The organism is Parashewanella curva (assembly GCF_003675895.1).
Classification (GTDB): Bacteria; Pseudomonadota; Gammaproteobacteria; order Enterobacterales; family Shewanellaceae; genus Parashewanella; species Parashewanella curva.
The window spans coordinates 1-57,671 of record NZ_ML014767.1; the positions used below are offsets into that span (position 1 = coordinate 1).

Consider the following 57,671-nt stretch of genomic DNA (forward strand, 5'->3'; position numbering starts at 1 on the left):
TCAAGAAACCTGCTTTGCGACAGTCTGCAAAATTTAGATTTTGCCTGTAAGTTGTGGGGATTATTTAAGGCTTTAATCAGTGATGCAGTTTCTAGTATTTCTGCATTATCAGCAACAGAAAGTGAGAGCATACTGAATAAGATCAACGAAGAAGTAACCAAGTTTTTTAATCAAGTCATGCAAATGGATACTTTTACATTACGCCAAGAGGCTATTTCAACTGAAAAGTTCCCATGATTTTAGCTAAAAATGAACTCCGAAACTTGAGTTATAACGCCTCAAGCCATTTGGTTGAGGCGTTTTTTTATGGGCTTGAACTATACTCAACACAAAACATGGATGTTGGATGGTGAAATGAGTATTAATAATAGTGGGATTTCCTCTGCGGGTTTACAGGTTAAATTGGGTCAAGGGAATGACGAGCCTAAAGTAGAAACTTCAGCATCAAAAGTATTTAATCTGACTCAAGTAGGGCTTGAAGCCCCTAGTTCAGTCCCACAAAAAGCAGATGAACATCTAGATGTAAAATCCAGCATCGAAGCTACTGCCCAATCCCATAAAGACGCTGAAAACCAAGGCGTAAATCTTAAGAAAAAAGCCTTTATTAAAAATTTAGCCATTGCTATTGGCTCGGGGGTTGCGGTAGGAGCGACATTAATGGCAACCATAGGGACACTTGGTGCAACAACGCCATTACTTTTTCTAGCCACCACTCATTTAGGCGTCGCCGTAGGTGACAGTATTTGCTCTTACATGGACTGGAAAGGCAAACGCCCTGATTTGCTGCCAATGGGTCAGGATTCAGTGGGCAACATGGCATTTGCAGCACTTAAAAAATTGGGTTACCAAGATCCAAAAGCCTTTAACTTTGCCGATAAAATTTCAATGGCGACTCGTGGGTTACTTGCCTTTGCGACCTTATCGTCCAATGAAACCATCAGAGAAAAAGCGCCGGCTGTGATTAAAACCGCGGTTAAACAGGGCTATTACAGCGCCCAAGCTTCTCATATCAAACAGCAAGATGCATTGGCTACGCCAGTAAAACTGTCTCAGTTATCTCAACAGAGTGATAAGGCCAGTTCCGTAGATGAAAGCACGCCGTTATTGAAGACATCAGAACAAGCGCAGGATAAAGTTACAGAACTCGAGGAAAAACACAAACACGCTGAGGATGTGTTAAATCAGAAGCTCAAGCAAGTCAGTGATAGACGCTTGCAGTGGAGTCAAAAGCATTCGCAAGCGGTTCAATTTGATCCAAGCCGTGAGCAGTTGACGTTTCGTCAATCGCAACCAACTGGTGAACCTGAAAAACCCACCGAGGTTGATACTCGTGGTAATGACAAATCAGCAGCAAGAGCTAAAGCGCAAAAATCAGTTGAATATAGGGCTATTCAACATGAAATTGGTAATTTAAGAACCCAGCTTGATTATCGTGAAAAAATAAAAGCTCAACATTTACAGCATAAAGCTGATCAGCTCAAACACTCTCCCTTAATGCAGCGTTCACAAGTAGTGAATAAAAAAGGTGTTGAAAGTTTTAAGAAAAACGCGGTGGATGAAACTAAAGTGAACGCTGAACTTAGACAAGAAGCACGACGTCTAGATAATCAGACCGAGAAATTGAAAGCCGAGATTAAAGACAAACGCATGCAACGTGAAAAGATATTGTCAGCGGCCATGGAATATTACGATATTATCGATGGACATCAATTAGCGGAAAGTGAATAACGAATGCTATTGATGTACCAAACTTGTTCGCCTGTAGGCGTGTGCACTACCGCTTCGTCGTCCACTTCTTTTTTGAGTAAAGCGCGTGCCATGGGTGCATCGATAGAAATGTAGTCGTTGTTACCATAAATTTCATCAGGGCCGACAATGCGGAATGACTTAGTTTCTCCTTGTTCGTTCTCGACCTCCACCCAAGCACCAAAAAAGACTTTGCCCTCTTGCTCTTTAGCATGATGTACCACTTTTAACGCTTCTAGGCGTTTGCGTAAAAACCGTACTCGGCTGTCAATTTGTCTAAGCAGGCGTTTATTTTCTTTGTAATCGGCATTTTCGCTGCGATCACCAAGGCTGGCTGCCCACGCTACTTTTTTAGTAATTTCAGGTCGGTACTCGCGCCACAGATAGTCGAGTTCTTGTTGCAGTTTCTCAAAGCCTTCAGGGGTGATCAAATTGGTGCGCAAAGGGATGTCTCAAATAATTACAAGAAAAAAACACCTTACTGAAATTGCAACAGAAATCAATGATCCTAATTGAGAAAAAGCGAGGTAAACACTTGGGTAAGGTGATATGCGGTCGGTTAAACAGAAAGAGCTTACTTAAAAAAGGGTTTTTGAGGATACAAGCACAACGCTGCTTATGCTATGGTAGCCATCATTTTTTGTGTTTGATAGTAGAAGATCCTGTATGCACTCAATAGTTCAAACCATTTCTCATGAGTTATCGGCCAACCAATCTCAAGTTTCTGCTGCAATAGCGTTACTGGATGATGGTTCCACCGTTCCATTTATTGCTCGATATCGTAAAGAAGCCACAGGTGGACTTGATGATAGCCAGTTACGAACCTTAGAGTCTCGTTTAGGCTACTTACGGGAATTAAATGAACGTCGTGAAGTGGTGCTATCGAGTATTTCAGCTCAAGGCAAACTTACTGAATCACTCAAACATGAAATCGATCATGCTGATACCAAAACCCGTTTGGAAGATCTGTATTTACCTTATAAGCCCAAGCGTCGCACCAAAGGTGAAATCGCCAAAGAAGCTGGGCTAGAGCCGTTAGCAGACTTTTTATTAGCGAATCGCCAAGCTGCGTTAGAGGCTAAAGCGAGCGCATTTATTAACGCCGAAAAAGGCTTTACTGATACCAAAGCCGTACTGGATGGTGCACGCTTTATCTTGATGGAGCGCTTTGCTGAAGACGCTGGGCTACTACTTAAGATCCGTAAACACCTTGAGCAACAAGCGCAACTTGAAAGCCGAGTGATGAAAGGCAAAGAGAAAGAAGGCGCTAAGTTTAGAGACTACTTTGAACATAACGAAGCCATTACCAAAGTGCCATCTCACCGTGCTTTAGCTATGCTGCGAGGCCGTACGGAAGGTGTATTGGCATTGAGCTTAAATGCTGATCCTAATTCAGAAGCTAAAGCTGGCAGTTACTGTGAAATCATCATTCGTGATCACTTAAACCTGTCACTATCAAATTCAGAGGTTGATACTTGGCTTGCCACTGTGGTTGCCTCTACATGGCGAGTGAAGATCTCATTGCAAATGGAAACCGAATTTATCGCAGCTCTGAGAGAACGCGCTGAAGATGAAGCCATCAAAGTGTTTGCTCGTAACCTTAACGATTTGCTAATGGCATCCCCTGCGGGCAGTAAAGTGACCATGGGCTTAGACCCAGGCATCCGTACTGGGGTTAAAGTCGCGATTGTAAATGACACTGGTAAGCTAGTGGCACATACGACTATTTTCCCTCATGCACCACAAAATCAGTGGGACAAGTCGGCACGTTCAATCGCTAACTTAGTGAAGATGCACAAAGTGGAACTGATTGCTATTGGCAACGGTACGGGTTCTCGTGAAACCGATAAACTTGCTGGCGAAGTCATCGCAAGTTTGACTGAAATCAAAAATAAAGTCACTAAAGTCATGGTGAGTGAAGCGGGGGCTTCTGTGTACTCGGCTTCGGAATTGGCGGCAGCTGAATTTCCTGATTTAGATGTTTCACTTCGTGGCGCGGTGTCGATTGCACGTCGTTTGCAAGACCCTATGGCAGAGCTTGTGAAAATTGAGCCAAAATCTATTGGTGTGGGTCAGTATCAGCACGATGTGAACCAAAGTCAGTTATCGCGCTCACTTGAAGCGGTAGTGGAAGACAGCGTAAACGCTGTGGGTGTTGATTTGAATATGGCATCTGAGCCGTTACTCGCTCAAGTGGCTGGCTTTAATAAAACGCTCGCGAAAAATGTAGTGAGCTATCGAGATGAACATGGCAGCTTTGCCAATCGCAAACAATTATTAAAAGTAGCACGTCTTGGCCCTAAAGCTTATGAGCAAGCTGCCGGTTTCTTGCGTATTCAAGGTGGTGATAATCCATTAGATGCTTCGGCTGTTCACCCAGAAGCCTATGGCGTTGTGGAGAAGATGGCTCAACAATTACAGGTGTCGGTGACTGAGTTAGTCGGCAATAGTGAAAAGCTGGCGGCGGTGAATGCCAGTGATTATGCCGATGATAAATTTGGTGAAGTGACTATTACAGATATTGTTACTGAACTGCAAAAGCCGGGACGCGATCCTCGTGGTGAGTTTAAAACAGCCTGCTTTAAAGATGGTGTTGAGGATGTTAAGGATCTTAAGCTAGATATGATCCTTGAAGGCGTGGTGACCAATGTCACTAATTTTGGTGCCTTTGTTGATGTAGGCGTTCACCAAGATGGCTTAGTGCATATTTCGTCGTTAACCGACAAATTTGTCAGCGATCCGCATACGATTGTGAAAGCGGGCGATGTGGTAAAAGTCAAAGTGATTGATGTAGATGTGGAGCGTCGTCGTATTGCGTTGACCATGAAAATGAATGAATCTGCGGCTACCGCGAAAGCGAATGCGAGTGGTCAACGTGATAATAAGCCGAATCCGAAAGCGGCTAATAAACATAATAAGCCTCAACATAAGCAGAACAAAGCACCGAAAAATGCGGCTATGGGTAATGCGTTTGCTGAAGCCTTTGCCAAAATGAAAAAGTAGCAACGTACTTACTTAAGCACTAAGGGCTTCTCATTTTTTTAAGTATGATGAAGATAAGCAAACTATTGCTTATCTTCACTCTTGTCATTTCACTGACTTAGAATTTTTGAGGAGCACTCAGAGCATAGACAATGGAATTCTCTATAACGTCTCGTCAATCATAGCTTTTGGTTTTGGGTAATCCTCATCTTGATACACCTTACTTAATTGCCGCCGAACATCTTTGGCATCCGCTGGCGTGACTTTTTGGGTTTCAGGCTCATGCTCTAGAATCACTGGCGGCTCAGCACCTATATGAATATCAGAGCGTTTTAAGGCGGCTTGTATAGGAGGGACTTGAGTTGTAGTAGCGCTGGACGTTAGCTCGGTTGATATATCGGCCTCTGCTTGCTCTGAAAATTCAGGTTCAGGCTGCTGTTGATGGTGATGCTGATGCTGACCTTGTTCAGCATCGTGTTCTTTTTCTGGATCGATCGCCCGTTCTACATGGATATCTGAAACAGATTTGGCTGGTGGAATGGGTTTTTTATGCTCATTCTCATTACGAACGCTGTCAGTAGCCACATTGGTTGGTGCAATGGGGACATTGCCGTAATGAGTAGTGATTGCCATTGCCCTTTCCCTGAACGGTGAATGTTGAACAGAGTTTAGCAATACTCATGATATCTGTATATGCAGGATTTCAGCGAGAATTAATTGCCATTTAGGTAAGTTAGTTATCCGCAGGAATAGTTAGTCTATTTCAAGGATAAGTAAGGCAGAATAAATGGCAATTAAACTCGCACGGAGTGGGCTTATCAGCGTTGATTCTTCTTTGTTGTGAAAGCTTAAATTAGCCCGCTAGTTCTGCACTTTCACGCCTCGAATAATGCAACGCTGAATAAGCCCTGAGAGTTGCATATATAGGTATCATGAGTATTTATGTAACCATTTCAATAGAATGTCGCAAAATTCCTCTGGGTGTGAGAAAAACGGGGCATGGGCACAATCGTGCATGATGACATCGGTAGTATTAGAGGTTGTGGGCATTTGCTCAATAATGGCTTTGGGCACTAGGCTATCCAATCGTCCCCAAAGGCGAAGCCAAGGCAGTTTGATATTTGTTGCTTGGTTTCGCAGGTCGTATTTTTGCAGGAAAGACAGCCCTTGTGCTAAAGCTTGTTGAGCAGGTAGCGGCTGGGTGAGTACATCGTGTTTCAGCTGCTTGATTTCTTGTTTAGCCGTTTTACTTCCCATAGCTTGGATCGCTAAAAAGCGTTCAACGGTTTTTTTAATGTTTGATTGTAATTGTTCAGAAAATAGAGATAACACCTTAGGATCCATTCCCGCCCAGTGTTCATCGGGTTTACTCAAAAAGCAGGGAGAAGAGGCAACCGTGATCAAGCCTCTCACTTTATCGGGATAGGTTAACGCCAATTGGGTTGCCACTAATCCACCCAGCGACCAACCGAGCCAAATGCTGTTGTCGGGTAAATGCTCAATAAGGTGATCTACCCATGCCATTAACTCACCTTCTACGGGATCGCTATGACCAAAACCGGGTAAATCAACATAATGCACACGATACCCTTGTAGCCGTTCAAACAAAGGAGAAAATACCGCGTGGTTCATGCCCCAGCCATGCAATAGCACAATATCCTTACCTTGACCTATGGATTCGATATTTTGTTTTGATTGTGGCACGATGGACTTCCTTTCGTTTAGGAGAACGGCAATGGATTGGCGTACTCAATGGCAGCGTATACAGCAGCAATGTGGACAATTAATTAAGCGAAGTGTACCGAATCGGTGTATTGCTTGTCATCAGTCTGTAGATGGTGACGGTCATGGGATCTGTTCGGTATGTTTACAGGCTGGGCTCTATTCTACGCCAGTTTGTTTAGGTTGTGGTGGCAGCATGACAGAAACCATGGCGTATTGCGGTCAATGCCAGTTGCTGATGCCATTAAAAGTTATTGCGCCGTGCAGTTATCACCAAGGGCTGGGTCGATGGATTGCCGCCATCAAATATCAACGCCAATGTGCAGTACTAGAAGCACTTACACAAGCGCTTTATCAACGGATCGTTTTATTAGCTCAACAAGAGATGATCAGCATGCCACAGGCCATTATTCCCGTTCCGCTGCACCCCAAACGGCAGCGACAGCGAGGGTTTAATCAAGCATGGTTAGTGGCCAAGCCATTAAGTGAACGATTAAAGTTGCCATTACTGGATGAACACCTTATTCGTACTCAAGCGACCCAACCACAAGCTGGATTAGACGGAAAGCAGCGACGACAGAATCTTCATCAGGCATTTAGCCTAGTTAAAGCCATTGATGTGCAAAGAGTGGCTATTGTCGATGATGTCGTGACCACAGGCACAACGGTAACTGAAATTACTCAACTACTGACAAAGCAAGGCATCTCTTCTCAGGTGTGGTGTTTGGCAAGGGCTGAAGCGCCAGATTTGCTTTAATTGTATTAATTCAGGCACTTAAATTAATACTTGATTCACCATGGTGGTTTTTTTATGCTGTTTGCGTGCAAATTTTAATCTGATCTTCATTAAAATCTTCAATCTTTCCTTTAACAGTATAAAACTGAGTGGCGCTAATGCAGTACAAACGAATTGTGATCAAAGTAGGAAGTGCTTTAGTTGCCCCTGATGGAGAGGGGTGTTCGGGTAAGTATCTGTTGACCATTGCTGGGTTTATAAATGCCTGTTTACAGCTAAATACCGAGGTGATATTGGTTTCGTCTGGCAGTGTGGCGGCGGGGAAAAGTCATATTGGTCATGGCTCTGGTCAGCCATCAATATCAACTAAGCAGGCGATGGCGGCGGTTGGGCAAATGCAAATGATCGCCAATTGGCAACGATTTTTTGATTGTGCTTGCTCGCAACTGCTGATCACCCACGGGGATTTAAAAGATCGCAGGCGTTATCTCAACATCAAAAATACTTTACGTGTACTACTCGAAAATAACATCATCCCGATCATTAATGAAAATGACACAGTTGCCACTCAAGAGCTTAAAGTGGGAGACAATGATAATCTTGCGGCACTCGTGGCAATGGTGGCCGATGCGGAGGCGCTATTAATTTTAAGCGATGTTGATGGGGTATTTGATGCTGATCCTCGTCAAGTATACGATGCTAAGCTGCTGCCAGAAATCTCTAATATTACTCCAGAAATCTATCAACTTGCGGGTGGTACCAGTAATTCGCTGGCCACAGGTGGCATGTTTACCAAAATTCAAGCGGCCGATAAAGCCTGTGAACAAGGCATTGACACCTATATCGTAAATGGCACCAAAGCCAACGCTTTTGAACACTTGTTGAAAAAAGGGAATCCGGGCACTCGCTTTGTTGCTAAAGGCAATAATTTGACCGCAAAAAAACGCTGGCTGAAAAATACCTTAAAAAGTGAGGGAACTTTGCTGGTGGACAAAGGCGCGGTGACAGCTCTGCAACGCACTGGTGCCTCATTACTTCCAGTTGGTGTGCAGGCTGTGACTGGCGAGTTCAGTAAAGGGGCCGCCATTACGGTCGTGTATGTTGATAAACATAAAGAAACCTTAATCGCAAAAGGAATCAGTCAATATTCCAGCCAAGATTTAGAACGCATAAAAGGGATCAGTAGCCAGCAAATTGAAACCGCATTGGGCTATTGCCCTAGCCAAGAAGTGATCCATCGAGATGATCTTGTATTGCTGTAAGGAATGAACCGCAAATGAATAACATGAAAGATAGACAGCCCTTTGATATTGCACGTTTAGCCCGTCAAGCAAGTCAAGCTACGCCTCAAGTCGCTCAGTTAAGCACAGAGCAGAAAAACACTTTGTTGCAAGCCATGGCTGACAACATTCGTCAGCAACAAAAGATGTTGCTGAATGAAAATAATAAAGATATTGAAGCAGGCAGAGCTAAAGGCTTAACTGACGCCATGTTGGATCGCTTGTTACTAACTGAAGCCCGAATTGAGGGGATTGCTAGCGCCATTGAAGACATCATTCACCTAGACGATCCTGTCGGCCGACTCGGTGACTTTAGTGAGCGCCCCAATGGCATTAAAGTGGGTAAAATGCGGATCCCACTAGGTGTGATTGCCATGATTTATGAAGCACGCCCAAATGTGACCGCAGAGGCGGCTGCTTTGTGTCTCAAGTCAGGAAACGGCGTTATTCTTCGTGGTGGTTCCGAAGCTGTATACAGTAATCGAGCGATTGCGACTTTGTGGCATCAAGTTCTAGCTGATACTGGCTTAGAAACGGCCATCATTACCATAGTACCCAATACCGACCGCAGCGTGATCAGTGAATTGCTTAAGCTTAATGAAGATATCGACCTTGTGATCCCAAGAGGTGGTGAAGCCTTGATCCGCTACGTAACAGACAACTCCCGCATTCCGGTGATCCAACATTACAAAGGTGTATGCCACCTCTACATTGATGAAGCGGCAGATATAGAGAAAGCTGTAGCGATTTTGGTCAATGGTAAGACCCAACGTCCAAGTGCCTGTAACGCCATCGAAACCCTTGTAGTACACCGTGAACTTGCTGGCAGCTTTTTACCTAAAGCGGCAGAAGCGTTAGCAGAGTTTGATGTCACCATTCATGCTTGCCCAAAAAGTCGAGAGTTTTTTGCAGATGCTCAACTGGCTACCGATGACGATTATCACGCTGAATATCTAGCCCAAGAGATTGCTGTTAAAGTGGTAGATAACTATGAAGCGGCGATTGAGCACATCCAAACTTATACCTCAGATCACACCGAAGTGATTGTGACTGAAGATGAGTTACGCGGGCACGATTTTATCCGCCGCATTAATTCTTCAGTGGTGATGGTTAACGCGTCATCGCGTTTTTCTGATGGTGGCGAATTAGGGTTAGGATCTGAAATTGGTATTTCGACTTCTAAACTGCATGCCTTTGGGCCAATGGGGTTAGAGGCGTTGACTACTGAAAAGTTTGTGGTGTTAGGTGATGGGCAAGTTAGGAAATAGTTTGAGTTATAAGTATCTTGGGATTTTTGGATGAAAGTGGTAATTTTAGTTATTTTGATTTGTTTAGGGGTATCTGGTTGTGTTAACACTTTAGGCCAAAATTCTGATTTGGATCTAACTTGGCAAGAGCATAACTTGACCAGACTTCTCAAATCATATGATGGTAGTAAAGGAAAAGCAAAATTTCTTGTTCTTATCAGGAATGCGAATGTGAAGCCATATGCTGAAACTGAAAGTTACATATATCTTACTCCTCAAAGTTATCAAGTAAATTTTACTTATGGTGTTCACGCAGACAATATGTGGGATGGATTCAAACCTATTAGTCAGACATCGTTATTTTCTTTTTTAGAAAAGGGTTATACCTATATCTTATCTCCTCGTATTGATTTGTCTCGTAAAAAAATGGATTGGCAGCTGTTAAGGAAAAAAAGTGGAGCATTTGAGATTGCGCCGAACGATTACTGTAATCGAGGAAGTGAAAAAATAACGACAAAGTACCTTGATAAACCTAGAGCCTTTATAAAAATCTCTCCGAATTGGGAAACTTTACAGCCTGAACAAAGTGATGAGGGTTTCGTCGATTTAAGTTTTACTGTAAATTCAAATGGTGCAGCAGTAGATATTGTTGTAGTAAACAGCTCTCTTGCAAAAAATCTACAAAATAAGGCTATTAAAGCTCTGTCTAAATGGAAGTTCATGCCTGTATGCATAAATGGTAAGGCTGATGATACGAGAATTATCGAAAGATTTAACCGTAAGCATTATATCGAATAAGTAACCTGAGTCCCCTTCGAAGTTGCCGAAGATGGAAATAAAAATTCCGTAGTGGCGTCATGGACGACGCCACATGTTCGGGGGTACATGGATGTACCATCCGAACTGTTAGGAAATTTTTATTGGAATCTGATGGGCTTTCAACTTCGTTGGGGCGGCATGGGGAGATGCAAGAGGGGATTTGCTGGAGAATCCCCTCTTGTGCGGTTTGGTACGCAGTACCAAGGTTTTGACTTGTTAGAGTTTCGCAGAAACTCTCAGCCGATACGCAGTATCAAAGATAACCAGTGAAATCTATTTCACTCGATACACTCGACCACCTAACTTCTCAAACTTATCCTCAATGTGCTCATAACCACGATCAAGGTGATAAATTCGATCCACTACGGTTTTGCCCTCAGCCATTAACCCCGCAATCACAAGACTTGCAGAAGCGCGTAAATCGGTTGCCATGACTGGTGCAGCTTTAAGCTCTTCAATACCATTGATGATACACGTATGGCCTTCAAGCTCCATTTTAGCGCCCATACGAATAAGCTCTGGCACGTGCATAAAGCGGTTTTCGAAAATGGTTTCACTAATGGTGGCGTTGCCTTCAGCTAATGCGTTCAGTACACAAAACTGGGCTTGCATATCGGTTGGGAAACCGGGATAGACGGCAGTCTTGATGTTAACTGCTTTCGGTCGCTTGCCGTGCATGTCAAGCTCAATCCAGTCGGTGCCTTTGGTAACTTCGGCGCCTGCTTCTTCGAGCTTCATTAATACCGCTTCGAGTGAAGCTGGATCGGCATCTAAACAGCGAATACGACCGCGGGTGATCGCAGCTGCAACTAAGAAAGTACCGGTTTCGATACGATCCGGCATCACGCGATAATCGCAACCTTGTAATGATTCAACACCTTCAATCACTAATTTGGCGCTACCAATACCTTCGATTTTCGCTCCCATGGCGACAAGGCAGTGAGCGAGGTCGCACACTTCTGGTTCACGGGCGGCATTTTCAATGATGGTAGTGCCTTCGGCTAATACGGCGGCCATGAGTAGGTTTTCGGTGGCACCAACACTGACCATCTCCATGATGATGTGAGCACCTTTAAGGCGACCATCGACTCTGGCTTTGATGTAACCTTCTTCTACTTCGATATGAGCGCCCATTTGCTCAAGACCTTGCAAATGCAAGTTTACTGGGCGGGCACCAATGGCACAGCCGCCGGGCAGCGATACATCGGCGGTGCCGTATCGAGCCAGTAGTGGGCCTAAAATCAAAATAGACGCGCGCATGGTTTTGACTAAGTCATAAGGCGCACAAAAATGGTCGAGATTTTGGGTGGAAATCTTAAATTGACCATCATCTAATTTAGTGACATCTGCGCCTAGACATTGCAACAATTTGCAGCTGGTTTTTACATCGCGTAGGTCGGGTACATTGCTGACGATAAAATCAGTTTCAGCTAATACGCCAGCCATCAAAATTGGCAGGGCGGCGTTTTTAGCGCCCGATATAACCACGTTGCCAGCCAATGGTTGGCTGGACTCTATTGTTAGTTTATCCACAGAGCGCCTCGATTATGCTGGCATGTTAAAGAGCTTTTCGCGTTTCCACTGCTCTGGGGTGAAGGTTTTGATGGTAAGTGCGTGCAGAGCGCCACTAGCGATATGTTCTGATAACGGCGCATAAATCGCTTGTTGACGTTTTACTGGAGAGAGTTCACCAAACATATCGGCAACCGCAATCACTTTGTAGTGGGTACCGTCTTGAGTTACGTACAGTTCGTCAAGTTCGAGCTGAGCGCGTAATAGCTCTTCTACTTGTTTGCATTCCATCGGAATTACTACCTTAATTTTTAAGAATTTTTAGATTCAAACATTGGTTGCAGGTTATAAAGGGCAATCAATGATTGTAATTGTTGGGAAGGGTTCACCAACAATAGGGTTTGGTTATTCTTTTGCTGCTGTTTGACTAAGTGGAACAAAAACGCAATGCCAGAGCTGTCGATGTAGTTAAGTTCAGACAGATCCAGTTGGCTCACTTGTGAACTTAGCAAGCTTTGGCGCTTTGACCATAGAGCGACCACTTCTTCTCGCGATAGTCGCCCTGATAGTGAACAGCTATTGTCGTGGACTGTGAATTTTGCCATTACTTTTTCTCAGTCTTTGCTTGAATAGGCGCTTTGGCTTTTTCATTCAGCATCTTGATCACCGAATCAATACCTTGACGTTGGATCAAACCACCGATTTCAGATTGCTTAGATTGCAGTAAGCTTACGCCTTCTGCCACTAGGTCAAAGGCTTTCCACGTTCCATTTTTCAGTTTACGAACTTTAAACGAAATATTGATCGGCGGACGACCATTAGAAACCACCTGCACTGGGACAGTGACAATCTTTTGGTTACTAAAATCTTTCGCTGGCGCAAATTTGATTTTCTGATCCGTGTACTCAGTAAAAGCGGTCGCATACGTGCTGACCAAATAGTCTTTAAACGCAATTGAAAAATCATTGCGTTGCGCCTTAGATAGTTGTCTTAAATTGCGACCTAGCACCGTATAGGCGGCGTATTTGTAATCCACATATGGCAAAAGTTCATCACTGATGATGGTCTTTAGGTGATTTGGATCCGCTTTAATTTTGCTTTGGTCAGCATTAAAGCGAGCAAACGTTTGATCAGCCACTTGCTGGATCATGGTGTAAGGGTTTTTGCTGTCGATATCGGCAGCCATTGCAGAAAAGCTGCTGATCACTAGGCACAGTGGTAATAGTATTTTTGAAAGTAATGTTCGCATAATGTGCTCCTACTTATCTTTTGAGCCAAGGCTATACAGGAACTGCCCAATCAGATCTTCTAATACTAGCGCCGAGTGGGTGTTTTCAATTTTATCGCCACTTTTGAGCATCGAAGTATCGCCATCGTCAAACCCCGGCGTTAATCCAAGGAATTGTTCACCCAATAAACCTGAAGTCAAAATAGATAGGCTGCTGGTTTCTGGGAATTGATCGTAACGTTTATCAATTTGAATGGTCACTACAGCGTCTAGCTGTTTTGGGTCTAGGATGATATCGCTCACACGGCCTACCGTTACTCCTCCAACTTTTACTGGAGAGCGTACTTTTAATCCACCGACGTTAGTAAAACGAGCCGTAAGAGCATAAGTGCTCTCACCACTATCAATTTTTATGTTTGCAACATTAAACACTAAAGTGAGAAATGCGGCTAAACCAGTAAGTAAAAAACATCCAACTAAAAATTCAATTTTGCGAGTCAACATATTTGCCTACCACAAGTAAAAAGTCCGTTTCGGGACAGAAAGTCCATTGATTAAATAAGTATTTTGTATACCATTAACCAAACATTAATGCTGTTAATAAAAAGTCGAGTGCCAGTACCGCTAAGCTCGCTTGCACCACAGTTTTGGTGGTGGCACGGCTGATCCCTTCTGGATTCGGTATTACTTGGTAACCTCGATAAAGGGCAATCCAAGTCACCACAACGGCAAATACAACACTTTTTATCAATGAGTTTAGAATATCTTGATGCCACTCTACTTGAGATTGCAAGATAGACCAGAATGAACCGGCATCAATACCTTTCCATTCAACGCCCACAATGTGACCACCGTAGATACCCACAGCGCTGAAAATCATTGCCAGCAGCGGCATACTGATCACCCCCGCCCAAAACCTTGGGGCAATGACTTGTCTTAGGGGATCAACGGCCATCATTTCCAAACTGGATAGCTGCTCGGTGCTTTTCATTAGACCAATTTCAGCCGTAAGCGCTGAGCCAGCACGGCCGGCGAAAAGTAACGCCGTAACCACAGGGCCAAGTTCGCGCAAAAGACTTAGTGCTACCATGGGACCAAGGCTTTCAGAGGTGCCAAAATCCGACAAGATGTTGTAGCCTTGCAGTGCCAATACCATGCCAATAAATAGGCCTGAAATGGTGATGATAACAAAGGACTGCACCCCAACCACATACAGCTGCTTGATCAGTAAAGGTGTGCCTTTTCTGAATCGTGGCACATTAACTATGGCATTCCATAGCATGATCCCGGCACGCCCGAATCCAGAAATAAATTCAATAGCATTGTGCCCAAGTGCGGTGATACGCTCAACGATTCTCACCCATTAACTCCTTTTTGTAATCTGGTGCAGGGAAGTGGAATGGTACTGGGCCATCTGGCTCGCCTCCCATAAATTGCTGTAATTGTAGGTTGTCTGATTGCTTTAGCTGTTGCGGTGTGCCTTCGGCAATCACTTTTTTATCGGCGACGACATACACATAATCAGCAATACTGAGCACTTCAACGACATCATGAGACACCACTACGGAGGTGAGGTTGAGTGATTCTGATAATTCTTTGATCAGCTTCACTAACACGCCCATGGCGATGGGATCTTGACCTGCAAAAGGCTCATCGTACATGACCAGCTCTGGCTCAAGTGCAATTGCGCGGGCGAGCGCCGCTCGACGCTGCATCCCTCCCGAAAGCTCATTCGGCATCAGTTTACCCGCGCCTCTTAAGCCAACAGCTTCTAGTTTCATCGCGACAATGGTGTTAATGATGCTTTCGGGTAAGTTGGAGTGCTCACGCAGTGCAAAAGCTACATTGTCAGCGACATTAATATCGGTAAACAGAGCACCACTTTGGAACAACATACTCATGCGTTGGCGTAAATTAAATAACTCTTTACGGCTTACCTTATGGATATCATGGCCATCAAATAATACTTGACCAGAATCTGGCGTAAGTTGCCCACTTATTAATTTAAGCAGTGTGGTTTTACCAATACCGCTAGGGCCCATGATAGCAGTGACTTTTCCCTTAGGAATCGTTAAGTTGAGGTCTTTAAAAATTGCTCTTGAGCCTCGATTGAAGCTCATATTCCTCACTTCTACCAAATTTGGTGTTTGATTATCCATTTAGAGCCTTATTCGAAAGGAGTATTCCTCAACAGGAAATACAAAATATAACAGTGTACGAAAATGTGTAAACTGGTACAACAAGTGAACCCATAGATGTATGAATTACTTGTGAATGCACTAATTGTAACGCATTCGCATTGGTTAGTAACCACTTGTTTATTTAGTGATTAATTGCTTTGGCTATCGATATTTCTTAGTTTATTGCCAGTTATGTTTTACTGGGCGTCATGCACATAGGATTGCTAAAATTATATCTAAGTTCCTTAGATTGTCCGTTATTAATGACATTTTTGTTTATGTGATGAATAAAGGGAGGCTTTCAATTTGTTGCAATACCAGCGAAAATGTTATTCATGGAATCAGGTCGGATAATAATAGATAACGATGGCGAATAAAACTCAGCTCCAGCAGTGGGGCAGTAAAGTGGTTGATATAGAAAAAGCGGCATTGGACAGCCTATACCATTATGTTAATTCTGATGAGTTTGCACAAGCATGTGAATTAATGCTGAATTGCACCGGCAAAGTGATTGTAATGGGCATGGGCAAGTCAGGGCACATTGGTAATAAAATTGCGGCTACCTTGGCAAGTACAGGAACCCCAGCGGTGTTTGTTCATCCAGGTGAAGCCAGTCATGGTGATCTGGGTGTGCTATCAGCTAATGATATTGTCATTGCCATTTCTAATTCTGGTGAGTCTTCAGAGGTGCTAACGCTATTCCCAGTGATCAAGCGTATGGGCTTACCTATTATTTCAATTACTGGTGTGCCTCAATCTAATATGGCGAAATTAGCCAATATCCACCTTTGTATTCAGGTTCCAGAAGAAGCGTGTCCTTTAGGCTTAGCACCAACCTCAAGTACTACGGCAACCCTAGTAATGGGTGACGCATTGGCTGTGGCTTTACTGCAAGCTAAAGGCTTCACAAAAGATGACTTTGCTTTATCACACCCAGGTGGCAGTTTAGGGCGTAAGTTACTGCTGAAAGTCGCTGATATTATGCATAAGGGTGATCAATTGCCTTTGGTTCAGCCAAATGTGAAGGTCACCGAAGCTTTATACGTTATCTCCAACAAAGGGCTTGGGATGGCCGCGATTGTCGATGATGATAAAAAGTTGCTTGGCGTGTTCACTGACGGTGACTTACGTCGAGTTATTGATGCTGGTATACACTTACGCAATACTGATATCTCAGAAGTAATGACTTCAAATTGTATTACCATCACCGAAAATGTGCTGGCAGCAGAAGCACTTAAGTTAATGGATGAAAAAAACATTAATGGACTGATTGTGGTGGATGACGCACAATGTCCTGTTGGGGCATTAAACATGCTAGATATGGTCAAATCCGGAGTAATTTAATTGTGACTATGATGCCAACTTTATATGGTGAAGTGACCGAAACTGTTTGGAATAAAGCGCAACAGATCAAACTGATCATCTTTGATGTTGACGGGGTGTTTTCTGATGGCCGTATTTATTTAAGCAATAGTGGAGAAGAGCTAAAAGCTTTTCATACTCGTGATGGTTTCGGTGTTCGTTCGTTGTTAAATGCTGGTTTTCATTTAGCAGTGATCACTGGTCGTAAGTCGCAATTACTTGAAAATCGAATGAGCGCATTGGGCGTTGAACATATCTATCAAGGTATTGATGATAAATTAGTGCCATTTTATGAATTGCTCAGTAAGTTTGAACTTAAGCCTGAACAAGTCGCCTATATTGGTGATGATATGGTGGATTTGCCTGTTATGAAACATGTTGGACTTTCGGTTTCGGTTGCAGATGCTCACCCTTACGTGAAACAACAAGTGAATATGATCACGACGATGAACGGCGGCCATGGTGCAGTGCGAGAATTAGCGGATTTGATTTTGGAATCTCAGGGGCTATTTGAATCGGCTCAAGGAATGAGTGTATGAATCGAGTAACCCTCGCCATCATTGTTTTTTTCAGTACCGCATTCGTATTGTATTGGCAGGTACAACAAAAACAAGGCGATAAAATTGCTCAAGGCCCTCAAATAGAACGGCCTGACTATATGGCTACCGATCTCAATAGTGTCGCCTATGACGAGCAAGGGAATTTAAGCAGTAAAGTAACTGCCAAGCATATGGAGCATTACGCTACTCGTGATACGACCTTATTTACCGAGCCGGTATATTGGCTTTACGGTGAAGGCAGTGACAGCCCTTGGCGCATTTCTGCTAAAGAAGGTCGTCTAAAAAAAGATGATACGCAAAAAGCTTATTTAGATTGGGACGTAACGCTAGAAGCCATTGGGAAAAAAGAGCCCATTCAAAGTGTTAGTACCCGACATGTTGAGTTAGATTTAGATAATAAAACCATGACTACGGATGCCATGGTTTACATTAAAGGCAATGGATTTCAAAGCCAAGGTAAGGGCCTTTTTGCCGATTTTAATAATGAAACCGTACGCTTAAATGATCAGGTAACAGGAACCTATGAAGCGAATAAATAATATATTGCTGGCAGCGCTTTGCACAATGATGACCTTTTCGGCCGTAGCGAAGCAAGATGATTTAAAACAAGACCTAAGTATAAGCGCTAAAAGCCAAGCCGGTGATTTAAAAAATAATAAATTGTCGTATTTTGGAAACGTAAAAATTACTCAGGGCAGTATTAAGATTCATGCTGATGAAATGAGTGCGGTCAGTGATGAAAAAAGTGGTCATAAGGTATTTGTTGCCAAAGGTAAACCCGCTACTTTTTCTCAAATTTTAGACAGTGGCGAGTTAGGAACGGCAAGTGCTTACAATATACGTTATGACAGTATTAGCGGTGACTTAGTGCTAAAAGGTGGCGCTGAGCTTGATATTGGTGGCAGTAAAATGAAAGCCGAAACCATTCGCTACAATATTGAAAATCAGCATGTGACAGCGGCAAGCTCGGGTGATGGCAATGACCGAGTGCAAACGATTATTCCGGCTGAAAACTACCAAGAAGCACGCAATAAAAATAAAAAATCATCTTCAAAGCCTAAGACTAAAACTGAGAAGAAACAATGACTCAGAAAACCCTGACAGCAAAACATCTTGCAAAGAGCTATAAATCCAGACAAGTGGTAAAGGACGTCAGCTTATCAGTAAAAACAGGACAAATTGTTGGTCTGCTTGGCCCCAATGGAGCGGGTAAAACCACGACTTTCTATATGGTGGTGGGTTTAGTCAAAAGTGATAAGGGACAGATTTTTATCGACAGCGATGATCTTACTATAGATCCCATGCACATGCGTGCTCGTAAAGGTATTGGTTACTTACCACAAGAAGCCAGTATTTTTCGAAAATTGACCGTTTATGAAAACATCATGGCGGTATTACAAATGCGTGCATCACTTAATCAACAACAGCGTGAAGAGCAGCTAGAACACTTGCTTGAAGAGTTTCACATTACTCATATTCGTGACAGCTTAGGTATGGCTTTATCAGGTGGTGAACGTCGTCGAGTAGAAATTGCCCGTGCGTTAGCCGCGAACCCTCAATTTATTTTATTGGATGAACCTTTTGCTGGGGTCGATCCTATCTCAGTGATTGATATTAAAAAAATCATTGAGCAACTGAGAGATCGTGGATTAGGGGTATTGATCACCGACCATAATGTTCGTGAAACACTGGATGTTTGTGAGCATGCTTATATTGTTAGCCACGGTAGCTTGATAGCCGAAGGAACACCTGAAGCCATCCTTGATGATAAGCATGTTCGGGAAGTGTACTTGGGAGAACAATTCACGTTATAGTAGTGATTATTTTTAGGGAGCTTTCCCATGCGCCAACAAAAACGATAATAAGGATCAGCGGTAACTATGAAAGCGTCGCTTCAGCTTAAGTTAGGACAACAGCTCACAATGACGCCTCAGCTGCAACAAGCCATACGCTTGCTTCAGCTTTCATCATTAGAGCTACATCAAGAAGTTCAACAGGCACTTGAATCTAATCCACTATTGGAATTAGAAGAAGAACTTGCATCGACAAAAACTGAGTCGGAAACGGCACCTGAAGTCGAGCTGGATTCGCTAACCAAACAAAACGAAAGCCAAGATATCGTTGAGCCTGAGATTCCTGACACTGCAGAGTCCCTAAGCAAAGAAAAGCTGACTGAAGAACTGCCCATGGATACCACATGGGATGAAACCTTTACAGCTATGCCCACTTCAGGCAGCGGTGCTTTACCTGCTGATGACCTTCCGTTTCAAGGCGAAACCAGTGATGGATTATACGAACACCTTGAATGGCAAAAAAACCTCACGCCTTTTTCGAGCACGGATTACGCGATTGCCACTGCGATAATTGAAGCCATCGATGAGCGTGGGTATTTGACTCAGTCACTCGATGATATTTTAGAGGCAATGGGTGATCCTGAAATTGAAATGGATGAAGTAGAGGCGGTGTTAAAACGAGTACAGCATTTTGACCCTATTGGTGTTGCCGCTCGAGATGTACCAGAGTGTTTATATTTGCAACTCTCGCATTTTGACGATTCAACTCCTTATTTGGCCGAAGCGAAAAACATTATTCAGCATCACATTGAATTGATTGCCGTGCGAGACTTTCGATCTTTACTGAAAAAAACTAAGCTTAGAGAACCACAGCTAAAAGCTGCGATGAATTTGATCCAAAGTTTGGATCCAAGGCCGGGATTGAATATTGGCCGTAAAGACGATGAGTATGTAATACCTGATGTGTCTGTCAGTAAAAAAAATGGGCGTTGGCAAGTTGAATTAAATCCAGATGTGATGCCAAAAATAGGACTCAATCAGCAATATGCCGCTCTGGCTAAAACCAGTCGAAGTAGAGATGATACTCAATTTGTTCGCGGCCATCTGCAAGATGCTAAATGGTTTATTAAAAGCTTAGAAAGCCGCAACGATACATTATTAAAGGTGTGCAACTGTATTGTAAAAAATCAGGTCAACTTTTTTGAACATGGCCCTGAAGCCATGAAAGCGATGATTTTGAATGATGTCGCTGAAGAAATTGATATGCATGAGTCGACGATATCGCGAGTGACGACACAAAAATACATGCACACGCCAAGAGGGATTTTTGAACTGAAATACTTTTTCTCTAGCCATGTTGGAACTGATGATGGCGGGGAATGTTCTTCAACAGCGATTCGAGCGCTAATCAAAAAACTGGTGGCTGAAGAGAATCAGAAAAAACCGCTCAGTGATAATAAGATTGCGCAATTGCTAGGAGAAAAAGGGATCAAAGTGGCAAGACGAACCATCGCCAAATACCGTGAAGCAATGATGATCCCACCATCAAACCAGCGAAAGAGCTTATGATGAAATAAAGCGACAGCTAACAACGACAGGAGGCAATGGATATGCAAATCCGGATCAATGGTCAACAAAATGGTCAGCAGTTGGATGTTACTGAATCACTGAAAGAATATGTCAGCGGGAAAATGGCAAAACTTGAACGTCATTTCGAACAGATCAATAATGTGCGCATCGTACTTAATGTTCGAAAAACAAATCAAACTGCAGAAGCCAGTTTGGTCTTAAATGGCAAAGAAGCCTATGCCAAATCACAACATGATGATATGTACGCGGCTATCGATTTATTAGTAGCTAAATTGGATCGTCAAGTGATCAAACATAAAGAGAAGTTGATAAAATATTAACGATGGAATTAAACATCATTTTAAAGCCAGAATGCACTACTTGTGCAACGCCTGGCAGCAAGAAGAAAGTACTGGAAATGATCAGTGACTTAGTTGCTTCGCAGTATCCTGAACTTTCTTCTCAAGAAATCTTTGAAAGTCTACTCACCCGTGAAAAAATGGGCAGTACTGGCATTGGTAACGGTATTGCCATTCCTCACGGTCGGTTAGATAACATTGACACCCCAATTGCGGTATTGATCAAATGTGAGCAACCCATCGCCTTTGAAGCCATTGATAAACAGCCGGTAGATATCTTATTTGCGCTTTTGGTGCCGTCTGATCAATGTCAGCAACATCTCAGCACCTTATCGGCTATGGCTGAAAAACTCAGTGACAAGCAAACGCTTAAGCAGTTGCGTCGTATCAATGATGAACAAGAACTCTATGAGGTGATCACTGCATGAAATTAGTCATTGTTTCAGGTAGAAGTGGCTCCGGAAAATCGGTAGCACTGAAAGTACTTGAAGATTTGGGCTACTATTGCGTTGATAATCTGCCTATGACTTTGTTAGGTGGTTTAATTGAAGAACTAAAACCGAGTCAGGAATTAGTGGCGATCAGCGTCGATGTACGTAATCTACCTGAACAAGACAAAGTATTTGAACGGCAACTAAAAAGCCTGACTGGGATTGAAATTCTTAGTTTTTTTATCAGCTCGAGTGATGATGTTCTACTAAAACGATATACCGAAACTAGGCGTTTACATCCGCTGGCTTATCAATGTAAAAGCTTACCAGAAGCGATTCGAATCGAAGGTGAACTATTGTCTGGCATGTCTAAGATGATGGATCATTTTATTGATACTTCTGAATCCAATGCTTATCAACTCAGCGACAAAATTAGAGAAATTTTATTAGGGCGTGTCGAACAAGATCTGGTAATCAATGTTGAGTCCTTTGGGTTTAAACATGGACGACCTAAAGATGCTGACTTTATGTTTGATGTAAGATTCTTACCTAACCCTCATTGGGAGGAAACATTACGACCTTTCACTGGGCTAGATAAACCGGTACAAGACTTTCTTAATGCTCAGCCTGAAGTGAATAAATTCATTTGGCAAATCGCTAACTTGATTGATACTTGGCTTCCTCAGCTTGAGCGTAACAATCGCAGTTATCTAACCATTGCGATAGGGTGTACGGGTGGACAACATCGCTCAGTGTTTATTGTGGAGCAATTAGCTGAACATCTGAGAAAAAATAATCGTAACGTAGAGGCGCGCCATAAGGAATTGACCAATGCCGACACTTGAGAAAGAAGTTCTGATTTGCAATAAATTAGGACTGCATGCAAGAGCGGCCACAAAATTAGCAGTATTAGCCTCAGAGTTTGATGCCGAGGTCACGCTTAAACAAGGTGAGAAATCGGCATCGGCCTCCAGTGTTCTTGGGGTACTTATGCTTGAATCTGGGATGGGAAAAGCCATTAAGGTTATTGCGACAGGCAAAGACGCGAAAGCGGCATTAAATGCGGTTTGTCAGCTGATAGATGATAAATTTGATGAAGCTTGCTGATTAGATTTACACAAAAAGGGTGAGTGATGAAAGGATTTATCGCATTATCATTTATTAGCTTGCTGACGGCGTGTTCAAGTAACTCAAAGCTAGAGTTTGATCCCCCTTTAGTTTCGAATGTAATGATTCCTCAACGTTTCACTTATTCACTAGAGAATAACTTTACACTTCAGGCAGTTTCTTCTCCAGATGCATATAGTAACTTGGGGAAACTCTATTTAGATAAGACCAATCGACCATTTTGTACTCTCATACCAGCTCAATCTCAAAATCAGGATTTGAAATATCGGCTGATCTACGCAGGAAAACTAAGCGGCCACACCATTTTTTCTCCTTACGCTGAATACACTGATAGCCATTATTATCAAGTGGTTTTTCTCAAGAAATAACTCTATCAAAATATCCTCTTTAATTCGCTTTTGATTAAGACTCAATTCAGAACGAACGGGTTATTGTCTAGCTAATTGAAATCAATATTTATACTGAAATGGCACCAATCAAGACGTTGTTGCTCGATCTTGGTGGCGTACTGCTCAACTTGGATTATCATGCTACTGAGCAAGCCTTTGCTAAACTAGGTTTTCGTTCCTTTACTGATTACTATCACCAAAATGCACAACAGCCTTTCTTTGACCGTTTTGAGAAGGGGCTGGAAACACCACAAGCTTTTAGAAACAAAATTCGAGAATTATCAGGCTTGAACTTAGCTTATGATGAAATAGATAGTGCTTGGAATGCAATGCTATTTGAAATACCTGTTGTACGAATAGAGTTGCTTTTAAAACTACAGCACCGTTACCAATTGATTTTGTTTTCAAATACTAATGCGATTCATTATGAAGCGTTACAGTTGATCTTACAGCAACAATTTCAACATGATATTTTACAGCAGGTGTTTGACTTCACCTTTTACTCGCATTTTATTGGAGCACGAAAGCCAGAGTATGCAGCTTTTCGAAAAGTGTTGAGCATAGCTGGTGCAAACCCCGAATCTACTTTTTTTATCGACGACACCCAAAGACACACTGTTGGCGCAGATCAATGCCATATACAAACACATTGGCTACAAAACCATGAAACGATAGAAGACATACTCAATCCACTTATGTAACTCATAATTTATTAAGACACCCATAATTATTTGCATAAATTATAATCCTTGCCTACGCTTATAAAATATCCGCTAAAGACAAGGAGGGTCGTGGATGCCAGCTTCAAGAAAAAGTTTAGTTAGCCTGCAAGATACCCCTTATTATCATTGCATCTCGCGATGTGTTCGTCGCGCATTTTTATGTGGGCAGGATAAGCTCACAGGTAAGAGTTATGAGCATCGACGTGGTTGGGTTGAGCAACGCATTTTGCAGCTTGCAGAAATCTTTGCCATTGATGTTTGTGCTTATGCTGTGATGTCCAATCACTTGCATGTGGTATTGCATGTGGATCTTGATAAAGCCAAGAGCTGGTCGGAGCGAGAAGTAGTAGAGCAGTGGCATCAATTACATAAGGGAACCCCCTTAACCCAGTCATTTATTCAAGGTGACTCTCTATCAAAGTTAAAAAAACGAGAGTTAGCGAAACAAATCATCGAGTATCGAAGCCGGCTTTGCGATATCAGTTGGTTTATGCGAGCTCTCAATGAACCCATCGCTCGTTTAGCGAATAAAGAAGACGAATGCAAAGGTCGATTTTGGGAGGGACGATTTAAATCTCAAGCTTTGTTAGATGAAACGGCGCTTCTGGCTTGCATGGCTTATGTGGATCTAAACCCGATCAGAGCAAAAGCCTCCGACACCCCCAAAGATTCTCCATTTACAAGTATTCAGCGCCGTATTCGTGCCAAGTTGAAAGGCGTGCAGCCAAAAGAACTCATGAAATTCAATCATCAAGATATTAATGAGAATGAAAAGTGCTTACCGCTTGGTATGCGTGACTATATCAAGCTAGTGGAAGAAACGGCATCAAGCCTCGTAAATCAAGATGGCGAACACATGGTAAAAAGTGAGCGAATTTTGATGGGGCTAAACCTGCCAATTGAAAACTGGCTAAGGTTGTGTTCTCGGTTTACCAAGATGTTTAAAGGCCCTGCGGGTAATCTAATGGCGCTAACCGAATACTGTCAGCGCTTAGACCGAAGGCGACGTCAAGGTGCAGCGAACAGCGCTAAATGGCTGAGTCCGAATAAGGATGAAACAGGGTAAGAGTCAATGACTCAACTGTGAATCAACTTTAAAAATCATAACCTTGTGCGCTAATGAATGTTTCACATACTCAAAGTGGTAATGATTATGGAAGTAAATAGCGAAGTTGTTGAATATCACTCAGTTCAATATGAGGCAAAGTGGTTATTGGCGTCTGCTTTTCGGTTTGACCATAGCCCGGGTTTAGCCATGCGGCCTGACAGCCAAAATTTCTGGCTCCAAATACATCGGCTTGGGCATTGTCACCCACATGCAGAATATGTTCAGGAGCCAGTTGTAAGCGTTCACAAGCCAGAGCAAACATATCTGGTGCCGGTTTCATTCTTAACCCATTTCCAGAATGTAAAATAAACTGGAAATAGTCAGCAATGCCGATGCGACTTGGGTCAACATTTCCATTGGAGATGCCAATTAGCGGGTAGTGCTGACTTAAACTGTTAAGAAGATCAATACTAGACTGAGGGACTTCAACGTTACTGCGGTGGAATAGAAAATGCTCCATGCCTTGGCGAGTAAGCTGTTGAACTTGCATCTCTGATATTGCTTGTTGTTGCAACGTGTACTTCAATGTTTGTTCGCGGCTTTGCCAAGTATCGTGAGACAATTCAGGAGACTGTTGTAATATTTGTTGCTTTTGACTGAGCCAATACTCTCGCTGCCACTGATGCTGAGCAGGAGCGATTTGCTGCATAAACTTGAGAAATTCAGTTTCAGCTTTAATGATAATGGGGCGATTGTCGTATAAGGTATCGTCTAGATCGAAACTGATGACTTGGATTTGATCAAGGCCAAGGTAACTGCGCATCATTTTTCCTTTCTTTTGGCTCTCGGATGAGCACCGTCGTAAACGTTAGCTAAGTGTTGGAAGTCTAAGCTGGTGTAGATTTGAGTGGTAGATAAATCGGCGTGCCCCAATAATTCTTGTACGGCTCTGAGATCAGAACTGGCTTCTAACATGTGGGTGGCGAATGAATGACGCAATTTATGTGGATGAACTTTGTTTGAAAGACCTTGTTGTTGAGCCCACTTGTTGAGCCGAGTTTGAATACTTCGGTGGGATAAGCGTTTGCCTTTTTGGGTAACAAACACCGCTAGATCCTCAGTGTGAATACTTTCTCTTATTGCAAACCAATTCTGTAATGCTTCGACAGCTTTGGAGCCGACGGGTAATAATCGCATTTTTCCGCCTTTACCGATCACTGTGACTTGTTTTAGGTGGTCGCTAAAGTCGTCGATATTTAATCCTGCAAGTTCAGCTAAGCGAAGCCCACTGGAGTAAAACAGCTCCATAATGGCTTTATCACGTACCGCTAATGGGTCATCGAGATTGATGTCAACCAGATGCTGAATACTGTCTACATCTAAATTTTTCGGTAACGGTTTATTTTGTTTTGGCGCTCTAAGTAAAACACTAGGATCGGTTGTGATGATGCTCTTTTGCAACAAAAATTGATAAAGCTGTTTGATGGAAGACAAGCTCAAGGCAATGCTTCTGGGGCTTAACCCTTGGCGATGCAACTTGGCTAGCAAGGATTGCAGGTTATCAGGTGTTAGCTTTTGCCATGCTTGTTCTTGCGATTGCAGCGCTTTAAATCGACGTAATTCACGCAAGTAATTTCGGCAAGTATAAGAAGACAATCGCCTTTCTGAGCGCAAGTAGCGCTCAAAGTCTTTTTCTATGTCGTTATTGGTTGGCTGCGCCATTATTGAAAGCTACTGAGTTTAAGCGTGATGATGGTTTTGAGTTGCTCTAAAAACAAAGTATCCATATCAGGAGTGAAGTGGGCGGCATTAGGGCTAGCAATGGCTAAGATAACTTTATCACAACCTGATTTTGGCGTTAGCTTAGATAATGCAACAGAGCCTACTTGGCTGCCGAATAATTTTTGTGATTCAGTTTGAGTCAGTCGCCCCAAATAGTAGCCAGAATGCATGCGTTTATTCCAAAGCGTCATCATTTCTGTATCGATGTCTTGAACGGCAATCAATCGCACATTGCTAAATCCGAACTCACTTTTTAGAGCTGTAGATAGAGTTTGTTTAAGGGTGTCGAAATCGTCGCACTTGTATAAATCTAATACCAATTGCGAGTTAAAACGAAAGATGCGCTCATTGTTGGTGGCTGCGCTCATAAGAGCGGTAATTTCTTCTTCAAGCTGAACCACACGTTGGCGCAGTGTTTCTTGCTGGCGCTCAACAATGGATACCGTGCCTCGTTGTTGATGGGGAAGCTTTAACGTATGCAATAAGTTGGGGTAACGATTAAAAAAGTCTGGATGATCCGAAAGGTATTCATAGACCAATTGTTCGTCCAGTTCGGCACAAATTTTTTCCTTGGGCGTTAAAGCACTAGTCATAATTGAATGTTTCCATCATATACATGTTGAGCTGGGCCAGTCATCCACAGAGGTTTTCCTTCACCATCCCAAGCGATTTTTAAACGACCGCCAGGTAAGTCTACTCGAACGGCATGTTTTAGCTTATTTTGCCGTTGTCCAATGGCGACAGCGGCACAAGCACCACTTCCACAGGCCAATGTTTCTTGGGCGCCTCGTTCATAAACTCTGAGTTTGATGTGATCAGGGCTAATGATTTGCATAAAGCCTACATTGACGCCTTTTGGAAAGCGCTCATGCTTTGAAAGTATAGCGCCAATCTCGTCAACGGGAGCAGTTTCTATATTGTCGACTTCAATAACGCAGTGAGGATTCCCCATCGAAACCGCACCGCATAAAAACGTTTGCTCTTGTGCTTGGAGTAAATAGATATTTTCGGTTTGTTTCGCCTTAAAGGGGATACGTTGTGGATCAAAAATCGGTACGCCCATATTAACCGTTACTAATCCATCACGCTCAAGGCGCAGTGTCATTTTGCCATTAGCGGTACTGACTTTGACTTTATGTTTCTGGGTAAGCCCTTTATTTTTTACAAAACGGGCAAAGCAACGTGCGCCGTTGCCACATTGCTCGACTTCGCTGCCATCGGCATTGAAAATGCGATAATGAAAATCAAGATCAGGATCGTAGGGTGGTTCAACTAACAACAATTGATCGAAACCTACACCAAAATGACGATTCGAGAGACGTTTGATCTGCTCTGGTGAAAAGAAGACGTTTTGGGTGATGGCGTCAACCACCATAAAATCATTGCCCAAGCCGTGCATTTTCGTAAAGTTGATCATGTTCGCTTTTCTTTTATCGTTCATAATGCTGTTGTTGATCCCAATATTATTTTCGGTTCAAAGGCTGAGGGTTACTGAGGTAACAGCTGTTCACCTTGCCAAAGTTGAGTTAACGTTTCTCGCTGACGGATCACATGGCTTTTATCACCATCCACGATAACTTCTATCGCCTTAGGGCGAGAGTTATAGTTTGATGCCATGGTAAAACCATAAGCACCACAGCTGCGAACGGCAAGGTAGTCGTTGGGCTTGGTCACTAGCGGGCGGTTTTTACCCAAAAAGTCCCCCGTTTCACAAACGGGGCCAACAATGTCGTACTCGGTTGGTTCTCCAGACTGTTTGAATACAGGAATGATCTGGTGATAAGCTTGATAAAGTGATGGGCGTAATAAGTCATTCATCGCACCATCAACAATCGCAAAATGCTTTTCTTCATTTTGTTTAAGGTATAACACTTGTGTTACAAAAATACCGGCATTGGCGGCAATAGCCCTTCCTGGCTCCATAATGAGCTTTAATGGACGCCCTTGTAATTTTTTGACCACAGCTGCAGCATATTCATTAGGATGTGGTGGTATATCATCATCATAAGGCGCACCTAAGCCACCCCCTATATCAAGATGTTGGATGTCGAAGCCTTCCTCATTCAGAGTATCAATTAATACCAACATGCGATCCATGGCATCAAGGAAAGGCTGTAATTCGGTTAACTGAGAGCCAATGTGACAGTCTGCGCCTACCACCTCGATATGAGGCAGGGATTGAGCCAGACGGAACGTTGCTAATGCATCGCTCATGGAGATCCCAAACTTATTCTCTTTCATGCCCGTTGAGATATACGGGTGAGTACCGGCATCGATATCAGGGTTGATCCTTAAAGAAACCGGCGCTATTTTGCCACAATCTTCTGCAACAAGATTTAGGGTCTCTAGCTCGGCGATGGATTCAACGTTAAAGCAATGGATCCCAACCTCTAGTGCCTCGCGCATTTCCTGCTGAGTTTTACCTATGCCAGAAAAAACCACTTTTTTCGGGTCGCCACCGGCTTCTATGACACGAGCGAGTTCACCACTCGATACAATATCAAAACCACTGCCCAACTTTGCCATTAAATTCAAAATAGCCAAGTTTGAATTGGCTTTGACAGCATAGCAAATGAGATGTGGATGATCGGCTATCGCCGTTTTAAAGGCTTTAAAGTGACGTTCAAATGTGGCGCGAGAATAGAGGTACATTGGCGTACCGTATAGCTGTGCGAGTGATTGCACGTCGCATTGCTCTGCATAAAGAGATTGGCCTTGATAAGTAAAGTGATCCATAACTTATTTCCTTTTGCGACTTATTTCGAGGCCGTAGATTGGGTGGTTTCAGCATTCTCATTAGGAGATTGAACCTGTTGTGTCGATGCTTTATTGGTCTCTGGTACTGGGGTTTGATATAAAGGACCTTTCTGCCCGCAGCCACAAAGGCAAAGGCAGCTTAACAACATCAACATCATTGGTTTCATGCGTCTAATACTCTAAGTTTTATACATTTAGAGTTATAATCGCATTCAATGACTAAAAAGCAAAGGGTTCAAGCATGAAAATGACAGATACTGAATATCACCATAAGGTTGATGAAGTATTTCATACGATTGAAAACGCCATAGAGGCCATGATCGATGAACAAGATGCCGATATTGATATTGATGCTAGTGGTGGTGTTCTTGACATTGCATTTGAAGATGGCTCCAAAATTGTCATCAATAAACAAGAGCCATTACATGAAATTTGGCTAGCAACGCGTTTTGGTGGTTATCATTTTAGTTTTGATGGCAATCAGTGGTATGACTCACGAAATAAGTGTGAGTTTGTGTCACACCTTGAATCGTCAATCACCAAGCAAAGTGGATTGGTGATCACTTTCTAAAAATCACTCAGTGCTTCTTCGGCTGACATGCCAAAAGGCACGACCTCTAATTTACCCTCGGTTCGTTGTAGTAAGAAAAATTGCGGCAAATTAAAGTGGCCGCGATTTTCTGTTATTTCATTGAAGGCAAAGTGACGACTGATGGTAGAGACCAGTTGTTCAATAGGCTGTTTTCTTTGAACATAGTGTTGTATTTGATTGTGTTCATCCATAACAAATACTTCAATGTCCTCACCATTTTGCCTAAGAAAATACTGGATGGCGTCCATGGCAGCATAATCCAATATGATTGGTGGGGCGCAGGTGTGGGGATCATCACACACTTCAGGGCGAGGTAGCTCGGTCAATTGATCGCAACTGATGCGTTGATAAAATGATTTTGGCTCTTGTAAATCTTGGCAAAAGGCATTGTGACGATTGATAAAAATGCCAAAACGTTTCTCTGCGATATGGATAGGTTGCAACAAAGTGCAGGCATCCGTTGCTCTGTGGGTCAAGCGAAGTATTTGACGTGTCAACCGTTCAATTTGTTGGGTTAGTTGTTGGTTAAGACGAACGGAGCAACTGAGCACTTCGATTGGCAACAGTTCATCGGCACGACTTAACCCCGGTGCCATAAAGGTTAGGGCATCTAAGATAGCATTTTTGCCTTTAAAGCTGTGATAATGCCATTCTCCCCAGCTATTTACTGATAAGACATCAATGCTGCCAAGCATATTTTGCTTTTTTCTGCCTAAAGAGAAAATGTTGGCATTGAGCACATCGATCATCAGCTCTTGCCCCTGCCATTCGCTGGTGGGATCGGCTGATAAGTTGATGAGCAAGATCAGTTGACGATAGTACCAAGGCTGGTACAAGTCTTTTTTACTGACTTTATTTTGTGTTGGTAGCTTTTTGGTTAGCCCAAGTAATCGTTTAGAGGTGTTTTCTAACTTTTTACACCGTTTGGATGTATCGTGGGCGATGTACCATTTCGTTTTTTGTGCGGCGACTTGATTAAAGCAAGCCCACATCAATAACCCAGATAACGCGGTGGCTTTATAAATTGGGCTTTCACCAATAAAGTCTGCCCCATTAAGCGCGCCTTGATACAAATAGAAATGACCATCACGATTAGATTGTATTACGGTTAATTCATACTCTGCGATGATCGAAGAAGAAATGCGGCGAAGCTGATTAATTTGATGATCATTTTTATGGAAAAAAGTACTGAGCTTTCTGGTAAGAATATTCAGTTCTTCCATTTTTAAACTTTCACTAAGTCCCTGCTTAGATGCAAAAACCAATAAGGTCTGGTAGCTGGAAAGTAAAATCTCATGTAGCTGGTTATTAAACTGCTGAATTTGACCGCAATGCCAATTTTCACGTTGATCCAACATTTGTAATAAGGTGTTTGGCCATTGCCATTTCGCCACTAATTGTTTGAATTTTTCTGCTCGCCAATCGTCTTTGTGTTTTTCAAAGGTTAGCTTTAAACCACATTTTAAATAAAAACAGCGACGCAAAACTTCTAATCGACGATTGTCGTTTAGCTTTAATAAATAGTCCTCGATGTAGTAATACATCACTAAATAAGGATCATTTTCTAAGGAAAAATCATCCGATAAGATTTTTTGCCAAATTTTATCGGTAAGTAGAGTAGAGTTAGGATAATCACTGGCATATGCTTCCAGCAACAGTACCTTTAATAGCGCCTTATGTGGTTTTTCGATGCCTTTGTATAAGTGCCATAGTGACGCACTAAAATACTCACTGGCGTCGAGATTGCGGACATCACCCAAATGTAACAGTTCAGGGAGATCTTTAACGTGTGGCCACCAAGCAACGGCACGTCCAGCAAGACAAATTTGAGTACGATAAAACTCTTCGAGCAATAACCAATGCTGCGCACTACCACTGTGCTCTCTACCTAGCGTTTGCTGCTGATCAGAATGTTTATGTTCACGACAAAATTGTTGAGGATGTACCAGATAAAAATTCACTTCAAGATCATAGCTGGCAAACCATTGAGTAAGCTTGTCGAGTTTTGTTCTAAGTAATTCAAGATCTGAAGTTAAGATATCGGGACGATGGACAGCCCAAATATCGATATCACTATGCCTTGAGTGCCCAAAACTGGCCACACTGCCCATGGCATAAATTCCCTCAAATACTGGCTCTGCAATATGTTTAATCTCTGCTTGAAAGTTAAAAACTTCGCAAGCGTCATTAGTTTCAGGGTCTAAGGAAAAGTCAACAATACCCTGTGGAGTATCTTGGCTTACAAAACCAGGGAGCTTGCTGTGATTATGATGCAATAAATAAGGGATCAAGCGAAAGATGTGCTGCTGCATTGGCTCTAGTATCGATAAGATTCGAGCAAGTCTTATGTCATTTAGCTGATTAGCCAGCTTAGAAATTCGCTGTTGTTCAAGCATCGAAAGAGTACATCAAATACGGCAGGAAGGGCTAATGCTAGCGAGAAACGTCATTATGAGCAAGTTAAAGTGAAGTGGATCACGAAACTTGTTGGTTTTACGGGGTGGATCACGAAATTGTCATATAAATAACAAGAAGTTTTATGAAAAAATAGGAGCCATCCATGGCGGGGGTGGGTGCTTTCGTACTAGGTTATATAAAACTCAAAAATATTATGATAGAAAATTGAATGTCTAAGACGCTTAAAAGCTTATACTCATTCTAATTATGGTTGCATGGTCTGAAAATCAGGTTAAACCCTGAGTTTAAGTCAAGTCGTTTTTTGCTGAGAGGGTTACTGCAATGGCGTTGGTAAAATGTGTATAAATGTTAATTTGAAAATCCTTAATCTGAGTAGTATTGTTTTTATATGAATAGCTAATTGAAAAATTAAATGCATTTCGTACCAAGAACAGAAATCGCCCCGTGTTTTGCGGCACAAAATAGAGAGCTATCGGATGAACAGCGGTACTCACAGGCGCTTCAAGAACATTGTAGAAATTTTATTTATCATCAAAGAACGCATAGTGACAGTAGTGAGAGATACTATTGTGATTTAGTTGGGAGTGATGGAATTAAACGCTTTTGGCAACTTCTCGATTATAAACCAAGCTCTTTTATTCCCCAGTCTATGGTGTGTACCCCTAAACCTGAAGCGATCAGTCAAATTGGTATAGTGTACTTAGGGGATAGCAAAAGTCCGGAGCATGTTTTCACCAATGGATTTTCGTCGAGAACTCATCCAAATATTGATTCAGATAAGGCCTTATATGAAGCATTGTTAGATATCCATATTGAAGAGAAAGTAGGGAGTTCAAGACTAGGTACTATGGCCACTTGCCAAGAAACCGCTGTATGCTGCTCTACATCCTTAACTTCTGCTTTAAACTCCTTATCAACAGAAGGAGAAATCAGTGAGACTTATGTTTACTGTTGTTATGCTCCGGTAGGGGTCAAGCTATATGAAACAGTACAGCAGTTTGATCATAGATATAACAATTTAGAATCTATTACCGCAGCTAAAGAAACCTTAGTGGCAAAAATAGAACCTGAGCATGTAATAAAAGCATGGAAGATTCAAAAAAGAACATTAAGAATCAAAGAGAGTGAAATCGATAAATTTACTCAGTTAGAAGTGTCAGAAAACCCTTCTATTGATGAGTGTGTAAAAATGTACTTTGCTCGTGTTAACCCTGAGCTTCCGAAACAGCTTCCCTTCCTAATACCTCATAACACTTTGGGTTCAGTTGTAAGGAAGAGGGTAAAATAACTTTACTCGTTTTATCGCTATTCACTTCTCAATACAAAAATATTCGGAAAAATTTGAGTTGCTTTACAGAGTTTTCTTTTTATATGGTTTACAGCTCATAGCTAATTTGCTCAAATAACCTGATTATTATGATTAATCGGGTAATTTGTAATGAAGTTGACAGTCCATCAATGTGCGTACCTTTCCCCTCTATTTTTTGCTTTGATGATCGCGGGTTGTGGCAAGCAACCGGAGCAAACTCAAACAGCAGAGGTCGTTCGTCCTGTTCAAATCTATAAAGTTAAAGAAGCCTCAAGTCAGCAAAGCTGGACGTTTCCAGCGACAATTTCAGCGTTTAAATCCACAGAACTTGCCTTTAACTCAGGTGGTAAATTGACGAGTTTTAATATCACCAAAGGCCAAGAGGTCAAAAAAGGCCAACTGCTGGCGAGTATTGACGATAGAGACTTTCAGCTTAAATTAAATTCTGCTAATGCTAATTTTCAAACAGCTAAACTCAGCTATGAAAGAGGTAAGAAGTTAGTTAAGAAGAATATTATTTCTAGAAGTGACTTTGATACTTTGGAGTCTCAATTTAAAGTTGCTGAATCTCAGTATGATAGCGCTAAAAAAGCACTTAAAGATACTAAAATTTATGCGCCTTATGATGGACTTATTGCCAGTAAACAAGCGGCGAACCATGACAATGTAGGGGCAGGGCAAACCGTATTGTCGTTAATTGCAGCCGGAAAGTTCAGTGCCGATTTTGATATCCCTCCGGCAAGACTAAATTATATTAATCAGCATCATCCAGATGGCATTTATGTGGTGTTTAAACAATTTGATGGAGCAAAAGCGAAAGCAGATTTTAAAGAAATTTCACTCTTGCCAAGTAAGTCGTCACAGTCTTATCAGGTCACCATGTCGTTCACGCCCCCTAAAAATGTCGTAGTATTGCCAGGAATGAGCGCCGAAGTTCGAATGGATAATAAACTTGATGCCAAACAGTTAGATTTACTTATTCCAACCAAATCAGTGATCAGCGTTGGTGATGATAAATTTGTATGGAAAGTCGATCCTAAGACCATGACAACAGTGAAAACACCTGTAGATATCAAGCCAGGCATTGGTGAGTTTGTTGCAGTTAAATCAGGTGTTCATACGGGTGATCAAATTATTACTAGCGGCGCGTCATACGCGGTAGAAGGCATGAAAGTTTCTATCTGGCAACCAAAATAATCGTAGGGCAATGACATGAATATCGCAGAATTATCGATTCGCAATAAAGTCATTTGTACGCTTGCGATCATTATCACTTTAATTACGGGCTGGAATGCATTTAAGACCATGGTGCGCTTGGAAGATCCTGAGTTCATTATTCGCCAAGCCCAAGTGATCACCTACTACCCAGGTGCTACAGCAGAACAAGTAGCCGAAGAAGTGACAGACCCAGTGGAAACGGCCATTCAGCAAATGGCTGAAGTTAAAACTATTAAATCGGTTTCTAGCCCAGGTAAATCGGAAATTTCGGTAGAAATAAAATACAAGTTTTCAAAGAATAAACAGCAGCTTCAAGGTATGTGGAGTAAACTGCGTAATAAAGTTGCTAATGCCAAATCCAAACTCCCTCCTGGTGTTGGGGCACCTTATGTCGCTGATGACTTTGGCGATTTATTTGGTATGTATTACTTTGTCTACGGCGATGATTACTCAATAAAGCAACTCAGAGATTATTCTAAGACACTGCGAAACCAGCTGTTGCAGGTTCCCGGTGTTGCAAGAGTGGCGTTAACTGGTGAGTCTCAGCCAGCCATTTATATTGCCATTTCTCGTGCAAAAACCTTAGCTTTGGGCGTTTCACTTAATCAAATTTATCAAAACTTGAAACAACGTAATTTAGTGGTTGATGCCGGTAATACTCAAGTGGGTGACTTGAGAATGGCCATCATGCCATCAGGAGGCGTAGATTCCGTTACTGACATTAAAAATACGCTGATCAGCACAACTCAAGATGGGAATCTTATTCATTTAAGTGACATAGCTACCGTAACTCGTGGAGAGAAAACCCCTGCCCAAAGTTACCTTTACTACAATGGGCACAGAGCGATTGCTATCGGCGTTTCAGCGTCCAGTGGTGAAAACGTCGTCAAACTAGGCGAGAAAGTTACGAAAAAACTAGCAGAGTCAGTCAATACACGCCCACTTGGTATGGAGCTGGGTCAGTTTTATCAGCAAGGCGAAGAAGTAAAAGCCTCGATTGATAACTTTGTCAGCAACGTAATCGCCGCCTTAGCCATTGTAATTGGTACTCTGTTTATCTTCATGGGCATGCGCTCAGCTGTCGTGATTGGTGCGATTTTATTACTGACCATTTCAGCAACGCTAGCCGTCATGGATTTAGGTGGCATTCCTATGCATCGTATTTCGCTGGGTGCTCTGATTATTGCCCTCGGGATGATGGTGGATAATGCGATTGTAGTTGCTGAAGGCATGCTTATCAGCATCACCAAAGGTGAAAATAAACTGGCTGCGGCTAAGCGTATCGTTGGTCAAACGATTTGGCCACTACTCGGAGGGACTTTAGTCGGAAGTTTAGCCTTTGCTCCGATTGGCTTTGCACCCGGTAGTACCGCAGAATTTACAGGAAGTTTGTTCTGGGTGATCTTCATTTCGCTCATGTTTAGCTGGGTGTTTGCTGTTACCTTAACACCACTTTTCTGCCATGAGCTATTTAAAGCTAAAGTGATAACCGATATCGAGCAACAAGAGAGCAAACTTACTCAAGGTTATAAAAACTTTATTCGCAATGCAGTTAAGCATAGATGGAAAGTGGTGACTCTGACGGTAAGTTTATTTGTAGCGGCGGCTTACGGCTTCAGTTTTGTGAAAAGTGGTTTCTTCCCTGCATCGACTACACCGCAAATCGTCGTGGACTTTTGGTTACCTGAAGGCACAGACATCAGCGATACTAAATCGCAAATGCACAAGCTTGAGAAGTATCTACAAAAACTGGATCACGTTAAAACAGTAGAAACTTCCGTAGGCAGTGGTGGTTTACGTTATATGTTGGTTTACTCGCCAGAGTCACCCAACTCTTCGTACGGTCAAGCTTTAGTGATTGTTGATGATTATAAGCAAATTGATCATTTGATCCCTACGATACAACATCAAATCAATACTGAGTTTCCAGCGGCTCAATCGAAAGTTTGGCGATTCCAATTAGGCCCAGGTGGTGGTTCTAAAATCGAAGTGGAGTTTACGGGGCCTACCCCTGCTGTGCTTCGCGATTTAGCTAATCAAGCCAAAGCCATAATGCACGATAATGGCAATGCGATTTCAATTAAAGATGACTGGAGACAACAGGTTGCAGCGATTGAACCAATGTTTTCAGAGCAAAAAGCCAGTCAGGTCGGAATTACTCGCCAAGATGTCGCAATGGCATTAAAACAAGTTTATACCGGACGTGATATTGGCGTTTATAGGGAAGGCAACCAGCTGATCCCATTGATTGCAGCCGCACCAGATTCTGAAAAAGTGGATATTCATTCTATTGGTCAAACTCAAGTGATCAGTAGTGCTACCGGTGCTGTTGTTAGCCTTGACTCTGTTGTTAACGGCTATAAAACCGTATGGCGTGATAATTTGATGCGTCGTGAAGATCGACTTTGGAGTATCAAAGCGCAGTCAGATCCTAAAGCTGGCGTATTGGCATCTGAGCTGAGAGCTAGCTTGTTACCGAAGATTGAGGCGATCAAACTGCCTGCGGGCTATGAGATGGAGTGGGGTGGTGAGTATAAAAACTCAAAAGACGCCAATAGCGATTTAGCCAGTACCCTTCCTGTTGGTTTAGCTTCGATGGTATTAGTTGTATTCTTGCTGTTCGGAACTGTGAAGCAACCTGCATTGATCTGGCTTGTAGTGCCGCTTGCCATTATTGGGGTTGTTATCGGTCTGTTGGTGACTGATCTACCTATGGAATTCATGGCGATACTCGGTTTGTTGTCGCTTTCAGGTCTATTGATCAAAAATGCGATTGTGTTGGTCGATCAAATTGATCTTGAAATCAAAGAAGGTAAACCAAGGTTAGATGCGATTGTCGATGCCGCAACCAGCCGTGTTAGACCGGTATCTATGGGCGCATTGACTACGGTTTTAGGTATCATTCCATTATTTTATGATGCTTTCTTCAAATCCATGTCGGTGGTACTGGGTTTTGGATTAACCTTTGCAACAGTATTGACCTTAGTGGTGGTGCCTGTGTTCTACAGTATCTTTTTCAATGTTAAAAATGATGAGAGTAAAGTAACAGCGTAAACCTAACTTGAAATATTTCAGCGGTGCTTTATCAAAGTGCCGCTTTTTTATTGCAAAAATAGCAACTTTATCAAGGCAATGATAGCATTGCCCTAATCATTGAGTCGTAAAAGTGGAACTGTCGATGTCTCAACCTGTCATTCGTATTGCAACCCGCAAAAGTCCCCTTGCCATGTGGCAAGCTGAGTATGTTAAGCAACGCCTTGAGCAAATTCATGGTGATATTACCGTTGAACTGTTACCGATGAGCACTAAGGGCGACGTTATCTTAGATACTCCTCTCGCCAAAGTCGGTGGTAAAGGCTTATTTGTCAAAGAGCTTGAAGTGGCAATGTTAGAAGGCCGTGCTGACATTGCAGTGCACTCTATGAAAGATGTGCCTGTAGAGTTTCCTGAAGGCTTAGGTCTACATGTGATTTGTGAGCGTGAAGATCCACGTGATGCTTTTGTATCAAATAGCTATAAAAGTATTGATGAATTGCCACAGGGAGCCATTGTCGGCACCTCAAGTTTACGTCGCCAATGTCAATTACGTGCATTGCGTCCAGATCTGGAAATTCGTGATTTACGTGGCAATGTTGGCACTCGTTTAGCTAAGTTAGACAATGGCGATTACGATGCAATTATCTTAGCGGCAGCAGGATTAATTCGTCTTGAGTTATCCAGCCGCATCGCCAGCTTTATTGAACCAGAAGTATCTTTGCCTGCCAATGGTCAAGGCGCGGTTGGTATTGAGTGCCGCACTGATGACGAGCAAGTTAAATCGTTATTAGCACCACTTGAACATCAAGAAACTCGATATCGAGTATTAGCAGAACGTGCGATGAATACTCGATTAGAAGGAGGTTGTCAGGTACCGATAGGGGCATTTGCTCAAATTGATGGTGATCAGCTATCGTTAAGAGGATTAGTGGGTGCACCTGATGGTAGCCAAATTATTGCTGACTCTGTTGTAGGAAATAAACAGCAAGCGGTTGAGTTAGGTGAGGAGCTTGCCGAAAAGTTGTTATCTCAAGGCGCTAAAGCGATTTTAGATGCGGTATATAAGTGATACCGCCTATCGCTTAGATATTAAAAATTGAGGGTGACGTGAATGAAGGTGCTGCTGACTCGGCCTAAAGGAAAAAATGAGGGGTTAGCCAATCAGTTGCAAGCTGTCGGAATTGCCAGTGTTTGCCAACCGTTAATGACGGTATCGGCATTGGCCCCTAGCCTTGAAGCAGATACTCGGATTCAGCAGGCCGATATTGTGATATTTATCAGTGTCAATGCGGTGAATTATGCTACTACAGCGTTATTTGAAGCTATTAGCCCCTCTGCTCAAGTATTTGCTATAGGTTCTGCTACTCAACAACAATTACATCAAAGAGGCATAGATGCATTATGCCCCCCAGAGTTCGAGCAGCATAGCGAAGGTTTGTTATCTCTTTCGCAATTTCACGATTTGACTGGGCAGCGTGTGGTCATCGTTCGTGGTAAAGGTGGACGAGAGTTTTTAGCTGAGCAGGCTCAAAAGCGTGGCGCAGAAGTATATTATACTGAGATTTACCAACGGCTTAAGCCAAAACTCGACGCAGACATATGTGTTGCTGAATGGGAACTGCAGAACATTGATACTGTTATCGTCACCAGTGGTGAGATCTTCACAAACCTATTAACATTAATGACAAACGCCGACGGTGAGTGGTTGAAACAATGCCAACTCATTGTTGTTAGTGAACGAATTGAAGCCATGGCCAGATCGAACGGGTTTGCCAAGGTTGTGAATGCTGGTGGAGCGAGTGACATTGCTTTACTAGAAACCTGTATATTGCTTCATCAAGGATCATCATAATGGAATCAGCCCAAACTGAATCAGAGCCATCTAAGACTATGGTCGACTCAAAGGTAGAAACCACTGCTAAGGTAAAAACTTCGATTTGGATATCATTGAGTATTTTATTTTGTTTAGCAGTAAGTATTGCTATTGTGGCAGCAGGCTATCACTTTTATACTCAACAACAATTAAAAGAGTTGGAGTGGCAGCAGCAGTTAGCCAATGTTGAACAAAAGCTTGATCAACAAAGCGCACACTCTGCACAATTAATGGCAAGAGATCAGAGCCTAAATGAACACAGCCAGCAATTACAGAACCAGATAGATGAGCTTGAAACAAATGTCAGCGGATTAGCGAAACGCAGTCCAAAACACTGGATGGCGGCAGAAGCGGATTATCTAGTTCGAATGGCTGGCCGAAAGCTGTGGTTAGAGAATGATCCATTAACGTCTTCTGAATTATTAAAAGCGGCCGATCAACAAATCGCGGCAATGCAAGATCCATCATTATTGCCAATTAGAAAAGCAATATCTCGTGATCTCTTAAAAGTAAAATCTATTCACGAAACAGATGTTTCTGGCGCGGTATTCGCCATTGATGGCGTAATTGAGCAACTTAACAGCTTGTCTTTAAATCAGTTTAAACCTAAGGATGAAGCGCCTGCTGATGACAATGTATTATCGGAGTCAATTAATGATTGGAAAGAGAACATTAATAAAACTTGGCAAGCGTTAATCAAAGACTTTATTCATATTCGTAAACGTCAAGGTGACGTTCAACCCTTGATGTCGCCTAAGCAGCGTTGGTATTTAGAAGAAAACATCAAAAATAAATTACTGCAAGCACAATTAGCTCTGTATCGAAACGATGAGGTGAACTTCCATCACTCAATTAAATTAGCGCATTTGTGGTTATCAGAGTATTTCGATTTGCAGGATGAAACCACAAAAAATGCCCTTAATGAGCTTGAACAATTGAAAAAGCTGACCTTGTCTCACACACAGATCCGTCGTTTTGATTCCGTGCCATTGCTCAAGCAACTGGTCACTTATGGCGATTTATCTGGTACGAAGGAGCGTTCTTTATGATCCGTACGTTAGCCTACATCGTGATCATATTATTAGGGTTGGTGCTAAGCCCTTGGATCTTGTCTCACACTGGTTACCTGTATCTATCCATTGGTGATTATGAAGTGGAAACGAGTGTGGTCTTTGCTGTGGTAGCCTTGCTAGTCATATTTAGTGCTATTCAGTTGATTGAGTGGTTGTTTGTTGGCCTGATCAATATTTTTGTTCGCCGTGGTTGGTTATCCAGTCGTTGGCGAAGACAGTCTGCTCGAAAACACACTCTTCAAGGCGCGCTTGCTATTGCAGAAGAAGACTGGGTGAATGCAGAAAAGTCCATGTGCAAGGGGGCAAGTAATGGTGAGCTCCCCTTGGTGAATTGGCTTGCTGCTGCAAGAGCGGCACACCATCAAGGCAGCACGGAGCAACGAGACCATTACCTTAATCAGGCTGAGAAATTGGCTGATAATAAGCTGTCTATTGCCACGACTCGAGTGCGTTATTTGATCCAGCAAGGTGAACTTGAAACCGCAAGAGTGCAGCTAGATAAATTAATTGCAGCAAACAGCAATAAACCAGCCTTAATAAAATTAGGGCTTGAGCTTTATCACTTGCAGCAGGATTGGTCAGCGATAAAGTTATTGTTACCGAAAGTGACAAAGTTGAAGCTATTGAACCAAAGCGAACTCGAGGAGTTACAGCAGCAAGTAAACCGTGCTCTACTTAAGCAAGTTGAACATAAACCTGAATTAGAAAAAGTCTGGCATTGGCTAAGTCGCAAAGAGCGCAAAACGTCAGCTAACCTTGCAGAATATGCCATTAGCTTGGCTCGGTTAGGAGACACCATTGAGGCGAAAAAAATAATTTATAAAGCGATTAAGTCTCACCCCGTTAATGAGTTCTTCGATTTGCTCCCGAGTATAGTGAATGCTGGTGATGATGATATTCGCAAGCTATTGGCTGGGCTTGAGTCTTCACAGGATAACAATGCCAGTTATCATCGCTGTCTTGCGAAACTGAATCAGCAAACAAATAATTTCTCGGAAGCAAAACATCATTGGCAACGAGTGATTGAATTGCAGCCTAGCGTTTCAAGCTGGACCGCTTTGGGTAAACTTCATGAGCAACTTGGAGAGCAAGCAAAAGCCTTAAACTGCTATCGTCACGCATTACAATTCTAGAGTGATTACTCATATCGGAGTGGGGTTCTAGTCCGCTCCACTCCATTTTGTATTTTCAGAAAGCCTAATCTCAGTCCCTGCTGTTTCAATTTATTAACAACCTTATTTTGTTAATTTCTCTATAAAAATATGCCGTTATAAAATTGTGTCAAAAGTTTGACCACTGCCAAGAGGCCAGATAGAATAAGGACTCTAATAAAATAAATCAGATAATTTCAAACACAACGTCGGTCTTTTTTTCTGTTGCAGGGAGTCGCTATGAAAAGAGTTTTTACTACCCAAGCTGGTTCATTAAGTTCATTTCAAGGAAGAGTATCAATAGAAATAAATGGGTTAAAAGTTACACCAACTATCGGGCTGTATCTTCCCACGGGTAGTCTCATTACGTTTTCCGACGATGCAACGTTTGAAATTGAGTTCCAAGATGGTTCGCAATTAACTCAACAATCTCAATTTGAATCTGCACCTGGTGTGGAACCGCTAGATGAAATTGAAGCCTTACAACAACTGATAGCAGACGGTGAAGATCCTACCGAAGATTTACCTGAAACGGCCGCAGGTGGTAATGCTGGCCGTCAAGGCGATGATGGATTTATTAGTGTTGACCGCGCTGGTGCTGAAACCCTGGCTAGTGCGGGGTTTGATACTGGCTTTACGCCTGCTCCAGCTACAGTGCAACAAACACAGCAAAATATTCAAATCAATGATGATCAACCTAGCCAGTTAATAAATGATCAAAATGTGGGATCTGAAGATGCTAACCTGAACGGCAATGTACTTAGCAATGATAGCGATCCAGACAGTCAGTTAGCCGTTGTAAACTACCAAGTAAACGGTCAGACCATAGCTGCTGGGAATTCAGTCACTATTGCTGGTGGAATATTTACCTTACTAGCGAATGGTAGCTACACCTTTTCGCCAGGCGCCGACTGGAATGGCACTCTACCAAGTATCACATATACCACCAATACAGGTGCAACAGCATCGTTGAGTTTATCGGTAACTGCAGTCAATGATGCGCCAGTGGCCAATGATGATGTGATTAGCACTAACGAAGACACGCCAGTAACCATCAATGTCCTTAGCAATGACAGCGATGTTGATGGTGATACGCTGACTATCACAAGTGCAACGGTTGATGCTTCGCAAGGCACAGTAGCAATCGACAATGGTCAATTAGTCTTTAATCCAGTCGCAAACTTCAATGGCACCGCTACCATCAGTTACACCATCATCGATGGTAAAGGTGGCACTGACACGGCCACGGTTACCGTGAATGTAAACCCTGCTAATGATGCTCCAGATGCCGTTGACGATGAAATCACCACTGACGAAGACACACCAGTGACCATCAATGTCCTCAGTAATGACAGCGATGTGGATGGCGATACACTGACCATTACGGGTGCTAACGTCGATGCGAATCAAGGTACTGTAACTGTTGTCGATGGAGAGCTAGTCTTTACTCCAGCTGAGAACTTCAACGGCACCGCTACCATCAGTTACACCATCAGCGATGGTAAAGGTGGCACTGACACGGCCACGGTTACCGTGAATGTAAACCCTGCTAATGATGCTCCAGATGCCGTTAACGATGCAATCACCACCGACGAAGACACTCCAGTGACCATTGATGTGTTAAGCAATGACAGTGATGTGGACGGCGACAGCTTAACCATCAGTAATCCAAGTGTTGATGCGGCTCAAGGTTCAGTTCAAATCGTTAACGGGCGACTGTTGTTCACGCCAGCTGAGAACTTCAATGGCACAGCGACCATCAGTTACACCATCAGCGATGGCAATGGTGGCACTGACACGGCCACGGTTACCGTGAATGTAAACCCTGCTAATGATGCTCCAGATGCCGTTAACGATGCAATCACCACTGACGAAGACACGCCAGTGACCATTGATGTCCTCAGCAACGACAGTGATGTGGATGGCGACAGCTTAACCATCACAGGTGCAACGGTCGATGCAGCACAAGGCACAGTAACAATCGACAATGGTCAATTAGTCTTTAATCCAGTCGCAAACTTCAATGGCACCGCTACCATCAGTTACATCATTAGTGATGGCAATGGTGGAACTGATACCGCCACAGTAACTGTAAATGTTAATGCGGTTAATGATGATCCGACTGACCTGACACTGAGCAATACCAGCGTTGCTGAAAATGCGGTTGGCGCCATCATTGGAGCCGTTGGGGTCAATGATGTTGATGATGGCGATACTCATACGTATAGCGTCAGTGACGATCGCTTCGAAGTGATCAACGGCCAGCTGAAGCTCAAAGATGGACAAAGTCTTGACCATGAAACGGCGGACAGCCTTCAAATCACGATTACCGCGACAGACAGCGGTGGCTTGCAAACCCAGCAGACTTTCACCATTAATGTCGGTGATGTAAACGAAACGCCAACAGACCTGACACTGAGCAACACCAGCGTTGCTGAAAATACGGCTGGCGCCATCATTGGAGCCGTTGGGGTCAATGATGTTGATGATGGCGATACTCATACCTATAGCGTCAGTGACGATCGCTTCGAAGTGAACAACGGCCAGCTGAAGCTCAAAGATGGGCAAAGCCTTGACCATGAAGAGACGGACAGCCTTCAAATCACGATTACCGCGACAGACAGTGGTGGCTTGCAAACCCAGCAGACTTTCACCATTAATGTGGGTGATAGTGATGAAATACCACCATTAGCTCCGACGGTAAACAGTCAAGTCACCAATGACACCACGCCAACGATCTCAGGTACGGTAACCCTTGAAACCGGTGGCCGCTTAGAAGTGGTGGTCAATGGACAAACCTACACCACGGATAATGGCTTAACCGTTAACGATGATGGCACTTGGAGCTTAACGCTACCGGAAACGGCAGCAGGCACCTATGATGTCACGGCCACCGCCTATGATGCAGCGGGCAACCCAGCCGAGGACAGCACCAGTGGTGAACTCACAATAGACACCACAGCACCAGCGGCGCCGACCGTCACCAACATGGTGACTAATGACACCACGCCAACGATCTCAGGTACGGTAACCCTTGAAACCGGTGGCCGCTTAGAAGTGGTGGTCAATGGACAAACCTACACCACGGATAATGGCTTAACCGTTAACGATGATGGCACTTGGAGCTTAACGCTACCGGAAACGGCAGCAGGCACCTATGATGTCACGGCCACCGCCTATGATGCAGCGGGCAACCCAGCCGAGGACAGCACCAGTGGTGAACTCACAATAGACACCACAGCTCCAACTATGTCTTTCACCCCAAAAAGCAACCTAATCGCATTCGAAAATTTCGAGCATTTCGATAAGGCTCAAGGTGCATCATTTTATGGTGGTTATAGAGATGGCGCAGGTAATGGCGGGGTTGAATCAGGATATCAGAATAATACTCAATTGCTTGATGGCTGGTCACTTTATAGCGCTGATCTTCAAGAGGACCGACATGGTAGTTTTGGCCAAAATATTGATATTGGTGAAATAGGGCATCATTTGGATCTGGCGGGTCGAAGTAATGGCTCGGCTACTCAAACTTTATCGAACCTCATTGACGGTAACCAATATACCCTCTCTTTGGATATGAAAAGCCGTGGTACTGGTCATAGTTCACCAAATGAAAGTATTGTTCAGCTTATTTGGAATGGAACGCATATTGCGACGATCAATCCATTTCATGGCTCAAATGGTATTAGTTACGCATCAGGTATTAATCCGGCTGACTTTCCGTTTGAGGTATCTCCAGTGCCAGATTCGAATGGTTGGTATACCTATTCAGTAACCTTAACTGCTGATGGCTCAACCAATGCCTTGAAGCTTCAAGAAGTAGGCGGTGGCCAAAGTTATGGAGGGACCGTTGTTGATAATGTTAAATGGGCTGCTGTTTCGAGTAACTCTGATGAGGCAGGTATCCTTGCTGGCCAGAAAGGCGCTATTGTTGGTGAATTCACTTTGTCTGAAGACATTGAGAGATTTGAAATTGAAGGTGATTCTCAAAATCGTTTTGAAATCATCCATAGTAATGGAAAATATCTGATTAAACTCAAAGGTGATAAATCACTAGCTATCAATGAGGATTTAACCTTATCAATAAAGGCCATTGATGCAGCTGGAAATGAGTCAGAACCAATCCAAATAAATGTACACACTACCGGACACTTTATAACCGCTAATATCCATACCCTTAGTGGTACTGCTGATACTATCAGTTTAAGTGAATCACAGTCACTTGATTTCAGTGGTTTTATAAACGGCAGTAACGCTGCTATTGGTGATGATATTAGAGTTACTTTAATGAATGGTACAAAAGTAGCCGTTTATGATTTAGAGGTTTTATCCCTCGGTAACGCATTAGGCTGGAAACTCGATAACATTAATCTTAAAAACATCAATGGCCAAAACCTTACCACAGGTGGAACATCACTATCACTTAAGGTCGAGTTACTTGATAGCAACGGCAATGTTGTTGCAGAAAGTAATACTGACACAGCAGATTTTGCTGCCGACCTTATTCAATCTTCGAAATTCGATATTGGTCAATACGATGGTTTGACTAGCTCAGGTATCGATTTTGAAGATGCATTGATACCGCCAGTTTCTGCAAATCACTCAACTAGCCGTTTATCTTCACAAAGTGTAAGCCGTGATGAAGCAAAAGAGCTCTATCTTTCGGATGTGCTTCAAGGTGAACTGATTGATAGCAAAACTCCTGAAAATGAAGGTTTAAATCTGGCGATTGATTTAACTGATCCACGCTTTATCCAACTTGATAGTCATGGTCGTGATATAAACGTCGGAAATGATGTCAGCAGTGAACTGGGATTGCATGCCGGTATGAACTCTAATGCTGAAGAGCAATTGCGATTGGCTGAAACAGAGGCGAGTAGTCACGCACAGGATATAAGCTCAGAGCCTGTATCAGCAGATCAAGATTGGGCACATAAATTATTACCATAACGAGAAAATGCTGGCTCTGAACCTCTGAGTCAGCCTAGCTATTTTATTTTAGGGAAGCGCCACTTGTCAGAAACAATGGAAGAACAAAAACAGCAATGGAGCATTTCGGCATCACAGCGAGTGTATGCCGATCCTTTACTTGATTGTTTGGTATTGCTAACTGAACATTTTGGTAATCCTTGTTCGGCAGAATCGCTGATTGCAGGTATGCCGATTGAGGGAGCGGCGTTAACTCCTGATCTATTGCCACAAACGGCAGCTAGAGCTGGCTTGTCAGCTAAATTGACACGTCGTAATTTGGATACCCTTTCGGCGGTGATGTTTCCGTGTATTTTACTGCTGCGTGATCAAAAAGCCTGTATTCTTCGAGAATTGGATGTTGAGAATGATCTGGCGGTGATCCAGCTTGCTGAATCGGGCGGTGAGCATCGATTAACTATTGAAGAACTGGAAGCCATTTATGTGGGTTATTTGTTCTTAGTTAAGCAGCAGTATCGAGGTGATCATCGTTTTGATATGCATGAGCACCAGACTCAAAGTCACTGGTTGTGGCAGACCGTCCGAGGTGCCTTCCCCATTTATCGTGATGTATTGATTGCATCTGTTCTGGTCAATATGTTTGCCTTGATCTCCCCTTTATTCGTTATGAATGTGTATGACAAGGTAGTACCGAATTTGGCGTTTGATTCGCTTTGGGTACTAGCTATCGGAGCATGCATTGCGTATATCTTTGATTTGATCATGCGCCAGCTGCGGACTTATCTCACGGATATTGCTGGTAAGAAAATCGATATCATTGTGTCATCTCAGTTATTTGCTAAAGCTATGGGGCTACCGTTATCTAAAAAAGCACCAAGCGTAGGTGGGATGGCCAAACAATTGGGGGAATTTGATCATATTCGAGATTTCCTGACCTCTGTAACCATCACTACCTTAGTGGACATTCCTTTTTCTATCTTCTTTATCGTTATTATCGCCATTGTAGCTGGAGATCTTGCCTTAGTACCGTTAGTGAGCAGTGTGGTCATTATTGGCTTTACACTTTATATTCAACCAAAGCTCAAGCAAGCGATTGATGAAGGTAATAAGTTTGCCAGTTTAAAACATGGGCACTTAATTGAGAGCTTGTCGGCGCTTGAATCAGTCAAAGCTAATGGCGCTGAAGGCGTGTTGCAAAAAAGCTGGCAGCAAATGATAGGTCATACCGCCACTTGGCAGCTGAAATCGAAAAAGCTGTCAAACTCAGTCTCTAATCTAGCCAATTTTATGGTGCAAATGACTACAGTGTCTGTGGTTATTCTAGGGGTTTATAGAGTTGCTGATAATGCTATTACCATGGGCGGGATCATTGCAGCAGTGATGTTATCGAGTCGTGCGATTGCTCCTATGTCACAATTGGCAGGGTTGATGAATCGTTCAAACTCAACCCTAAGTGCGCTTAAACAGCTTGATCAAATCATGCAACAACAAGATGAGTTTGAAGAGCGTGGCAATTTGGTCAGTAAGCAGCGTCTTAAAGGTAATATTGAATTACACAAAGCCGGATTCCAATACTCAGAAGAAGAAAAAACTGTCGTTCGAAATCTTTCTGTGACGATAAATCCCGGCGAACGAGTGGCTATTATCGGTCGTAATGGCTCAGGAAAAAGTACATTAGCAAAACTGTTGTTAGGGCTATATCAACCTACTGAGGGACGGCTTCGTTATGACGGCCAAGATAGTGCTCAAATTCATCCAAGTGATGTTAGACGTAATTTTGGGTATTTGCCCCAAGACGTTACTTTGTTTCATGGAACCATAAGAGACAATATCTTATTTGGCACAAGACAAGTTTCTGAACATCAGCTTATACGGGCGATAAAACTCTCAGGCGTTAGCCAGTTTACCAATTTCGACAGCGAAGGGTTAGACAAACAAGTCGGTGAGGGTGGATTAGCATTGAGCCGAGGTCAACGGCAATGTGTCGCGCTAGCCAGAGCCTGCTTAAATGATCCGTCAATCCTATTGATGGATGAACCTACAGCCAGTTTAGATGCCAGTTCTGAAAAACAATTTATGCAGGCAATGAAGCAAGTTAGCCAAGATCGCTCCTTGATTTTGATCACTCATAAGATGCACTTATTGTCATTGGTTGATCGCATTATCGTGATGGACCAAGGACACATTGTTGCTGACGGACCTAAGAAAATCGTATTAGAACAGTTAAATAACGGTTCCATTGCTGGGAGGGCGAGCGCGTGAGTCGAAAGCTTACCAGTGAAGAACTCGATATGGTCGATGACGTATACGGTGCAATGATGACCGATGCGCCTACTGTGCATCGGCTGATCATCTGGTCACTTGGCGCAATGATGATCTGCTTTTTAGTGTGGTCTTACTTTTCTGAATTAGATCAAGTCACCACTGGTGTAGGTAAAGTTATCCCATCATCTCAGGTGCAAATTATTCAAAGTTTAGATGGTGGCATACTACAAGAAATGCATGTTCGAGAGGGGATGTTGGTCACCAAAGGACAGGCACTTGCTCGTATTGACGATACCCGTTTTCGTTCCGATTACGCCCAGCAAGAACAAGAAGAATTTGGCTTAAAAGCGAATCTGATCCGCTTACAAGCAGAGCTAGACAGTTTAGAAGTGTCAGATGTGGGCACAGATTGGCGTAAACAAGTAAACATTAATCTAAAGCCTATGGTGTTTACCCAAGAACTAACTGAAAAAGAACCACAACTCATTGCTCGCCAACAAGAAGAATATGACGGACGTTTAAATAATCTTAAAAATCAGATAGAAATTCTGGCAAGGCAAATTCAGCAGCGTCAGCAAGAAATGCAAGAGCTGAGTTCAAAAATCAAAACACTGTCAACCAGCTACCAATTGCTAACCAGAGAGTTAGAGCTAACCAAGCCACTGGCTGAAAAAGGCATTGTTCCAGAAGTGGAATTACTCAAATTAGAGCGCGGCGTCAATGATATGCAAGGTGAGTTGGCGGGGTTGAGAATTTTACGTCCGAAAATCAAAGCCGCGTTAGATGAAGCCATTTTAAAACGTCGAGAAGCGATATTTGTGTTTGCCGCAGAAAATCGCTCCAAGATGAACGAATGGCAAACTAAGCTCTCGCGGATCACCGAAGCTCAAGTTGGTGCAAAAGACAAAGTCAGTAAAGCGGTGATCACCTCGCCCGTTAACGGCACCATCAAAACGGTACACATCAACACCCTTGGTGGCGTGGTTCAGCCGGGCGTCGATATTATTGAAATTGTACCCTCAGAAGATCAATTACTGATTGAGGCAAAAGTCAGCCCTAAAGATATTGCTTTCATCCACCCAGGATTACCAGCGGTTGTCAAAGTAACCGCTTATGATTTTGCCCGTTATGGTGGATTAAACGGCACGGTTGAACACATCAGTGCCGATACCACTCAAGATGAAGAAGGCAATAGCTTTTATGTCATTCGAGTGCGTACCAAAGATTCCAATTTAAAGAAACAAGATGGCACCTTAATGCCGATCATTCCGGGGATGTTGACGTCAGTCGATGTGATCACTGGCCAGCGCAGTATCTTAGAATACATTTTAAATCCGATTCTAAGAGCCAGAGACAGCGCCCTAAGAGAAAGATAAAACAGGGAGAAAATGATGATAAACAAGCAGCGAAAAAAGCAGACAGGGATGGTAGTTGGCGTCGTTGCGGGACTTGTTCCGCTTTTTGCCCAAGGCCAATCCTTGGAGCAAGCAGTGGCGCATACCTTAGATACTAATCCACAAATACGTATTGCCTATAATCGCTTTAAAGTTCGGAAAGAACAAAGTAACCAAAGCTTTGGTGGTTACTTACCTAATGTCGAGCTTACGGCTGGATATGGATACGAGAGCACGAACACACCATCTACACGTCGTGATGCTTCGGTTGATGGTGATCGCGAAGGCTTACGCCGTGGTGAAGCTGGGATCACGATTCGACAAATGTTGTTCGATGGCTTTGCGACCAGCAGTGATTATGATCGTACCACCAACGAAATGAACGCTGAGCAATGGAATTTATTTTCTGCTGCGGAAAATACCGCCTTAGATGTGACCAAAGTGTATATCGGTTACCTTCATGCGCAGGAAGTATTAACCTTATCTGAAAAAAACTTAGCGACTCATGAAGAAATTTATGATCAAATCAAGCAGCGCACTAACTCTGGGTTAGGCTCGGTTGCCGATCTTTCGCAAATTACTGGCCGTTTAGCTCGTGCAAATGCCAATGTGATTGCGGCTAAAAACAATCTGTTAGATGCTAAAGCTCAATTTATTCGCGTAGTAAAACAGCAACCTAAAGACCTTGTTTTGCCGGTAGCCGATATGGATATGATCCCAAAAACGCTACCAGAAAGCTTGCAAATTGCCACTAAAAACCACCCTGTGCTGAAAGCCGCGTTTTATGACATCAATGCCGCAAAGTTTGAACGTGAAGCCACTCAGTCTAACTATTATCCAAAGTTTGAGCTTGAGCTTGCAGGTAACTTAAACAATGACCTTAATGGTGAAGATGGTATTACCGGTCGCGGTGCGTTTCAAAATGATGTTGGTGGTCATACTAAAAATTATTCAGCCATGATCAAAATGCGTTATAACCTCTACGCTGGAGGTAAAGACTTGGCTCGTGAAAAAGAAAGTGCCTATAAAATTGGTGAAGCAAAATCACTCCGTGATAACGCGCATCGTGAAGTGGTTGAAGGCGTGCATTTAGCTTGGAATGCCCTTGAATTACTCGGCCCTCAAAAAGGTTATATTCGTCAGCACGTTGAAGCCGCTAAGCAAACTCAAACGGCTTATGTTCAGCAGTTCAGTCTCGGCCAGCGTAGTTTGCTTGATTTGTTAGATACTGAAAATGAATTGTTTGAATCTCGTAAGAGCTACTTGCGAACTGAACTTGATGAACTGATCGCTAAATATCGAGTATTAAACTCAACAGGGCGTTTATTGGATTCATTACGAGTGACAAGACCACCTGAGTGGACGAATAATAACGATTAATTTGGAGAAACAGAGCATGAAACTATGGATGATATTGCTCAGTTTAGTAGTAGTGACTGGGTGTTCAATGCGCGATATGCAACCGATGACTGGAAAGACAGCTCAATTGCATAACCTTAATGATCCTGATGGCGATGGCGTTGTCTTAGCTAGAGAGCGTTGTACTGGAACCATTGCCAAAGCTGAAATTGATAATTATGGCTGCGGCACTGTTAAAAAGTATCAAGAGCGTCGCGAACTTAAGATCCAGTTTGCAAATGATTCAGCGTATCTCGCACCGAAATATTACGGGCAAATTGAAACACTGGCCGACTTTTTAACTCAATATCCAGATACTAAGGTTGTGATTGAAGGGCATTGCAGCAAAGTAGGTGATTACCAGCATAACCTTGAGCTTTCGCAAAATCGTGCTGAAGCCGTAGTAAACGTTTTGGTAAAACAATTCAGCATTAATCCTTCAAGGTTAACCGCTAAAGGCTATAGTTATGATCGTCCCGTGGATGACTCTCATGACTCTTACGCCCATAGTCGTAATCGTCGAGTGATGGCTGAAGTAACTGGTGAAAAAAGTGCTGCCGATTATAAATGGGATATTTATACTGTAGATAAACAGGAAAAGTATTAATTTTTCAGGAAAACTGAGCGATTAATACCTCAATAAGGATTGGCAGAAGAAATGGCAGCTCGAACCAGTTTGCTTTCGGTTCATTTAAAAAAACAAAAGTGGCTCTTATGGCTAGCATTGTTATGTGGGCTAGGTGTCGTTGCCAAGCAACCGGCCTTAAATCGTGGTAAGGCCGTAGCTTCGCTTGAACAACGTTACGGTGAGCGAGCTGGACGTAGAGCTAATGCATGGTTCGATATTATTGAGCAGAATCAAGGACAAACAGAACATAAGCAACTAAAAACAGTTAATCGCTTTTTTAATTATTTTCAGTTTGTTGATGACATAAAATTGTGGGGCGAATCGAACTACTGGGCAACGCCGATGGAGTTTATCGGGGTTAATGGTGGCGATTGTGAAGACTTTTCGATTGCTAAGTATTTCACGCTGTTACAGCTCGGTGTCCCTGAAGAAAAAATGCGTATTACCATGGTAAAAGCGCAACAATTAAACCAGTACCATATGGTATTGGCCTATTACGAAACCCCGGGTTCAATTCCGTTAATTTTGGATAATTTAGATAAGCAGATCAAACCCGCTAATGAGCGAACAGATCTTCTACCAGTATACAGTTTTAACGGTAAGCAATTATGGCTAAATAAAGAAAAAGGTCGGGGCGTGTTAGCAGGGAAGGCCACACGTCTTAAAAAATGGAACGATCTCAACCAACGCCTAGGTTTAAGTCGCTTACGCTTGCCTAGACTGAATTTGGAGTAGCAAAACATGACCCTGTTCCGACAAATATATGCGCTACTGTTCGGATTATTTTTACTCGTAGTTCTGTGCTTAGGGTACTTGCAATTTACCGAAACTCGCAGCTTCCTACAAAAGCAAATGAGTTCAGATATTAACAATGCCAGCCATTCATTAGGATTAATGTTAGTGCCAGCACTAGAAGCGGGGGATATGGCTCAAGCCGAAACCTTGGTAAACGTTATCTTTGAGGGTGGCTTTTATAAACAAGTTAAATTGACTTGGCTGGTAGACGGTAAAGAACAGCTCTGGGAAAACCCGCTTCAAGTACAAGAGGTCCCTCAGTGGTTTTTGGCTTTAGATTTATTTCCTGCAATTACCAAAGAAAGCACAGTAACCTCTGGTTGGTTGCAATTGGCAAAACTTGAGATCACCGCACACCCTGCATTTGGCTATTATGAGTTATGGCGAGTGATAACTAACGCCATCATTATATTTGCATTATTATTTTTAGTTGCCATTGTGTGCGCCCGTTATGGGATCACCTTTTTGCTCAAACCGCTCAATGCCCTTGCCGATCATGCAAAAAAACTAGAGCAACAGCAGTTTGGTCAATGTATGGATTCACCAAAAATTCAAGAGCTACAGCCAGTAGTATCAGCCTTTAATAGCATGTCCACCAAGTTATCAAAAGTCTTTGATTCTTTAGATAATGAACTCACTCAATTGCGTAATAAAAATCTTGTCGATCATGTATCTGGTTTACCCAACCGTCAGTACATGATGTCGAGGCTGGAGAGTTGGACAGCCGAACCAGGAAGTGGTGCACTCATTTTAGCCAAATTTGAATGGCTAGAGCATGTTCATAATCGTTACGGTTATGAAGTGCGAGATGAAACCATTCGCATACTTTCTGAGACTCTACAATCAGAATTAGATAAGGTTTCTTCATCGGTTATCGCTCGTATCGCCGCTTTTGAATTTGCCTTTATGATCCCTGACGTCGAACATGAAAGACTAAGCAAGTATTTACAAACCCTTATTCGAACTTGTAACCAAGAAATCACCCGCTCAGGTGGTAATGCTAATCAAGGCATTGTGTTTGGTGTCGCTGAACGTCTAGAGGATATGAATGCTTCAAAACTATTGTCTCAGGCGGATAATGCCCTGCAGACAGCAACTCAACAAGAAACAGTCTATGTCTGGTTAGAATCAAGTGAACCGCAAAGCCTTGATCGTCAGCAGTGGCGTGACAGTTTAACTTCGGTAATCGAAGCGAAACAATTCCACTTTCGTTGGCAGCCAGTGTTGTCGATGTCTGGGCAATTGGAGTTACATCGGGAACTGTACTGCCAATTAGAAATCCAGAATGCAGTGATCAATGCCGGTAAGTTTATGCCGTATGTGGAGTTATTTGCATTAGGGAGCACCTTGGATAAATGCTTACTAAGCTCAATCAGTTCGAATCCACTATTACACAATCATTCAGGCAAGTTGGCCGTCAATTTGACTAAACAAAGTATTCAAGATGATGACTTTCATGTCTGGTTAGATGATTTCTTAGCAAGTTGTAGTATGGTTGATAAGCTGTGTTTCGAAATACCTGAGGCGGCCGTACATTCAAATCTTGACGCGTGTGAGCGCTTATGCCAATTATTGAAAACACGAGGTTGTGCGGTAGGTATTGATCATTATGGGCGCCAATTAGGTTCTATGTCTTACTTACAAACACTGAACCCAAACTATGTAAAACTGGATCAAGGACTGGCTTCAGATTTAGAACAAACCGATAACACCGAAGTAGTTACAGCCCTAATAAATGTTGCAAAAGGGTTGGAAATCAAAATCATAGTTACAGGTATACAACAATCTATTGAGCTTGAGAAGTTAACTGGCTATGAACTTGAAGGATACCAAGGTTTTATTGAGCCGCCAGTTAAGCTGTAACCACTCTCCCATACGGCTGTCTCATCGCTGGGCAGCCAACTCCAACTCCAACTAATTAACTACATATTAACTTGCCTTCAGAAAATGAACTCAAGTTTATGATTAATTGCAGATTATCCTAACTAATACTATTTTTGGCATAGACAAATTTTTTTTACATATTTAAGGCTACTTACATTTAAGTAGTTTCTAGGAGTGCCTTTATGCACGAATTAAAATTGGTTGATGACAGTAGCCTAGCTAGATTAGCAGCTGATGAGCAAATAAAAGAAGCAGGAAGATCATTGGCTTCAGGGCAAAGGCAAGTCATTTCTTTTGAGCACTCCGATGACAAGAGCTTAAAAAACAAATATTACTTTGTCGTCCAGGATGGTGAGATTTTTTCTGGAAAAAACGCTGACACGTCAAAGAGAAAATTTAAGCAATTTTGGAAAAAGAGCTCCGAGACTCCTTGTGATGTTAGTTTGGGTGGAAGTAATGGTGAGCATGAAACGGAACAAATGCTCTTAAACTCTGTATTAGTAGCAGGCCAATTACCGCTTGATATAGTTGTTAAAACGCTGATGAAGTATCCAGCACATGGAGCCGCCATTCTTCATAAAATTTATGAGCGAAACCCCGCAAGATTTGAAGCAATAGTTAAGGAAATAAAAAATCAGGAGCGGCAGCCTAGAAGACAGAGACAACAAGTCCAAGCTATAGAAAGCTCGGGAAGTGACGTAGAAATCAACACAGATCAAAACATTTCACAACAACTCGCCACGGTAGGAATTGGAGCAGCTAGCGAAGTACAAACTAATACCGTAGGTAGTCACGTAAATGACGCCACAGAAAGCGATGGTGACTATGTTGTTACACAGGAACAAAGTGTATTTACGGAGCTCAGACAATATAATACTGAAAGCTATGTTCAGTGTCTTTTGGTGTTATCTAAAGCTGAGCCTGAATCGCTGGATGTTGTTACCAGTATTCTGATGGATTCCCCTCAAGATGGTGCAGGTATTCTGCATAAAATTCGTAAGAGAACTCCTGATAATTTTGCAATAATAGTCAAAGAAATAAGGGCTAAAGAGCGGATAAGACAACCACAACATCAAAGTGTGATTACTGAGCTAAGGTGCAGGAACACTGAGAGTTACGCACAGTGTCTTAAGGTGGTAGCGGCTAAAGAGCCTGAATTTGTGGCAAAAATGTTACCTCAGCTTAGTGCTACAGAGCTTAACAAAACAGTATTCTTATTGAGTCAAGCCGAGTCTGGAAATTCCGCGTCGGCGATTGAACCAGAACTGCCTATGGTACTGAGGCATCTTACCGAGACAGATATTACTGCTATATTCCATAATGGGTGCCAAGTAGAGGAGACACAAAGCACAACATCTGAAGATAAGGCATTATTTACATATTCCAATGGAGTAAGGCTGATTCTTACTCGTATTTCGCGTGAACAGTTTATTACTGTTTTTAACAGACTCCCCATTTATGACAAAGCGGTTATGATAAGCCTCTTTCACAAAAGGGATTTAGATAGTGTCATAGTTCATACCCCCAACTTACTGTCAGATTTTAGTAAAACTGAGCAGCGAGTGATGCTCAGCGTCTTGAGTCAAGGAAAAGTAAGCATTAGCGGTTTTAAAACACTTGAAGATGCGCAGGAGTTTGTTAAAAAACATGGCGTTATAAAAGACAAATATTTCTTTCCAAAGCAAGTAGAAGTTAATGGTGCATTTGAACCAATAGGTGGAATACCTCATAAGATATTGCTTTTGGATCTGTCTAATGCAAATAAACAGAGACAATCTGAGTTAGTAAGGGTTGTAGTAGACAGCATGGAGGGTAAATATGTCGTTCCAATCTTAGGTTTACAAGACCAACCATTAGAACAGCAACAGCAGACTCAGCCATTAGAGCCAGTGCAATCTAAAAAGCAAGTGGAAGAAAAGTCATTAGTTACAACAACGATTACTCGTGAGCGTGCAGTATCAGAGCCAGATTATGAGGCATCAGATGAAGATTCACGTGCTGGTGCCAACAGAAAACGATCAAAAAGTACATCCGAACAAGTTGATCCATTAGCCAGTTTTAATGTATCGCCAACTGAAGCCTCTCCTATTCATAAAGCATTTAATGAAGGAGAGGAAGAAGTCGTTGTTAAGCAAAAACAAACTCAAAGACAGCAGCAAGTGCAGGAGGAGGCTAGACAACAACGTAGACAAAGACGTACAGACCGTAAAAGAGTAGTTCCTTCAATTGCGCCTGAGGATTTTAGGACAGAGGAAACATGGATAACCCAAAGTCAACCTGATGAATCCATCATGAAGTTTATGGGGGTTGATGTTAAGCAACAAGATGTTTTAAAAGTCCCGTCTATCATTCCATT

General features: G+C 42.7%; 53 protein-coding genes and 1 pseudogene (1 of these 54 running past the window's edge). 37 read left to right on the forward strand and 17 right to left on the reverse strand.

Features of this window, described 5'->3' with window-relative positions; all coding sequences use genetic code 11:
* Together D5018_RS07580 and D5018_RS07585 are read left to right on the forward strand one after the other, a co-directional pair.
* Nucleotides 1-237 (forward strand): annotated as a pseudogene (locus D5018_RS07580) (IS4 family transposase); the annotation flags it as partial.
* A gap of 69 nt (nucleotides 238-306) precedes the next feature.
* Nucleotides 307-1,728 carry a hypothetical protein gene (locus D5018_RS07585; protein WP_121838406.1) on the forward strand — a complete coding sequence of 474 codons (1,422 nt, stop codon included), beginning with the start codon at nucleotides 307-309 and terminating at the stop codon, nucleotides 1,726-1,728.
* Here the strand turns inward: D5018_RS07585 and greB are convergent.
* Nucleotides 1,707-2,189 carry a transcription elongation factor GreB gene (greB, locus tag D5018_RS07590; RefSeq protein WP_121838407.1) on the reverse strand — a complete coding sequence of 161 codons (483 nt, stop codon included), beginning with the start codon at nucleotides 2,187-2,189 and terminating at the stop codon, nucleotides 1,707-1,709. The two genes, D5018_RS07585 and greB, sit on opposite strands and share 22 nt — an antisense overlap.
* A gap of 223 nt (nucleotides 2,190-2,412) precedes the next feature.
* Here greB and D5018_RS07595 point away from each other — a divergent pair, with 223 nt between their 5' ends.
* Entirely contained in the window at nucleotides 2,413-4,749 is a 2,337-nt protein-coding gene (locus D5018_RS07595; RefSeq protein WP_121838408.1) for a Tex family protein, read from the forward strand.
* Between the two features lie 141 nt (nucleotides 4,750-4,890).
* Here D5018_RS07595 and D5018_RS07600 read toward each other — a convergent pair whose 3' ends face one another.
* Together D5018_RS07600 and bioH are read right to left on the reverse strand one after the other, a co-directional pair.
* Nucleotides 4,891-5,361: a hypothetical protein gene (locus D5018_RS07600; RefSeq protein ID WP_121838409.1), complete on the reverse strand. Its 471-nt coding sequence runs from the start codon at nucleotides 5,359-5,361 to the stop codon at nucleotides 4,891-4,893.
* A 297-nt stretch (nucleotides 5,362-5,658) separates the two neighbouring features.
* A complete protein-coding gene (gene bioH, locus D5018_RS07605) occupies nucleotides 5,659-6,432 on the reverse strand; it encodes a pimeloyl-ACP methyl ester esterase BioH (protein WP_279386879.1) in 774 nt (257 codons plus the stop codon).
* 31 nt (nucleotides 6,433-6,463) lie between these two features.
* Between bioH and D5018_RS07610 the strand changes: the two genes are divergently transcribed.
* The 5 genes from D5018_RS07610 to D5018_RS07630 all read left to right on the forward strand — a co-directional run bounded on the left by D5018_RS07610 (nucleotide 6,464) and on the right by D5018_RS07630 (nucleotide 10,802).
* The gene (locus D5018_RS07610) at nucleotides 6,464-7,207 is read left to right on the forward strand and encodes a ComF family protein (RefSeq protein WP_243637398.1); all 744 of its coding nucleotides are present in this window, start codon (nucleotides 6,464-6,466) and stop codon (nucleotides 7,205-7,207) included.
* Nucleotides 7,208-7,335: 128 nt separating this feature from the next.
* Entirely contained in the window at nucleotides 7,336-8,448 is a 1,113-nt protein-coding gene (gene proB, locus D5018_RS07615; RefSeq protein WP_121838411.1) for a glutamate 5-kinase, read from the forward strand.
* 14 nt (nucleotides 8,449-8,462) lie between these two features.
* Nucleotides 8,463-9,734: a glutamate-5-semialdehyde dehydrogenase gene (locus D5018_RS07620; protein WP_243637399.1), complete on the forward strand. Its 1,272-nt coding sequence runs from the start codon at nucleotides 8,463-8,465 to the stop codon at nucleotides 9,732-9,734.
* A 30-nt stretch (nucleotides 9,735-9,764) separates the two neighbouring features.
* Nucleotides 9,765-10,511 (forward strand): TonB family protein, encoded by a 747-nt coding sequence (locus D5018_RS07625; protein ID WP_121838412.1) that lies wholly within the window; start codon nucleotides 9,765-9,767, stop codon nucleotides 10,509-10,511.
* An 87-nt stretch (nucleotides 10,512-10,598) separates the two neighbouring features.
* Entirely contained in the window at nucleotides 10,599-10,802 is a 204-nt protein-coding gene (locus tag D5018_RS07630) for a hypothetical protein (RefSeq protein ID WP_121838413.1), read from the forward strand.
* 3 nt (nucleotides 10,803-10,805) lie between these two features.
* Here D5018_RS07630 and murA read toward each other — a convergent pair whose 3' ends face one another.
* The 7 genes from murA to mlaF all read right to left on the reverse strand — a co-directional run bounded on the left by murA (nucleotide 10,806) and on the right by mlaF (nucleotide 15,431).
* Nucleotides 10,806-12,065: a UDP-N-acetylglucosamine 1-carboxyvinyltransferase gene (gene murA, locus D5018_RS07635; protein WP_121838414.1), complete on the reverse strand. Its 1,260-nt coding sequence runs from the start codon at nucleotides 12,063-12,065 to the stop codon at nucleotides 10,806-10,808.
* Nucleotides 12,066-12,077: 12 nt separating this feature from the next.
* Nucleotides 12,078-12,335, reverse strand: a complete 258-nt coding sequence (locus tag D5018_RS07640) for a BolA family protein (protein WP_121838415.1) — start codon at nucleotides 12,333-12,335, stop codon at nucleotides 12,078-12,080.
* Between the two features lie 20 nt (nucleotides 12,336-12,355).
* Entirely contained in the window at nucleotides 12,356-12,649 is a 294-nt protein-coding gene (locus tag D5018_RS07645) for an STAS domain-containing protein (protein WP_121838416.1), read from the reverse strand.
* Nucleotides 12,649-13,293, reverse strand: coding sequence for an MlaC/ttg2D family ABC transporter substrate-binding protein (locus tag D5018_RS07650; protein WP_121838417.1), 645 nt, complete (start codon nucleotides 13,291-13,293; stop codon nucleotides 12,649-12,651). Before D5018_RS07650 ends, D5018_RS07645 begins: the two co-directional genes overlap by 1 nt.
* Nucleotides 13,294-13,302: 9 nt before the next feature.
* Complete coding sequence (gene mlaD, locus D5018_RS07655; RefSeq protein WP_121838418.1) at nucleotides 13,303-13,776, reverse strand: outer membrane lipid asymmetry maintenance protein MlaD; 474 nt, start codon at nucleotides 13,774-13,776, stop codon at nucleotides 13,303-13,305.
* 73 nt (nucleotides 13,777-13,849) lie between these two features.
* Nucleotides 13,850-14,632 carry a lipid asymmetry maintenance ABC transporter permease subunit MlaE gene (gene mlaE, locus D5018_RS07660; protein WP_121838419.1) on the reverse strand — a complete coding sequence of 261 codons (783 nt, stop codon included), beginning with the start codon at nucleotides 14,630-14,632 and terminating at the stop codon, nucleotides 13,850-13,852.
* Nucleotides 14,619-15,431 carry a phospholipid ABC transporter ATP-binding protein MlaF gene (gene mlaF / locus D5018_RS07665; RefSeq protein ID WP_121838420.1) on the reverse strand — a complete coding sequence of 271 codons (813 nt, stop codon included), beginning with the start codon at nucleotides 15,429-15,431 and terminating at the stop codon, nucleotides 14,619-14,621. The genes mlaE and mlaF overlap by 14 nt, the downstream gene beginning before the upstream one ends.
* A 387-nt stretch (nucleotides 15,432-15,818) precedes the next feature.
* On the opposite strand from mlaF, the gene D5018_RS07670 reads away from it, so the two are divergent.
* From D5018_RS07670 to D5018_RS07730, 13 genes are all read left to right on the forward strand, one after another.
* Entirely contained in the window at nucleotides 15,819-16,796 is a 978-nt protein-coding gene (locus D5018_RS07670) for a KpsF/GutQ family sugar-phosphate isomerase (protein WP_121838421.1), read from the forward strand.
* 11 nt (nucleotides 16,797-16,807) lie between these two features.
* The gene (gene kdsC / locus D5018_RS07675) at nucleotides 16,808-17,353 is read left to right on the forward strand and encodes a 3-deoxy-manno-octulosonate-8-phosphatase KdsC (RefSeq protein WP_416351534.1); all 546 of its coding nucleotides are present in this window, start codon (nucleotides 16,808-16,810) and stop codon (nucleotides 17,351-17,353) included.
* On the forward strand, nucleotides 17,350-17,913 hold the full coding sequence (lptC, locus tag D5018_RS07680) for an LPS export ABC transporter periplasmic protein LptC (protein WP_121838422.1): 564 nt from the start codon (nucleotides 17,350-17,352) through the stop codon (nucleotides 17,911-17,913). The genes kdsC and lptC overlap by 4 nt, the downstream gene beginning before the upstream one ends.
* A complete protein-coding gene (gene lptA, locus D5018_RS07685) occupies nucleotides 17,897-18,460 on the forward strand; it encodes a lipopolysaccharide transport periplasmic protein LptA (protein WP_121838423.1) in 564 nt (187 codons plus the stop codon). The genes lptC and lptA overlap by 17 nt, the downstream gene beginning before the upstream one ends.
* Nucleotides 18,457-19,188 carry an LPS export ABC transporter ATP-binding protein gene (gene lptB, locus D5018_RS07690; RefSeq protein WP_121838424.1) on the forward strand — a complete coding sequence of 244 codons (732 nt, stop codon included), beginning with the start codon at nucleotides 18,457-18,459 and terminating at the stop codon, nucleotides 19,186-19,188. Before lptA ends, lptB begins: the two co-directional genes overlap by 4 nt.
* Before the next feature lie 66 nt (nucleotides 19,189-19,254).
* Nucleotides 19,255-20,736: an RNA polymerase factor sigma-54 gene (locus D5018_RS07695; protein WP_121838425.1), complete on the forward strand. Its 1,482-nt coding sequence runs from the start codon at nucleotides 19,255-19,257 to the stop codon at nucleotides 20,734-20,736.
* 41 nt (nucleotides 20,737-20,777) lie between these two features.
* Nucleotides 20,778-21,077 (forward strand): ribosome hibernation-promoting factor, HPF/YfiA family, encoded by a 300-nt coding sequence (gene hpf / locus D5018_RS07700; RefSeq protein WP_121838465.1) that lies wholly within the window; start codon nucleotides 20,778-20,780, stop codon nucleotides 21,075-21,077.
* A gap of 2 nt (nucleotides 21,078-21,079) precedes the next feature.
* Nucleotides 21,080-21,523 carry a PTS IIA-like nitrogen regulatory protein PtsN gene (gene ptsN / locus D5018_RS07705; RefSeq protein WP_121838426.1) on the forward strand — a complete coding sequence of 148 codons (444 nt, stop codon included), beginning with the start codon at nucleotides 21,080-21,082 and terminating at the stop codon, nucleotides 21,521-21,523.
* On the forward strand, nucleotides 21,520-22,371 hold the full coding sequence (rapZ, locus tag D5018_RS07710; RefSeq protein ID WP_121838427.1) for an RNase adapter RapZ: 852 nt from the start codon (nucleotides 21,520-21,522) through the stop codon (nucleotides 22,369-22,371). The genes ptsN and rapZ overlap by 4 nt, the downstream gene beginning before the upstream one ends.
* A complete protein-coding gene (locus D5018_RS07715; protein ID WP_121838428.1) occupies nucleotides 22,358-22,633 on the forward strand; it encodes an HPr family phosphocarrier protein in 276 nt (91 codons plus the stop codon). The genes rapZ and D5018_RS07715 overlap by 14 nt, the downstream gene beginning before the upstream one ends.
* Before the next feature lie 26 nt (nucleotides 22,634-22,659).
* Nucleotides 22,660-23,022, forward strand: coding sequence for a hypothetical protein (locus D5018_RS07720; RefSeq protein ID WP_121838429.1), 363 nt, complete (start codon nucleotides 22,660-22,662; stop codon nucleotides 23,020-23,022).
* A 98-nt stretch (nucleotides 23,023-23,120) separates the two neighbouring features.
* Complete coding sequence (locus D5018_RS07725; protein ID WP_121838430.1) at nucleotides 23,121-23,744, forward strand: HAD family hydrolase; 624 nt, start codon at nucleotides 23,121-23,123, stop codon at nucleotides 23,742-23,744.
* A 94-nt stretch (nucleotides 23,745-23,838) separates the two neighbouring features.
* Complete coding sequence (locus D5018_RS07730) at nucleotides 23,839-24,831, forward strand: transposase (RefSeq protein ID WP_121838431.1); 993 nt, start codon at nucleotides 23,839-23,841, stop codon at nucleotides 24,829-24,831.
* A gap of 85 nt (nucleotides 24,832-24,916) precedes the next feature.
* Here D5018_RS07730 and D5018_RS07735 read toward each other — a convergent pair whose 3' ends face one another.
* The 6 genes from D5018_RS07735 to lptM form a co-directional block, all read right to left on the reverse strand.
* Nucleotides 24,917-25,639, reverse strand: coding sequence for an HAD-IA family hydrolase (locus D5018_RS07735; RefSeq protein ID WP_243637400.1), 723 nt, complete (start codon nucleotides 25,637-25,639; stop codon nucleotides 24,917-24,919).
* Nucleotides 25,636-26,535, reverse strand: coding sequence for a tyrosine recombinase XerC (gene xerC, locus D5018_RS07740; protein ID WP_121838433.1), 900 nt, complete (start codon nucleotides 26,533-26,535; stop codon nucleotides 25,636-25,638). Before xerC ends, D5018_RS07735 begins: the two co-directional genes overlap by 4 nt.
* Nucleotides 26,535-27,188 (reverse strand): DUF484 family protein, encoded by a 654-nt coding sequence (locus D5018_RS07745; protein ID WP_121838434.1) that lies wholly within the window; start codon nucleotides 27,186-27,188, stop codon nucleotides 26,535-26,537. The genes xerC and D5018_RS07745 overlap by 1 nt, the downstream gene beginning before the upstream one ends.
* The gene (gene dapF, locus D5018_RS07750) at nucleotides 27,185-28,012 is read right to left on the reverse strand and encodes a diaminopimelate epimerase (protein WP_121838466.1); all 828 of its coding nucleotides are present in this window, start codon (nucleotides 28,010-28,012) and stop codon (nucleotides 27,185-27,187) included. The genes D5018_RS07745 and dapF overlap by 4 nt, the downstream gene beginning before the upstream one ends.
* Before the next feature lie 71 nt (nucleotides 28,013-28,083).
* Nucleotides 28,084-29,331: a diaminopimelate decarboxylase gene (lysA, locus tag D5018_RS07755; RefSeq protein ID WP_121838435.1), complete on the reverse strand. Its 1,248-nt coding sequence runs from the start codon at nucleotides 29,329-29,331 to the stop codon at nucleotides 28,084-28,086.
* Between the two features lie 20 nt (nucleotides 29,332-29,351).
* Nucleotides 29,352-29,519: an LPS translocon maturation chaperone LptM gene (gene lptM / locus D5018_RS22380; RefSeq protein WP_416351533.1), complete on the reverse strand. Its 168-nt coding sequence runs from the start codon at nucleotides 29,517-29,519 to the stop codon at nucleotides 29,352-29,354.
* A 74-nt stretch (nucleotides 29,520-29,593) separates the two neighbouring features.
* Here lptM and cyaY point away from each other — a divergent pair, with 74 nt between their 5' ends.
* Nucleotides 29,594-29,923, forward strand: coding sequence for an iron donor protein CyaY (gene cyaY / locus D5018_RS07760; RefSeq protein ID WP_121838436.1), 330 nt, complete (start codon nucleotides 29,594-29,596; stop codon nucleotides 29,921-29,923).
* Here cyaY and D5018_RS07765 read toward each other — a convergent pair.
* Nucleotides 29,920-32,340, reverse strand: a complete 2,421-nt coding sequence (locus tag D5018_RS07765; protein WP_121838437.1) for a class I adenylate cyclase — start codon at nucleotides 32,338-32,340, stop codon at nucleotides 29,920-29,922. The genes cyaY and D5018_RS07765 overlap by 4 nt on opposite strands.
* A gap of 434 nt (nucleotides 32,341-32,774) precedes the next feature.
* On the opposite strand from D5018_RS07765, the gene D5018_RS07770 reads away from it, so the two are divergent.
* The 15 genes from D5018_RS07770 to D5018_RS07840 form a co-directional block, all read left to right on the forward strand.
* On the forward strand, nucleotides 32,775-33,650 hold the full coding sequence (locus D5018_RS07770; RefSeq protein ID WP_121838438.1) for a hypothetical protein: 876 nt from the start codon (nucleotides 32,775-32,777) through the stop codon (nucleotides 33,648-33,650).
* A gap of 150 nt (nucleotides 33,651-33,800) precedes the next feature.
* Nucleotides 33,801-34,868: an efflux RND transporter periplasmic adaptor subunit gene (locus D5018_RS07775; RefSeq protein WP_121838439.1), complete on the forward strand. Its 1,068-nt coding sequence runs from the start codon at nucleotides 33,801-33,803 to the stop codon at nucleotides 34,866-34,868.
* A gap of 15 nt (nucleotides 34,869-34,883) precedes the next feature.
* A complete protein-coding gene (locus D5018_RS07780) occupies nucleotides 34,884-37,943 on the forward strand; it encodes an efflux RND transporter permease subunit (RefSeq protein ID WP_121838440.1) in 3,060 nt (1,019 codons plus the stop codon).
* Nucleotides 37,944-38,067: 124 nt separating this feature from the next.
* Entirely contained in the window at nucleotides 38,068-38,994 is a 927-nt protein-coding gene (gene hemC / locus D5018_RS07785) for a hydroxymethylbilane synthase (protein ID WP_121838441.1), read from the forward strand.
* Between the two features lie 42 nt (nucleotides 38,995-39,036).
* Nucleotides 39,037-39,777, forward strand: coding sequence for a uroporphyrinogen-III synthase (locus tag D5018_RS07790; protein ID WP_121838442.1), 741 nt, complete (start codon nucleotides 39,037-39,039; stop codon nucleotides 39,775-39,777).
* Nucleotides 39,777-40,847 (forward strand): uroporphyrinogen-III C-methyltransferase, encoded by a 1,071-nt coding sequence (locus tag D5018_RS07795; protein ID WP_121838443.1) that lies wholly within the window; start codon nucleotides 39,777-39,779, stop codon nucleotides 40,845-40,847. Before D5018_RS07790 ends, D5018_RS07795 begins: the two co-directional genes overlap by 1 nt.
* Nucleotides 40,844-42,004: a heme biosynthesis HemY N-terminal domain-containing protein gene (locus D5018_RS07800; RefSeq protein WP_121838444.1), complete on the forward strand. Its 1,161-nt coding sequence runs from the start codon at nucleotides 40,844-40,846 to the stop codon at nucleotides 42,002-42,004. Before D5018_RS07795 ends, D5018_RS07800 begins: the two co-directional genes overlap by 4 nt.
* Nucleotides 42,005-42,262: 258 nt before the next feature.
* Nucleotides 42,263-46,972 (forward strand): retention module-containing protein, encoded by a 4,710-nt coding sequence (locus tag D5018_RS07805; protein ID WP_121838445.1) that lies wholly within the window; start codon nucleotides 42,263-42,265, stop codon nucleotides 46,970-46,972.
* Nucleotides 46,973-47,047: 75 nt separating this feature from the next.
* On the forward strand, nucleotides 47,048-49,213 hold the full coding sequence (locus tag D5018_RS07810; RefSeq protein ID WP_121838446.1) for a type I secretion system permease/ATPase: 2,166 nt from the start codon (nucleotides 47,048-47,050) through the stop codon (nucleotides 49,211-49,213).
* On the forward strand, nucleotides 49,210-50,592 hold the full coding sequence (locus tag D5018_RS07815; protein ID WP_121838447.1) for an HlyD family type I secretion periplasmic adaptor subunit: 1,383 nt from the start codon (nucleotides 49,210-49,212) through the stop codon (nucleotides 50,590-50,592). The genes D5018_RS07810 and D5018_RS07815 overlap by 4 nt, the downstream gene beginning before the upstream one ends.
* A 12-nt stretch (nucleotides 50,593-50,604) precedes the next feature.
* Nucleotides 50,605-51,990: a TolC family outer membrane protein gene (locus tag D5018_RS07820; protein WP_121838448.1), complete on the forward strand. Its 1,386-nt coding sequence runs from the start codon at nucleotides 50,605-50,607 to the stop codon at nucleotides 51,988-51,990.
* A gap of 16 nt (nucleotides 51,991-52,006) precedes the next feature.
* A complete protein-coding gene (locus tag D5018_RS07825) occupies nucleotides 52,007-52,615 on the forward strand; it encodes an OmpA family protein (protein WP_121838449.1) in 609 nt (202 codons plus the stop codon).
* Nucleotides 52,616-52,666: 51 nt separating this feature from the next.
* On the forward strand, nucleotides 52,667-53,371 hold the full coding sequence (locus D5018_RS07830; RefSeq protein WP_121838450.1) for a transglutaminase-like cysteine peptidase: 705 nt from the start codon (nucleotides 52,667-52,669) through the stop codon (nucleotides 53,369-53,371).
* A 6-nt stretch (nucleotides 53,372-53,377) separates the two neighbouring features.
* Complete coding sequence (locus D5018_RS07835; RefSeq protein WP_121838451.1) at nucleotides 53,378-55,294, forward strand: bifunctional diguanylate cyclase/phosphodiesterase; 1,917 nt, start codon at nucleotides 53,378-53,380, stop codon at nucleotides 55,292-55,294.
* 203 nt (nucleotides 55,295-55,497) lie between these two features.
* Nucleotides 55,498-57,671, forward strand: the start of a protein-coding gene (locus tag D5018_RS07840) for an AAA family ATPase (protein WP_121838452.1). It continues 2,797 nt past the right edge of the window; the window shows 2,174 of its 4,971 coding nt (coding positions 1-2,174); its start codon is at nucleotides 55,498-55,500; the stop codon falls past the right edge of the window.

What these genes read in the sequence shown, in the direction of transcription:
- D5018_RS07585 (WP_121838406.1), top strand. Translation starts at nt 307, where the DNA reads ATGGGCTTGAACTATACTCAACACAAAACATGGATGTTGGATGGTGAA.
- D5018_RS07595 (WP_121838408.1), top strand. Translation starts at nt 2,413, where the DNA reads ATGCACTCAATAGTTCAAACCATTTCTCATGAGTTATCGGCCAACCAA.
- D5018_RS07600 (WP_121838409.1), bottom strand. Translation starts at nt 5,361, where the DNA reads ATGGCAATCACTACTCATTACGGCAATGTCCCCATTGCACCAACCAAT.
- D5018_RS07610 (WP_243637398.1), top strand. Translation starts at nt 6,464, where the DNA reads ATGGATTGGCGTACTCAATGGCAGCGTATACAGCAGCAATGTGGACAA.
- D5018_RS07620 (WP_243637399.1), top strand. Translation starts at nt 8,463, where the DNA reads ATGAATAACATGAAAGATAGACAGCCCTTTGATATTGCACGTTTAGCC.
- D5018_RS07625 (WP_121838412.1), top strand. Translation starts at nt 9,765, where the DNA reads ATGAAAGTGGTAATTTTAGTTATTTTGATTTGTTTAGGGGTATCTGGT.
- D5018_RS07630 (WP_121838413.1), top strand. Translation starts at nt 10,599, where the DNA reads ATGGATGTACCATCCGAACTGTTAGGAAATTTTTATTGGAATCTGATG.
- D5018_RS07640 (WP_121838415.1), bottom strand. Translation starts at nt 12,335, where the DNA reads ATGGAATGCAAACAAGTAGAAGAGCTATTACGCGCTCAGCTCGAACTT.
- D5018_RS07645 (WP_121838416.1), bottom strand. Translation starts at nt 12,649, where the DNA reads ATGGCAAAATTCACAGTCCACGACAATAGCTGTTCACTATCAGGGCGA.
- D5018_RS07650 (WP_121838417.1), bottom strand. Translation starts at nt 13,293, where the DNA reads ATGCGAACATTACTTTCAAAAATACTATTACCACTGTGCCTAGTGATC.
- mlaD (WP_121838418.1), bottom strand. Translation starts at nt 13,776, where the DNA reads ATGTTGACTCGCAAAATTGAATTTTTAGTTGGATGTTTTTTACTTACT.
- mlaF (WP_121838420.1), bottom strand. Translation starts at nt 15,431, where the DNA reads ATGGATAATCAAACACCAAATTTGGTAGAAGTGAGGAATATGAGCTTC.
- D5018_RS07670 (WP_121838421.1), top strand. Translation starts at nt 15,819, where the DNA reads ATGGCGAATAAAACTCAGCTCCAGCAGTGGGGCAGTAAAGTGGTTGAT.
- kdsC (WP_416351534.1), top strand. Translation starts at nt 16,808, where the DNA reads ATGCCAACTTTATATGGTGAAGTGACCGAAACTGTTTGGAATAAAGCG.
- lptC (WP_121838422.1), top strand. Translation starts at nt 17,350, where the DNA reads ATGAATCGAGTAACCCTCGCCATCATTGTTTTTTTCAGTACCGCATTC.
- lptA (WP_121838423.1), top strand. Translation starts at nt 17,897, where the DNA reads ATGAAGCGAATAAATAATATATTGCTGGCAGCGCTTTGCACAATGATG.
- lptB (WP_121838424.1), top strand. Translation starts at nt 18,457, where the DNA reads ATGACTCAGAAAACCCTGACAGCAAAACATCTTGCAAAGAGCTATAAA.
- D5018_RS07695 (WP_121838425.1), top strand. Translation starts at nt 19,255, where the DNA reads ATGAAAGCGTCGCTTCAGCTTAAGTTAGGACAACAGCTCACAATGACG.
- hpf (WP_121838465.1), top strand. Translation starts at nt 20,778, where the DNA reads ATGCAAATCCGGATCAATGGTCAACAAAATGGTCAGCAGTTGGATGTT.
- ptsN (WP_121838426.1), top strand. Translation starts at nt 21,080, where the DNA reads ATGGAATTAAACATCATTTTAAAGCCAGAATGCACTACTTGTGCAACG.
- rapZ (WP_121838427.1), top strand. Translation starts at nt 21,520, where the DNA reads ATGAAATTAGTCATTGTTTCAGGTAGAAGTGGCTCCGGAAAATCGGTA.
- D5018_RS07715 (WP_121838428.1), top strand. Translation starts at nt 22,358, where the DNA reads ATGCCGACACTTGAGAAAGAAGTTCTGATTTGCAATAAATTAGGACTG.
- D5018_RS07720 (WP_121838429.1), top strand. Translation starts at nt 22,660, where the DNA reads ATGAAAGGATTTATCGCATTATCATTTATTAGCTTGCTGACGGCGTGT.
- D5018_RS07725 (WP_121838430.1), top strand. Translation starts at nt 23,121, where the DNA reads ATGGCACCAATCAAGACGTTGTTGCTCGATCTTGGTGGCGTACTGCTC.
- D5018_RS07730 (WP_121838431.1), top strand. Translation starts at nt 23,839, where the DNA reads ATGCCAGCTTCAAGAAAAAGTTTAGTTAGCCTGCAAGATACCCCTTAT.
- D5018_RS07735 (WP_243637400.1), bottom strand. Translation starts at nt 25,639, where the DNA reads ATGATGCGCAGTTACCTTGGCCTTGATCAAATCCAAGTCATCAGTTTC.
- xerC (WP_121838433.1), bottom strand. Translation starts at nt 26,535, where the DNA reads ATGGCGCAGCCAACCAATAACGACATAGAAAAAGACTTTGAGCGCTAC.
- D5018_RS07745 (WP_121838434.1), bottom strand. Translation starts at nt 27,188, where the DNA reads ATGACTAGTGCTTTAACGCCCAAGGAAAAAATTTGTGCCGAACTGGAC.
- dapF (WP_121838466.1), bottom strand. Translation starts at nt 28,012, where the DNA reads ATGATCAACTTTACGAAAATGCACGGCTTGGGCAATGATTTTATGGTG.
- lysA (WP_121838435.1), bottom strand. Translation starts at nt 29,331, where the DNA reads ATGGATCACTTTACTTATCAAGGCCAATCTCTTTATGCAGAGCAATGC.
- lptM (WP_416351533.1), bottom strand. Translation starts at nt 29,519, where the DNA reads ATGAAACCAATGATGTTGATGTTGTTAAGCTGCCTTTGCCTTTGTGGC.
- cyaY (WP_121838436.1), top strand. Translation starts at nt 29,594, where the DNA reads ATGAAAATGACAGATACTGAATATCACCATAAGGTTGATGAAGTATTT.
- D5018_RS07765 (WP_121838437.1), bottom strand. Translation starts at nt 32,340, where the DNA reads ATGCTTGAACAACAGCGAATTTCTAAGCTGGCTAATCAGCTAAATGAC.
- D5018_RS07770 (WP_121838438.1), top strand. Translation starts at nt 32,775, where the DNA reads ATGCATTTCGTACCAAGAACAGAAATCGCCCCGTGTTTTGCGGCACAA.
- D5018_RS07775 (WP_121838439.1), top strand. Translation starts at nt 33,801, where the DNA reads ATGAAGTTGACAGTCCATCAATGTGCGTACCTTTCCCCTCTATTTTTT.
- D5018_RS07780 (WP_121838440.1), top strand. Translation starts at nt 34,884, where the DNA reads ATGAATATCGCAGAATTATCGATTCGCAATAAAGTCATTTGTACGCTT.
- hemC (WP_121838441.1), top strand. Translation starts at nt 38,068, where the DNA reads ATGTCTCAACCTGTCATTCGTATTGCAACCCGCAAAAGTCCCCTTGCC.
- D5018_RS07790 (WP_121838442.1), top strand. Translation starts at nt 39,037, where the DNA reads ATGAAGGTGCTGCTGACTCGGCCTAAAGGAAAAAATGAGGGGTTAGCC.
- D5018_RS07795 (WP_121838443.1), top strand. Translation starts at nt 39,777, where the DNA reads ATGGAATCAGCCCAAACTGAATCAGAGCCATCTAAGACTATGGTCGAC.
- D5018_RS07800 (WP_121838444.1), top strand. Translation starts at nt 40,844, where the DNA reads ATGATCCGTACGTTAGCCTACATCGTGATCATATTATTAGGGTTGGTG.
- D5018_RS07805 (WP_121838445.1), top strand. Translation starts at nt 42,263, where the DNA reads ATGAAAAGAGTTTTTACTACCCAAGCTGGTTCATTAAGTTCATTTCAA.
- D5018_RS07810 (WP_121838446.1), top strand. Translation starts at nt 47,048, where the DNA reads ATGGAAGAACAAAAACAGCAATGGAGCATTTCGGCATCACAGCGAGTG.
- D5018_RS07820 (WP_121838448.1), top strand. Translation starts at nt 50,605, where the DNA reads ATGATGATAAACAAGCAGCGAAAAAAGCAGACAGGGATGGTAGTTGGC.
- D5018_RS07825 (WP_121838449.1), top strand. Translation starts at nt 52,007, where the DNA reads ATGAAACTATGGATGATATTGCTCAGTTTAGTAGTAGTGACTGGGTGT.
- D5018_RS07830 (WP_121838450.1), top strand. Translation starts at nt 52,667, where the DNA reads ATGGCAGCTCGAACCAGTTTGCTTTCGGTTCATTTAAAAAAACAAAAG.
- D5018_RS07835 (WP_121838451.1), top strand. Translation starts at nt 53,378, where the DNA reads ATGACCCTGTTCCGACAAATATATGCGCTACTGTTCGGATTATTTTTA.